The following is a 56,208-nucleotide window of genomic DNA, read 5'->3' as shown; positions in this document are numbered from 1 at the left end:
CCAGTGCGTGCTGGCCTGCGCCTCCAAGATGGCGGGCCCCGGCACCGCCACGGGCTGCTGCATCACCGGGACTTCTGCATCGAGCAGTGTGCCAGGCGCAACGGCGGCCCGCCGCAAGCCATGGCCCTCCAGCCAGTCGGCCACGGCGGCAGGCACCGCATAGGCCCAGGGCCGCTTCACGGTGGCCACGGGGACGAAGTGCGCGAAATGCGGCACCTGCACGCTGATGGGGGCGCCTTGCAGCGCATAGGGTTCCCGCGTGAGAACCTCCACCGTGGTGCCTGGGATGGGCTGCAATGCATAGCGGATGGCGACCTCGGCGGGCGGCTCGGCACACCCGTCCAGCAGCTGCACGATCTCCGTGCCATGGCCGGCGACGTAGTGCAGTGCCTCGCGCAGCACGGCATACGTCACCGCCACGCGCTCCTTGAAGCTGATGTACGAATAGGCCTCCAGCAGCACGTCGAGCCGATTGGTCAGCCCCCGGTAGTTGCAGCCAAAGCGCGGGTGGTGGGTGTAGGTGATCCAGCCCTGGCCCTGCCCGCCCTCGTCGCGCACGAAGTTGCCATACCAGAAGGTGTCCAGGCCCTCGGTGCGCTTCACCGCGGCCTGCACGGCGGGCATCATGCGTTCGCGCATATAGGCCACGGGCTCGCTGCGGCCCGTGTGCTCGGTGTGGGGAATGTCGTAGGTCAGCGCGAAGCGGTGGATGGAGCCGTTGGTGGCGTGGCAGTCCAGCGTGAGGTGGGGGTTCCAGGGCTGGCACACGCGCGTCTGCAGCAGGCGCATCTCGGGAGCCTGATGGCGCATGTAGTCGCGGTTGAGATTCACCCCCGCCGCATTGTTGCGCGTGCCCACGAGCGCCGGGCCGTCCTGCCCGCGCAGGTGGGCAACGTCCAGCGGGCGGTTGTCTGTGCCCAGCCGGTCATTGCCGTCGGGGTTGAACAGCGGCACCACCACCACGGTGCAGTGCGAGAGCACGTCGCCGTGCTCGCCGCGCAGCAGGTCGCGCACCAGCATCAGCGCGGCCTCCTTGCCCTCCACTTCGCCAGCGTGGATGCCGCACAGTATCAGCACCACGGGCAGGCCGCTGGCCTGCGCGGCCTGCGGCGTGAAATGGCCTTGCGCGGACAGCACCAGCAGCGGCAACAGGCGGCCCTCGGGCGATGCGCCGAAGTCCGCGACATGCAATCGGGCATCCCCCAGCGCCGCCAGGCCGCGCACGTACGCCATCACGTCGGCGTGGGTCGATGTCTCGGTGTAGCCGCTGGTTTCAGCGCGGGTGAGCAGGGAGGGGGCGGAAGGCAGGGACATGGGCGAGGCGGTCGGTAGATCGGTCCATCACCTTACCTCACTGCGGCCGTGTCCCGGCGCCGATGCGCTGCGGCCTTACCGCTCCAGCCACCACTGGATCACGACCTTCGCCAGGAACCCGAGGAAGCCCACGCCCAGGCCCAGGAACAGCACGAAGGTGCCAAACCGGCCGGCCTTGGACTCCCACGCGAGCTGCCCGATGATGAACAGCATGTACAGGATGAACGCACCCACGCCGTAGGTGAGGAAGAAGCCCGAGATCTGCGCCTCGGTGAAACCGAAGATCACGGCGCCACCCCGCGGTTCTGCGTGGGCGCTGCCGCCCCCCGCCCGGGCAGGCTGGAGGCATCGACCAGATCCCGGTAGGCATGCCAGCTCGCGTGGCCCAGCATGGGCATGACGGCGATCAGCCCCAGCAGCAGCGAGCCCAGGCCCAGCAGCGTGAAGCCCAGGATCAGCGCCGCCCAGAACGCCATCGGCAACGGGTTGCCGATCACCGCCTGCCAGCTGGTGAGCACGGCCTGCAGCAAGGTGGCGCGCCGGTCCAGCAGCAGGGGCATGGCCACCACGCTGGAGGCGAAGATCGGCGCCGCCATGAGGCTGCCCAGCGCCAGCCAGATCTCGAACAGCCAGCCCTCGCGGGCCAGTACCACATGGCGCAGGAAATCCAGGGGCGTCTGGATGGGCACGGGCGCCAGCAGCGTGATGAGCGCCGCCGACGTCATGACCCAGCCCGTGGCCGCCAGCGCCAGCAGGGCGCCGAACTGCACCATGCACCAGTAGTCGTTGCCCCATTTGTTGACGTGGCTGTCCTGCCAGTTCAGCCAGGTCTTGAGTACCACGCCCAGGTTCGCGGGCTCGCCACGCTCCAGCGCGCGGCTCAGCGCATACAGGCTGGTGGCCAGCACCGGGGCTATCACCAGAAAGCCCGACAGTGCCCCGGCCAGCAGCCAGAACCTGTGGTGGGCCACCGCGAAGATCGCCGCGCCAAAAAGCGCCAGGGCCAGGCCGTGGGCAAAGCTGATCCAGCCCGCGCGGGCCATGTCGCGCCAGGCCAGGACGAGCCAGGTCATGGGCTGCATGAGGCCGATGGTGCGGATGGCGGGCAAGGCGGGAGGGTTTCTCGGCATGGCCTGCAGTGTGGCCGGATCGGTGACCGGGATCAAGCCGGCACACACCGCGGCGCGCTGGGCCCTTGACCTGGGACAAGAAATTGCCCCCGGATAGCGCGGAGCGCGCGGGCTACGCCGTCAGCAGCCGGCACAGCTCCGTGAGATTGCTCACGGTGGCATGCGGCGGGGTGTCGTAGGGCCAGGCGGCCTCGGCGGGATTCAGCCACACCGCCTGCATGCCGGCCTCCATGGCGCCCCGGGCGTCCAGCGTGGCATCGTCGCCCACATGCAGCACCGCGTGCGGCGGCACCTGCAGCGCCTGGGCGGCTGCCTGGAAGATGCGGGCATCGGGCTTGGCCACGCCCAGCACCGATGCGCTCAGGCTGTCCTTGAAGTAGTGGCCGATGCCCACCTTGTGGATGTCGGCGTTGCCGTTGGACACCGCCACCACCGGGTAGCGCGACGACAGGAAGGCCAGCGCATCGTGCGCATCGTCGAACAGCGTCACGCGCTGGCGTTCGCCAAAAAACAGGTCGAACGCGGGCTCGGCCAGCGCGCCGTCATCGCCCGCCTGGGTCAGCGCCAGGCGGATGGATTCGCGGCGCAGCGCGCTCAGGTCGTGCTGCAGGTCGGGCCGCAGGTTCACCATCTGGTTGCGGATGGCGCGCAGCGCCTCGGTGCTCTGGAACAGGCGCGCGGTGGCGGGCGCATGCTCGGCCATCCACTGCAGCAGCACGGCTTCGGCGCGCTCGATGGTGGGCCAGATGGGCCACAGCGTGTCGTCCAGGTCGATGGTGACGGCGCGGATGCGGGGGATGTCCAGGGAGGGGGTCGGCAAGGGGGCGCACCTGCAAAAAACAGCGTGGAGGCGGAAGGCCCGGTGGGATGCCGGGCGGCGGCCGCACAGCATACCGCAGCGCCTGTGCGCACGCCCTTCGGGGTCAGGTGCCCAGCGACGACCCGCGCACGATGAGCGTGCCGGGCAACAGGTTCTCGCGCACCGGGCCCTGCAGGCCGCCGATGCGCTCCAGCAGGCACCGGGCCGCGCGCTGGCCGATGGCATCGGTGGGCTGCGCCACGGTGCTCAGGCCCGGCCGGATCAACGGTGCCCATTCCGGGTCGTCGAAGCCCACGAAGCCCAACTCCAGCCCGAAGGTCCAGCCCAAGCGCGAGACCGAGGCCGCCACGCGCAGCGTGACCACGGAATTGCCTGCGACCACCGCGCAGCGCGCTCCCCGCCCCGCACGCTGGCGAAAGGCCGCCAGCGCCTGGGCCAGCGCGTCCTCGCCCTCCTGCTGCGCATCGATCTCCAGCACATCGCCGCGCACATTCCTGCCCTGGGCCGCCACGCAGGCGCGAAAGGCCGCCGTGCGCTCCAGGCGCGAACTCACACCCTGCAGCGGCTGCGTGACATAGAGCAGGTCCTGCCAGCCTTGCTGCACCAGGTGCGCGCAGGTGTCGCGCATGGCGGCTTCGTTGTCGAGCGCCACGAAATCCGCCGCCAGGCCCGCATGGCGGCGGTCCACCAGCACCGCGGGCTTGCCGTGCAGGGTGGTCACGTCGGCCAGCCCCTCGCCCTGCCCCAGCGTGTTGAGGATGAATCCGTCCACCTGGTAGCTCGCCAGCGCATCGATGGCGGCGCGCTCGCGCTCGCGGTCGTTGCCCAGGTTGAACAGCATCACCAGGTAGCCCGCCTCCTGGCACGCCTTCTCGGCGCCGCGCAGCACGGCCACCGAATACGGGTTGGTGATGTCGGCCACCACCAGCCCGATAAGGCGCGAGCGGCCGTGGCTGAGCGCCTGGGCCATGGGGCTGGGCACGTAAGCCAGCTTGGCGATGGCGGCCTCGACGCGCGCGGCGATGTCGGGGCTGAGCAGGCGCTCGCGGTGGTTGAAGTACCGAGACACCGTGGCCTTGGACACGCCGGCCTCGGCCGCGACATCGGCGATGGTGGGGCGGGCGCGGGGCGTGGTCGATGGTGCGGGTGTCGGTGAGGTCATGCTTGCGCGGCGTTATACACGGCGGCGGGCCGCTCACCGGCCAGCGCCTGCAGCAAGCTGGTGGTGGCCAGCACGGCCATGGCGTGGCGCGTGCCGTGCGTGGCCGAGCCGATGTGCGGCAGCGGCGTCACGCGCGGGTGGGTGCGCAGGGGCGAGTCGAGCGGCAGCGGCTCGGTGGCAAACACATCCAGTCCCGCCGCGCGCAGCGTGCCGTGGTCGAGCGCGTGCAGCAGGTCCTGCTCCACCACCGTGGCGCCGCGCCCGCCGTTGATGAAGATGGCGCCGGGCTTCATGGCTGCAAAGACGTCGGCATTGACCAGGCCCCGCGTGCTGTCCGACAGCGGCAGCATGGCCACCACAAAGTCGGACCGCGCCAGCAGCTCGGCCAGCGGCACATGCGCAGCCTTGCCCACCAGTTCAGGCGCCGTGGCGGCCAGGTCCACCGGTCGGCGCGCGTGGTAGACCACGGGCATGCCAAAGCCCAGCGCCGCACGGCGCGCGATGGCTTGGCCGATGCGGCCAAAGCCCAGCAGCCCCAAAGTCTTGCCATGCACGTCGCTGCCGAACAGGTCTTCGCCGATGTTCTTCGTCCAGCGGCCCTCGCGCACCAGCTGCGCCAGCTCCACCACGCGGCGGCTGGTGGCCATGAGCAGGGCGAACACGGTGTCGGCCACGGTTTCGTCCAGCACGCCGGGCGTGTGGCACAGCACGATGCCGCGTGCCTGCAGTGCGTCGAGCGCGTAGTTGTCCACGCCCACCGACACGCTGGAGACCACCTCCAGCCGGGGAGCCCGCGCCAGCAGCGCGGCATCGACGGGGTAGCTCGACCCGATCAGCCCCTGCGCCTGGCCCAGCGCTGCGTCGAACAGTGCACGCTCTTCGGGCTTGCGCGGGTTGGCCACCGTCACGTCGTGCAGGGCCTGCAGGCGCGCCAGCTGGTCGGGCGGCAGTTCGCGAAAGACCAGTACCTTCTTGCGCTCAGGCTTGCGCTCCACCACCGAAGCAGACACGCTCACAGGCCTGCCTCCTGCAACTGAGCCCGCGTGGGCAGCCCTTCGGTGTCGCCCAGCACCTGCACCGCACGCGCGCCGATCCAGGCGCCGCGGCGCACGGCAGCGGGCACGGGTAAGCCTTCGAGCAGTGCGCTGATGACGCCCACCGCAAAACCATCGCCCGCACCCACCGTGTCCACCACCTGGGCCACGGGCACGCCGGGCACGCGGCCGGTGCCGGCCACGTCGCTGTCGTAGTAGGCGCCCTCGGGCCCGAGCTTCACGACCACCAGCCTGGCGCCCCGCTCGCGGTAGAAGCGCGCCACGCCTTCGGGCGTGGTTTCGCCGGTCAGGAACACGCCCTCTTCCAGGCCCGGCAGCACCCAGTCGGCATAGCCGGCCAGGGTGTTGATCCAGTGGCGCATGGCCTCGGGCGAGGCCCAGAGCGTGGGGCGCAGGTTGGGATCGAACGAGATGGTGCGGCCCGCGGCGCGCGCGACCTCGAGCGTGCGGATGGCTGCCTGCAGGCTGGTGTCCGAGATGGCCGCGAACACGCCCGTGGCGTGCAGGTGGCGCGCGGACCGCAGCCAGGGCTCGTCCACATCGGCCGGGCCCATCTGGCTGGCGGCCGAGCCCTTGCGGTGGTATTCGACCTGCGGGTCGCGCCCGTCGGTCACGCGCTCCTTGAACTGAAAGCCCGTGCGCTGCGTGGCATCGCACACCACGTGCGAGCAGTCGATACCCTCGCCGCGCATGGCGGCCAGCAGCGCGCGGCCCATGGAGTCGGTGCCCAGGCGGCTGGCCCAGCCCACCTTCAGCCCCAGGCGCGCCAGGCCAATGGCCACATTGGTCTCGGCCCCCGCGGTGCGCTTGTGAAAGCCCGTGGCGTTCTCCAGCGGGCCGGGCTCGTTGGCCACCAGCAGCAGCATGGCTTCGCCGAACAGGGCCACGTCGAATGCGGTGTCGATGGTGTCAGCGGTAGCGTCGCTCATGCAGCACCTCGCACCGCACGGATGAAGTCCACCTGCCCGCGCGTGACGGCCACCAGGTCGTCGCCCACCAGCGGGTACTCGATGGCATGCGGCGCATCGGCCGGCAGCGCGCGCAGCACGGCGCGCCAGGGCGCCACCGACTCCGCCAGCGGCACCGCGATCCACTTGGCCGGCAGGCGCTGCACGCCCTTGCAGTGCACGTAGCGCACATGGGGCGCGAGGGCCTGAGCGGCCTGCAGCGGGCACTCGCCCTGCCAGTGCCAGTTGCCCATGTCGAAGGTCATGCCCAGGTCGAGCCCGGCCTGCGCCTGCGCGGCAAAGAACGCCTGCAGGGCGGCCAGCGTGCCTGCGGTGGCGGTCTGGTCGTTCTCGATCACCAGTTCCACCTGCGGGGTGGCGGCCAGCAGCGCCTTGAGGCGCTGCAGCGACGCCTCGGACCGCACGCCAAAGCCGCCGATGGACATCTTCAGGCGCGGCGCGTGGAGCACCTGCGATGCATGAATGCCGCGCTGCAGGGCGGCTTCGTCCAACTGGCCCTGCACGGTCCACAGGCCCTCGGGACTGGAATACACCGCGGCCAAGCCCGCCAGCGCGGGCAGCTCGGTGGCCGCGTCGCGCAGCAGCTCGCCGCGCACTTCCACGCCGTCGGCGCCCGCCTGGCGGGCCAGGTCGGTGCACCACAGCTGGCCGTGGCGTCCCGTTTCGGCCGCGCCGAAGGAGGACAGGGAGATCAATACCTTCATGGATGTTCTTTCAAGCCCGTCAGCCGGGCTTTCGTCAACGTGCGGCCACCACGGCCTCAGTGCGCGTGGTGGGAGCTCAGGATCTGGCCGAGGAACTGGCGCGTCTTCTCATGCTCCGGCTGGCCGAAGAACTGCGCGGGCGGCGCCTGCTCCAGGATCTTGCCGTCGGCCATGAAGATCACGCGGTCGGCCACGCTGCGCGCAAAGCCCATCTCGTGCGTCACGCACAGCATGGTCATGCCGTCCTCGGCCAGGCCGATCATGGTGTCCAGCACTTCCTTGACCATCTCCGGGTCCAGCGCCGACGTGGGTTCGTCGAACAGCATCACCTTGGGGGCCATGCACAGCGCACGCGCAATGGCCACGCGCTGCTGCTGCCCGCCCGACAACTGGCTGGGGTGCTTGTGCGCCTGCTCGGGGATGCGCACCCGCGTGAGGTATTTCATGGCGACCTCTTCCGCTTCCGCCTTGCCCATGCCGCGCGAGCGCATGGGCGCCAGCGTGCAGTTCTCGAGGATGGTGAGGTGCGGGAACAGGTTGAACTGCTGGAACACCATGCCCACCTCGGCACGCACGGCGTCCACGTTCTTGCCGCCAGCGGTCAGCTCGATGCCGTCGACCACGATGCGGCCCTTTTGCACCGTCTCCAGCCGGTTGATGCAGCGGATCAGCGTGGACTTGCCCGAGCCCGACGGCCCGCAGATCACGATGCGCTCGCCGGCCCGCACCGACAGGTCGATGTCGGTCAGCACCTGAAAGCTGTCGTACCACTTGTTGACCCCCTCCATCGTGATGATGGGGGGTGCACCGGCGGTGGTCTTCGTCGTCGTGACTGCGTCCGTCATTGTCAAAGGCTCCTGGGGTGGCTGGGGCTCACGCTCATCCGATATGGGTTATTGCAGCTTGGGCAGGTCCGCGCCCAGCCACTTCTGATACAGCTTGTTCAACTCGCCGTTGGCCGTGTTGCGCGCCACGAAGTCGTTCACCGCCTTGGTCAACTCGTCCTGGCCGGGGCGCAGGGCAATGCCCATGGCCTGCTGCAGCAGGTTGAATTTGTTCTCGAAGGTGTTGGCGGGCACGCGCTTGGCGATCTGCGCGGCCACGGTGACCGAGCAGCCGATGGCATCGACCTGGCCGGAGATCAGTGCCTGCATGGCCGATGCGTCGTCGTCGAAGCGGCGGATTTCGGTGCCCTCGGGCGCGGCCTTGGTCACGGCCACGTCCTGCGTGCTGGCACGGGCCACGCCCACGCGCACGCCCTTCAGGTCCGCCGCGCTCTTGATGGCGCTGCCCGTCTTGCCGTACAGCACGATGGTGGCGGCCGCATAGGGTTGCGAGAACTGCACCTGCTTGGCGCGCTCGGGCGTGATGGCGAGCGACGCCACCAGCACGTCGACCTTGTTGGTCAGCAAAAACGGAATGCGGTTGGGGCCGGTGACGGGCACGATGTTGGCTTTGACGCCCAGCTCCTTGGCCAGCAGCTTGGCCACGTCGGCGTCGTAGCCGTCGGGCTGGTTCTGCGCGTTGGTGGTGCCGTAGGGCGGAAAGTCCACCAGCATGCCGATGGTGAGCTCGCCCTTCTTCTTGATGTCGGCCACCGACTGTGCCGAGGCCAGCGGCGCAAACGCCGTGAGCGCGGCGCCCAGGCCCAGTGCGGCCAAGGCGGTGGTGACGGTGCGGCGGTGCAGGGAAAAGGTCATGGCATGTCTCCTGGTAGTGGTTATGAACGAGAGAAAAATGAATAAATGAACAAACAAAGGCGCTGGCCGCGCTGGCGTCAGCGCGCCAGCGCCCGGGCCCGCTTGCGCTCCATGCGCGCGGCCAGCAGCGACAGCGGCCAGCAGATCACGAAGTACAGCGCCGCCACGGTGGTGAACACATGCAGCGGCTGGAAGGTGGCGTTGTTGATGATCTGCCCGGCCCGCGTGATCTCGGTGAAACCGATGATGGCGGCCAGCGATGTGCCCTTGATGATCTGCACCGTGTAGCCCACGGTGGGCGGCAGCGCGATCTTGAAGGCCTGCGGCAGCACCACGAAGCGCATGCGGTTGATGTAGCTCAGGTTCAGGGCCTGCGCGGCCTCCCACTGGCCGCGCGGCACCGCCTCGATGCAGCCGCGCCATATCTCGGCCAGGAACGCCGCGCTGTTGAGCACCAGCGCCACGCCCGCCGCCACCCAGGGGTTGATGTCCAGCCCCAGCACCGGCGCGCCGAAGAAGATCAAAAACAGCTGCAGCAGCAGCGGCGTGCCCTGAAACACCTGGATGAACACGCGCGACGCATTGCGCGCCACGGCGCTCTCGGACGTGCGCGACAGCGCCACCACCAGGCCCAGCAGGGCGCCGCCGACGAAGGCAATGGCCGACAGCGCCAGCGTCCACTGCGCGGCCTGCAGGATGAAAAGGAATTCGGAGATTCCGAAGGTACGCATGGTCCGGGTCTCCTTAGCGGCGGTCGGGGTAGTTGAGCGCGCGCTGGTAGATCAGCTTGAACAGCGCCGAGAACGACAGCGCCAGCACCAGGTAGATCAGCGCCACCACGATGTAGATCTCGAAACTGCGGAAGGTCTGCGACTGCAGGTTCGCCGCCACCGAGGTCAGGTCGTCCGCCGAGATCACCGACACCACGGCCGAGCTGAGCATCAGCAGGATGAACTGGCTGGTGAGCGCGGGGTAGATGGCCTTGAGCGCGGGTTTGAGGATGACGAAGCGAAAGATCTCCCAGGGCTTCAGGTTGAGCGCCTTGCCGGCCTCGATCTGCCCCTTGGGGATGGACTCGATGCCCGCCCGCACGATCTCTGCCGCGTAGGCCCCCAGGTTGACCACCATCGCCGTCAGCGCCGCGGTGTAGGGCGACCAGCGCAGGCCGATGGACGGCAGCGCGAAGAAGAAGAAAAACAGCTGCACGATGAACGGCGTGTTGCGGATGACCTCGATGTACGCGTTGATCAAGAACCGCAGCCACGCCGGCCCGCTCGTCTTGCCCCAGGCGCAGAACACGGCCACCACCAGCCCCAGCACCGTGGCCGTGAGCGACAGCTGCACGGTGATCCACGTGCCTTTGAGCAGCAGCGGCCATGCGGCGAAAACGGCGTCGAACTGGAACTGGTAATTCACGGCGTGGGTGGTTCGGAGTGGATGCGCAGAGTTTATGAAACCGGTTTCATAACCACATCGGGGATTACCCGAGCGCCTCCAAAAACAGGCGCCGGGCCCACATCCAACCCCCAGCCCCCACCAGGCACCACGCGTGGGCGAAAATGCCGCATGCCCTCCTTCCGCCCCGAACCCCCTTACACCCACGGCCAGGCCGAGCGAACCGCAGTGCTGCTGTGCAACCTGGGCACGCCCGACGCCGCCACCGCGCCCGCCGTGCGGCGTTACCTGGCGCAGTTCCTGGGCGACCACCGCGTGGTGGAGATCCCCAAGCTGGCGTGGCTGCCCATCCTGCACGGCATCATCCTGCGCACCCGCCCCGCCAAGTCGGCCGCCAAGTACGCCAGCATCTGGACGGCCGAGGGCTCGCCCCTGGCGGTGTGGACGGCCAAGCAGGCCACGCTGCTGCGTGGCTGGCTGGGCGAGGCCGGGCACGCGGTGCTGGTGCGCCACGCCATGCGCTACGGCAACCCCTCCATCGACAGCCAGCTCGACGCCTTGAAGGCCGAAGGCGCCACGCGCATCCTGATCCTGCCGCTGTACCCGCAGTACTCCGGCACCACCACGGCCAGCCTGTTCGACGCGGTGTACGCCTGGGCCGCACGCACCCGCCATGTGCCCGAACTGCGCTTCGTGAACCGCTACCACGACGCCCCCGGCTACATCGACGCGCTGGCCCGCACCATCGAAACCCACTGGAAGCACCACGGACAGCCCGACCAGCTGGTGATGAGCTTTCATGGCGTGCCCGAGCGCACCCTGCACCTGGGCGACCCCTACCACTGCGAGGCCCGCAAGACCGGCCGCCTGCTGGCCGAGCGCCTGGGCCTGCGCGCGGAGCGCTACCGCATCACCTTCCAGTCACGTTTTGGCAAGGCCAAGTGGCTGGAGCCCTACACCCAGCCCACCATCGAGGCACTGGGCAAGGCCGGCACGCGGCGCGTGGACGTGGTGTGCCCCGGCTTCACCAGCGACTGCCTGGAGACGCTGGAAGAAATCAACATGGAAGTGCGCGAGGCCTTCTTGCACGCGGGCGGCAAGGAGTTCCACTACATCCCGTGCCTGAACGACAACAACCACTGGATCACGGCCCTCAGCCGGGTGGCGCAGCAGCACCTGGCGGGCTGGCCCACCGACGCGCCCACCGCCGCGGCACTGGCCGATGCGCGCAGCCACGCGCAGGCAGGGGGCGCACCTGCCGGGCCCTGCCCTGTGTCCCATTGACTGGTCACTATAATTTTTATAGCTACTAGCGCTTATCCATCAGGCGCTAGCGGCCATTTTCATTCAAATTCTGGAGACAGCAGCCCCTGACAACCGCGCAGCTTGCGCACCCCAACACGCTGGCCTGCCCTCTCCCACCCACCCTGTACCGATGCCCGCCTTCGCCCTCGCCCCCCACCAGCTACGGCTGACGATCGACCCCGCCACGCTGGGCTTTGCCAGCACGGCCGAACTGCAGGACCTGCCCCTGCCCTGGATCGGCCAGGAGCGCGCGCAGGCCGCCGCGCAGTTCGGCCTGGGGCTGCACCAGCCCGACTACCACCTGTTCGTGCTGGGCGAAGTGGGCAGCGGGCGCGCGTCGCTGCTGCGCCAGGCCATGCAGGCTGCGGCGGCAGAACGCGCCGTGCCGCCCGACCTGTGCTACCTGCACAACTTCGACACGCCCGACCGCCCCCTCGCCCTGCGCCTGCCGGCGGGCCAGGGCCGGCAGTTGCGCCAAGGCATGGCCGACATGGCCAAGAACCTGCAGGCCGATATCCCCAAACACCTCGCAGCCGCCGCCTTCAAGGCCGACGCCGAACGCATCGAGAAAACCTGGCAAGCGCAAGAGAGCGAGGCCTTTGCCGTGCTGGACGCGTTTGCCGAGGCGCGCCAGTTCCGCATTTCGCGCGAAGGCGGGCAGATGGTGTTCACCCTCACCGGCCCCAAAGGCCAGCCGCTGACAGAAGCCGAAGCCCGCGCCCTGCCCCGCGAGCGCCGCGCAGAGATTGACGCCGCCGAGCACGAACTGCGCACCGAGATCGCCCGCTTTCTCGAAGCCGTCCGCCCGCTGGAGCGCACCCGCGACGACGCCCTGGCCGCCCTGCGCCGCCAGACCATCAAGCCCCTGGTGGAACACGCCCTGCACGACATCCGCCTGGGCCTGCGCAAGCAGATCAAAGACACCGTCAAGCTCACGCACTGGCTCGACCAGGTAGAGCATGCGGTGCTGGACGACATCGACCTGTTCGAGCCCGGCAGCGGCGGCGAGCAGGGCGGCGAGCAGAACAACATCGACACCGAAGACGACCGCAAAGATGCGCTCGACGACCTGCTGGCCCGCTGCCAGGTGAACCTGGTGGTAGACAACCACGGCCGCACCGCCGCGCCCGTGGTGGTGGAAGACAACCCCACCGTGCGCACGCTGTTTGGCAGCATTGAGCACGGATCGGACGCCGACACCGTGCAGGCCGACCACACCAGCATCCACGCGGGCAGCCTGCTCAAGGCGCACGGCGGCTTCATCCTGCTGCACCTGCACGACCTGGCTGCCGAAGAAGGCCTGTGGCAGCGCCTGCGCCGCTTCTTGCGCTGCGGCCGCCTGCAGATCGAGGAAGGTGGCGGCGGCCCGGGCCATGGCCCCGGCGGCGCCGTGGCGCTGCAGCCCGAGCCGGTGGATGTGGATGTGAAGATCGTGCTGATCGGATCGGTGGACGAGTACTACGCACTGCAGGATGCCGACCCCGACGCCGCGCGCCGCTTTCGCGTGAAGGTGGATTTTTCAGACCACTTTGCCGCCACCCCCGCCACCCACCACGCCACCGCCATCCTGGTGGCGCAAGTCTGCAAGAAGCGCGGCCTGCCCCACTTCGGCCCCGACGCCGTGGCCCTGGTGCTGGAGCAGACCCACCGCGAGGCCGACGACCAGCGCCGCCAGAGCGCGCGTTTTGCCCACACCGAGGCGCTGGCCATCGAAAGCGCCGCCCTGTGCAAGGCGCGCGGCGGCACGCTGGTACAGACGGCCGATGTGCAGGCCGCCCTGGCCGCCCGCACCCAGCGCCACAACCAGCCCGAAGAAGAGCTGCACGACTCCATCACCGAGGGCGAGCGCCTGATCTCGCTGGCAGGCTCCATCACCGGCCAGATCAACGCCATGACGCAGATCGACCTGGGCGACTACCGTTTCGGCTTCCCCGTGCGCATCACCGCCCGCACCTTTGCCGGGCAAGAGGGCCTGCTCAACATCGAGCGCGAGGTCGATATGTCCGGCCCCATCCACGACAAAGGCGTGCTCATCCTGCACAGCTACCTCACCGCGCTGTTCAGCCACGTGGCGCCGCTGGCGCTCAATGCCTCTATCGTGTTCGAGCAGGAATACAGCGGCGTGGAAGGCGACTCCGCCTCGTGCGCCGAGCTGTACGCGCTGCTGTCCAGCCTGTCAGGCCTGCCCCTGCGCCAGGGCATTGCTGTGACCGGCGCGCTCAACCAGCACGGCGAGGTGCTGCCCGTGGGCGGCATCAACGAGAAGATCGAAGGCTGGTTCCGCGCCTGCGCCATGGCGGGGCTCGACGGCACGCAGGGCGTACTCATCCCCGCGCGCAACCAGCGCCACCTGATGCTGGACCGCAGCGTGCTGGACGCGGTAGAGCGCGGGCTGTTCCATGTCTACACCATGGGGCATGTGAGCGAGGGGATTGCGCTGCTGACGGGGGAGGCATCGGGCATGAGCCCGGCGGAGTTGCTGCAGGCCCAGGCCGACGAGCTGGCCCACCGTGCTGCGGCCGTGGAAGACACGGTGATGCAGCGCGCGGAGCTGACCTTGCGCGCGTACCGACGCGCTTGTCAGATCGCGGGGGCTGCGCGGAGGGGGCGAGGGGTTCGGGGGCGATAGTTAGGTCCGTACCCCATAGACGGATATTGCAAAAGAGCTAAGTGAGTGACCGTACACAAGGACTTGTGGTCTCGTTGAGACGGCGGCGGACGATGAGAGTCAATCTGGAGGAATCAGCTTGCTCGAAAGCATCGTGCTTAGGAACGGCGAGGAAGCTGGAGACATCACGCTGGACGCCATTGCCGAGGCGCTTCTCCTTTATCAAAACAGTCGCATCGTTGTTGGACACGGATTTGCGGGCCGCCGGTCCGGCAGATGCCGCAAATTTCTATCAACGGCCAGCGCGCAGGTGGACTGGCCGGGCTGCAGGCAGCATTGGCGCAAATCGCCCCGCAGACTCCGACTTAACGGCCAGAACTACCGGTACTGCGCGGCGGTGATGAACTCGCTGAAAGTCTCACACCACACGATCACGGTGTTGAATTTCGTAAGGTCCACGCCCTGCGGCACCGGGACGATGAAGTTGTTGAACGTCTTCACATCCCCCACGCGCAGCATCTGGGGCTTGAGGCGCTTGAATTCGGCCTCGGTCTCGACAAACTCGGGCGACAGGTAGAGCTTGTAGTCCGGCCCCGGGGCCAGCTTGCCCAGCAGGCTGACGGCCTGCGGGCCGAGGGACACGGCGCCCTCGCCCCAGTGCAAGGCATCGCTGTCTTTCAGGTCACGGCGGAAGGTGGCCGTCCATGGGGCGGTGGGCAGGCTGGATTGGATCTCCTGCTGCGTGGGCGCATCCGGCGCTATCAAGATCGGCAGCACATACACACCCAGCGCAAACCCCAAAGCCAGGGCAAGCAGGTGCGAGGCGATGAGCAGCAGGGGTTTCATGGCGAGGGGTTGAGTGGTGTGGGCCCAATGTACCGCGCAGCGCCCTCGCCTTCAACGCTGCGCGACTCCCCGCTCCATCCGTTCAGGATGCGCGTGCCAGAAACCCGTCTACCAGCGCGTAATGCGCCGGCACATTGAGCGCGGGTGCATGGCCGCAGCCGGGCACCTCCACCACCTGCGCCAGCCCGCGCGCGCCGGGGCCCCGCGTGAGCATCTCGGCGGTGGTCTCGCGCAGCACCAGGTCGGATTCCGCACCGCGCAGGCACAGCACGGGGATCTCCAGCGCGTCGTAGTGGTCCCAGATCAGATAGTCGTTGGTGTGGTGCGTGAACTGCTGCACCATGGCCGGGTCGTAGTGCGGCGTCACGCGGCCGTCGGGCAGGCGCCGGGTCGAGGTCTCGGTCAGGCGGCGCCACTGCGCATCGCTGAGCCAGCCGTAGGGCTGGTACACCTGCCGGAAGAAGGCTTCCAACTCCATCACGGTATCAAACGAGGGCGGGTGGCCCGCATAGGCCTTGATGCGCTCGAGCGCGGCATCCGCCAGGCGGGGCGCGTTGTCGTTGAGCAGCAGGCTGGCGATGCGCTCCTTGAGCTGCGGCTGGAACAGGCCCGATGCGCACACCGTGCCGATCGCCCCACCCATCGACGTGCCCACCCAGTGCGCCTTCTCGATGCCCAGCTGGTCGAACAGGCCGGCCGCGATGCGCGCGTAGAACGACAGGCGGTACTCGTCCTGCGGCGCCCGCGCCCACTGGCTCAGGCCCCGGCCGATGGTGTCGGGGCAGATCACGCGGTAGCGCGGGGCGAGGTGCGCGGCGAGTTCGTCCATGTCGCGCCCGGTGCGCGCCAGGCCATGCCATGCCACCACCACGGGGGCATCGCGCGCACCCCACTCCATGTAGTGGATTTCATAGCCGGCGCAGGTGGCGTAGCGCGAGATGGGGGACATGGTGGCAACCTTTGGGAACAACAGATGGAAAACAGGTGGCGGCCGGCTACTTCATGAGGCGGCCATTGCTGCCAATGACGGTGACCTCGACATAGCGCGAGCCGATGCGGTTGGTGGGCGAATAGCCCAGCGTGATGCCGCCCAGGTCATAGCTCTGCATCGACTCCAGCGCCTTGACGATCTTGGTGCGCGTGGGCAGGGGCCCGGCGCGGCGCAGGGCTTCGACCAGTACCTTGGCGCCCAGGAACTGCTCGAAGCTGGTATAGTTGACCTCGGCATCGGGCGCGTATTTCTTGAGCAGCGACTGGTACTCGCGCACCACCGGCAGCTGAGGCCGGTAGGGGTACGGCACCACCTGGCTGATGCCCAGGCCGTGGGCGTTTTTCAGGCCCGCCAGCTTGACCAGTTCGGTCGGATCCACCACGGAGATGTTGTACAGCTGCGCGCCGCCGCCCTGCTCGCGGTAGCGCTGGATGAACGCGGCCGCGGGCTTGTTGACGGCGATCATGATGACGGCATGCACGTCGGCCGCCTTGATGGCCTTCACGGCATCGTCCACCTTGTCGGTGTTGCGTTCATAGCCGGCCGCCACCACGAGCTTGAGGTTGCGCTTGGCCAGCGCCGCCTCCACGCCCGCCAGGCCCGCCTTGCCAAAACCGTCGTCCTGGTACATCACGGCCACGCGGTTCATGCCCAGCGTGGTGAGCTGCTGGACCATGTGTTCAGCCTCGTCCGCATACCCGGCGCGCACATGGAAGATCCACGGGTTGAAAGGGTTGCGCAGGGATTCGCCCCCCGTGTAGGGCGCCACCAGCGCGGCGCCGCCCTGCTCCAGCACGCCGTCGGCCAGCAGCTGGGTGATGTTGGCCGTGCCCGCGAAACCGTACAGCGCCACCACCTCGGGCCTGGCCAGCATCTCGCGGGTCAGCTTCACGGTGTCGTCCACCTTGTAGGCATCGTCCACCACCGCCTGGCGGATGGAGGCGCCATGCACGCCGCCCTGGGCGTTGATCCAGTCGAAGTAGATCTTGCCGCCCAGCACCATCTGCGCGCCGGTGCTGGCCAGCACGCCCGACAAGGGCGCCACCTGCCCCACCACGATCTCGGCGGCACGCGCGGGCGCGGCGCCGCCAGCGGCGCCAAGGGCCAGCACAACGGGCACCGCCAGCGCCGACGCCATGCGGCGGCCCCAGGTCTTCATCACAGCGTTCATACATCCATCCTTTGCGCCAGAAACACATGGCCCCGGCGCCACGCCCACCGCGGGCGCGGCACACGGGGTGATTCCCTCTTTCGCCAGCCGGGGGCCCGCGTCAGTCGGGGATGGAGATGGCGCCTGCCGCAATGGCAATGGCATTGGCCGCAGCGGGCACGGTGGCCAGTGGCGGCACATTGGCGGCGGTGATGGCCGGCGCGCTGCCGGGTGTGCCGCCCCGGGGCACGGTGCGCACCACCTGGCTGGCGGGCAAGGCCTTGCCATTGGCCAGGTGCTCGTACACGGCATCGAGCGCGTGGTTCAGGTACACGTGCAGCGGTACGTAGCGCGTGTCGTAGCCCGGCAGCACCGTGGGCAGGCCGATGAAGCTGTCGAAATGCTGGGCGTTGGCCACTTCCACATAGCTGAGCCGGCTGGCTGCGCCCTCGATCTTCTTGTTCAACGCGGCATAGGGGCGCGAGGTGTGGCTCACGGGCAGCAGCGCATCGGCCCGGCCGTGCACAATGACGGCGGGCTTGCCCCGCAGGTTGCCGTTGCGGCGGGTTTCATCCACGCCGGCCTGCAGCTTCCTGGCCGCTGCGTCGGTGCCGGTGACCAGGTTGCGCAGGCACAGCGCGCCCGCCGTGTTCCAGTCGGCCACGCCCGCCTCCGAGAACGACAGGAAGTCGCGCGCCGGGCCCAGCTTGCCCAGGTTGTTCACGAGGTTGATGCCACCGGAAGGCGGCACACCGTTGCCGGTGGCGAACATGCCCGGCAACGCTGCGGCCGCCAGGGGCACCACCGCGCCCGTGGTCGCCGTGGCCGCGTAGCTGAAGCCGCACAGGTGGTCCTTCACGCTGCTGCGCGACAGGCTGTTGGCAAAGGTCACCGCCACGGCCGGGGCCACTTCGAACGCGGCCAGCGAGGCATGCAGGTCGTTCGACTCGGGCTCCCAGCCATAGGCGCGCAGCTTTTGCAGCGCCTCTTCGGCCTGCGCTGCGGTGGTGGAGGCCGACAGCAGCCCCGCCGTCTTGAGCGCCGCGCAGCGGTTGGGCGCGATGGGCAGCGCCGCGCTGGCAAACCCGGCCGCGAACGCCGCGGCGAAGGGGCTGGCGCTGACCGACGGCGCCAGCGATGCACAGGCCTGGTACAGGTTGGCGTAGGTGGTGAAGTCCACCAGCGTCTTGCCCGTGACCGCCACCTCGGTGCTGCCACGGCGCACCGTGACGCCAGGGTTGGCGGGCAGCTCCAGCGCGGGCTCGGACACGGCCACACCGCTGATCAGGCCCTGCGTGTCCTGCTCGGCGGCGGCGATCGCCGCGCCGCCACCGTTGGAAATGCTGGACGCAATCACGATGGTGTTGCGGGGCGTGAGCGTCTTCAGGCGCTGGCCGGCCGCGTTGGTCTCGCCGTGGCGCTGGTTGAGGACGTAGTAGCCGAACTCCACCGCCTGCAGCGTCGTGGTGCCCCAGTCCTTCTCGGCGTTCTGGCCTGAATGGGCATGCTTGAAGGCGAAGCGGTCGGGGGTGGCCTTGTTGAAGGCCGCGAGCTCCGATGCCGTGAGCCCGGCATTGAAGGCCGCATCCTTGCCCGCCGCGGTGGCGGTGGTCCGGGTGCCGTCGATGAGCGGCACGGTGTCGTTCTGCAGGTCGTGTGGCGCACCGCCCGTGCCCTTGTCCGAATACGCCACGGCGCAGCCGCGCTTGAGGCCCCACTCGCCCGTGGAGATGCCGCCATACACGCCGCGCGAGCCCGACGTGGTCGCGGTGATCATGCAGGGCTTCCTGGGATCGAAGCTGGCAGGCACCTGCACCATCAGGGTGACATTCTTGCGGCCCGTGCCGTCGTCGGCGAACGCGATGTACTCGGTGCCCGCCACCTTGCCCTCGCCCGCCGTGACCTTGCCCTGCGCGTCCACGTTGGGGCCGTACAGCAGGCCGTAGCCACCCGCGGCCGTCATGTCGAGCATGGCGCGGTAGTTGGTGTGGATGGCCGTGCGGCGCAACTCGGCGGCGGTGGGCTTGAGCGGGTCGGCATAGGCGGGCGGCAGCGCCGCCGCCATGCCGGTGGCACCGAGGCCCGCGGTCAACAGGTCGTTGCTGCTGCCGTCATAGGCAGTCTCGGCAATGGCGCCCAGGTATGCGGGCTTTGCATTGAGGGGGACGTGCTCGCCATCCCCACCGCCACAGGCGGCGAGAACGGCGGCTGCCACCGCGGCGGGAACGAACGGACGAAACCCTGTCTTCATGCTCATCATGTGCTTGTCTCCTGGTATTTTTCTTCGCGTTGCTTCTTGCACAGCTGACCCACGCCCCTTCCGCACCAGCCCGCGTGCGGGAAGGGGCCGCCTACCCCGCCTTGCGCGCAGCTGCCGCGCGCAGGCGCCCCACCACACCGGTAGGGAAGTAATACACCGACAGAACGAACAGCACGCCCAGCCACAGCAGCCAGCGGTCCGGCGAGAGCAGCGCAGACAGCCAGGGCAGGCCCGAGGTGGCCTCGTGCCCCAGGCGCAGCAGGTCCTGCAGGTAGCTTTGCGCCACCAGGAAGAGCACGGCGCCGATGGCCGAACCGTAGACGGTGCCCATGCCGCCGATCACCACGATGAGCAGGCAGTCCATCATGATTTCGAAGCTGAGCGAGGTGTCGGGCCCGTTGTAGCGCAGCCAGAGCGCGAGCATCGCGCCCGCCATGGTGGCGAACAGCGCCGACAGCACGCTCGACGTGGTGCGGTACACCACCACGCGGTAGCCGATGGCCTCGGCGCGGAACTCGTTCTCGCGGATGGCCTGCAGCACGCGGCCGAACGGTGAATTGACGATGCGCAGCAGCGCCAGCACCAGCGCCACCGCCGCGACGAACAGCAGGTAGTAGCAGATCAGGCGACCGTCGATGGCCACGCCCAGGAAGGGCTCTTCAAAGGGCTCGAAACTGGGCGACAGGATCTCGGGCACCTTGAAGGTCAGGCCGTCTTCGCCGCCGGTGATGTCCGACAGCTGCGAGGCCAGCGTCTGGAACGCGGCGGCCACGGCCAGCGTGATCATGGCGAAGAAGATGGCGCGCACCCGCAGCGAGAACAGCCCCACCGCCAGCGACAGCAGCAGCGACAGCAGCAGCGCGCCGCCAACGCCCACCGCCAGTGCCGTCCAGGTGGGCCCCAGGCGCGTGGTGGCCACCGCGATGCCGTAGGCCCCGATGCCGAAGAACATGGTGTGCGCGAAGCTCACGATGCCGGTGTAGCCCAGCAGCAGATCGAAGCTGGCCACCAGCACCACGAAGATCAGCACCTTGGCTGCCACCGACAGCGCCTTGACGCCCGGGAACAGGAAGGGTGCAAACGCCAGCCCGATGAGGATGGCCACCAGGATCACCGCGAGCACCTTGCTGCGCGGGTAGTCGTTGGAAAGAAGTCGGTTCAGCATGTCTTGGGACTCCTCTTCAACGGTTCGCGACCGGGTACACACCCTGCGGGCGCCACAGCAGAATGGCCACCATCAGCGCGATGTTGGAGAACAGCGCCACCTTGGGCACCAGGAAGCCGGTGTAGTTGGCCATGAGCCCCACCAGCAGCGCGCCGATGAGGGCGCCGCCCGTGGACCCGAGGCCGCCGATGATGATCACGATGAAGATCAGCACGTTGACCTGCGCGCCCATCTGCGGCACCACGTTCTGCTGGTACAGGCCCCACATCACGCCACCCAGGCCCGCCAGGGCCGAACCCACGACGAACACGCCGATGAACAGGCGGCGGATGCGGTAGCCCAGGCTCTCGACCATCTCGCGGTCCTGCACGCCGGCGCGGATGAGCAGGCCGACCTTGGTGCGCGACAGCGTCCAGGCCAGCACGGCGAACACCAGCAGCCCCACGGCCACGGCCACCAGGCGGTATTTCTCGATGGCGGCATCGCCAATGAGCAGCGAGCCACGCATGCCCTCGGGCAGCGGCAACGGGATCTGCGCGGGGCCCCAGATGACCTTGATGAGTTCTTCACCAATGATCATGCCGCCCATGGTGATGAGGATCTGCTTGAGGTGCTGGCCGTACACGGGCCGCACGATGAAACGCTCGAACGCCAGGCCCACCGCGCCCGCCACGGCCATGGCCACCAGCATGGCGGGCAGCACGGCCAGCAGGTTGCGCCACAGCTCGGCGCTTTGCGTCCAGTCGCCCATGGTGCCCAGCACGCTGGTGGCCACGAAGGCGCCCAGCGCGATGAACACGCCGTGGCCAAAGTTGAGCACGTCCATGAGGCCGAACACCAGCGTGAGGCCCGAGGCGATGATGAACACGATCATGCCCATGGCCAGCCCCGCCACCGTGAGCGTGAGCCAGGTGCTGGGCGAGCCGATGAAGGGCAGCACCAGCAGTGCCAGCGCGGGCACCAGGGCCAGGGGCTTCCAGTCGAAGTCGCGGGTAATGCTCATGCCCGGTCTCCTTGCGTGGCAAGCGCCACGCGCTTGAATGCTATATTTTTAATAGCTTTTGGCGCTTTGCCATCCAGCGCCAGAGGCCAAAATAGCTTGAAATTTTTTGTGGAATTCATAGTGCCAACCCCAGCAGCGACCGCTGCAGTGCCTCGTCCTGCGCCAGCGCGGCCATGCTGCCCGCATGCACCACCTGGCCGTTGTCCATCACGGCCACGGTGTCGCCGAGCCGCTTCGCGAAGTTGATGTTCTGCTCCACCAGCAGGATGGTCACGCCGCTCTTCTTGAGCTGGTCGAACGCCTCGATCATGTTGTTGATGATGGCGGGGGCGAGGCCCTTGCTCGGCTCGTCCACGATGAGCAGGTCGCGCGGCTCGACGATGGCGCGGCTCACGGCCACCATCTGCTTTTGCCCGCCGCTGAGCTTGCCGGCCGGGTGGTTCCAGAATTTCTCCACGGCCGGGAAGAGCTTGAAGATCCATTCGAGCCGCGCCGTGTCCATCTGCGCTGCGTTCTTGGCGCCGCGCGCGGCCAGCAGCATGTTTTCCTTCACGGTCAGGTCCGCGAAGATGCCCATGTTCTCGGGCACGTAGGCGATGTTCATGCCCGCGATCTGCGGGGTGTTCAGCGCCGTGATGTCCTTGCCCCCGAAGTGGACCGAGCCCTGGGACGCATGCCACAGGCCCATGATGGTGCGCAGCGTGGTCGTCTTGCCCGCGCCGTTGCGGCCCAGCAGCATGGTGAGCTGGCCCTTGGGCACGGCCAGGTCGACGCCGTGCAGGATGTGGTACGCGCCGATGTGGGTGTGCACGCCCTTGAGTTCGAGCAGGTTGCCGGTATTGTTGTTGGTGGTGGTGGTGGTGGTCATGCTGCCGCCTCCTTCGTCACGCCCAGGTAGGCCTCTTGCACCACGGGCGAGGCGATCACTTCTGCCGGCGGGCCGTCGGCCACCAGGGTGCCGTTGGTCAGCACGATGATGCGGTCGGCCAGCTCGCGCACCACGTCCATCTTGTGCTCCACCAGCAGGATGATCTTGGTCTTGTCTTTTTTCAGCTCGCGGATCAGGTTCAGGATCACGGGCGCCTCGTCGTGGCTCATGCCGGCCGTGGGCTCGTCGAACATGTAGACCTGCGGCTCCAGCGCCATGAGCAGCGCCACTTCGAGCTTGCGCTGGTCGCCGTGCGGCAGGCTGGCCACGGGGGTGTCGCGGCGCTCGTGCATGGCCACCGTGTGCAGGATGGCCTGCGCCCGTTCGGTCAGCGCGCGGTGATCGCTCCAGATGCTCCACAGGTTCAGGCCCCGGCGGTGCTTGCCCTCCTGCGTGGCCTGCACGGCCAGGCGCACGTTCTCCAGCACGCTGAGGTTCGGGAACAGGTTGGTCAGCTGAAACGCCCGGCCCAGGCCCGCATGCGTGCGCGCCGAGACCGACTGGCCCGTGAGGTCCTGCCCGCCCAGCGTGACGCTGCCCGCCGTGGCGCGCAGCTGCCCCGAGATGAGGTTGAAGTACGTGGTCTTGCCCGCACCGTTGGGGCCCACGATGGCGGTCAGCGTGCCGGGCTCGAAGGAGCAGGTCACGGCGTTGACCGCCACGTGGCCGCCGAAGCGGATGGTCAAGTCCTTGGTGGCCAAGGTGCTCATGGGTGGTGTTTCACTTTCACGGTCGTCGTCATTTCATTCAAAGAGGCCGGCAACCCAGCCCTGCGGCGGGATGCCAAGACCTGCACTGCGTTTTCATCGCCAAACAGTCTCCGCAACTGGCGCGGGCGAAACCAGCAATCGCCGCGCAAGGGCCGCCCAAGCTGCACAGCGGCGTTTCTCCTGCGTGCGCTGGCGCCTCCCCTTCCCGAATGGCGCAGCCATCCGAGAGAAGGGGGAAGACGCGAAGCGGCTCACGGGGTTGTACATGCTTCAGCAGGTACCGATCACGTAGTACCCGGGGCTGGTCTGCTTGAGCGTGGTGGTCACGAACACGTTCCACCAGCCCATGCCCTGGTTGGAGCCCAGGGCATACGCGAAGCCCGCATAGGCGTACGCCCGGCCCGCGAGGGTGTGCGCATAGTTGCTGGCCGTGGTGCAGGTGCCCGTGCCGCCACCCGGCGCCGCCAGCGTGGTGCCGGATGCCGCGGCGGACACGGCGCCTTCGGCGCCGTTGGCATCGGCGGCACGCACGGTCCAGCTGTAGGTGGTGGAAGCGGCCAGGCCGGTGTCGCTGTAGTTCGTGGCGGTCACGGGCAGCGCGTTGACCTTGTTGGCGTTGCGGTACACGTTGTAGCTGGCAGCGCCCGAGACGGCATTCCAGGCAATCGCCATGCTGCTGGCGGTGGCGCCCGAGGTGCTCACGCCCGTGGGGGCAGGCAGGTCCACCGGCGGGTTGGTGGTGCCGCCGCTGGAGACCCGGTCCACCATGGCCTTGATGGCCGCCATCTGCGGACCGGACTTCTTGGCGTAGTTGGCGTTGTCGTAGCCCCACCAGTCAAAGCAGCTGTTGGTGGCGGCCGTGCTGGTCTGTGGGTACAGCATCACCATGTTGTTGGTGTCGGCCCAGCGGTTGTAGCCGGTGTTGCGCACGTACTGCTGCTGCACATCGCTGATGTTCTGCTTGCAGCCATGCAGCACCACGTGCAGCTTGCAGGTGGCGCTGCCGCCCGCCTGGCAGGCCTGCGGCACATAGGCCCAGCCCGTGGCGGCCATGCCGTGGTTGGAGATGAATTCGCTCTGGTTGAACTCGATGAAGTTACCGGTGGGCAGCGCCGCGTTGTTGCGCGCATTGAGCGGGCCGTACAGGTGCTGCAGCATGGCACCGGCCAGGTCGAAGTTGCAGTTGCTGATGTAGGGCGCTGCCTTGGTGGTGCAACCGTTGCCGTAGTCGTCGGTGACCATGGCGTGCTCGGCAGCGATGTCCTTCTTGTAGACCACGTTGGCGGCCGGCACGAAGCTGTTGTAGTAGGTGCGCAGGGCATCCATCACGCCGGTCTTGACCGCACTGTCGAGCGTGCCCGAGAACAGGTAGACCTTCGAGTTCTGCAGGTTGGCCACGGGGTCGATGGCGCCTTGGCTGGCCCAGGTGTTGGTGGTGCTGACCAGCGTGCTGGTGGGAATGCCCGCCGGGCTGGCCATGCAGCGCCCCGTGGCATTGACGACCGAGCCCTCGGCGCAATTGAACGGCCCGCCCGCGACCACGCCCACGCCCTTGGCAAACGTGGCCGAATACGCCACGTGCAGCTGCACGGCCATGAAGCCGCCAGCCGACAGGCCCGACACGGTGGTCTGCGTCTTGTCGATCTTGAGCGCGGGCAGGTTGACGGCGGCCATCGCGCCGCCCGCTGCGCACATTGAAATTACAGCCCCTGCTGCAGCCGCCCGGATGAAATTGAAAGCCATGTTGTCTTGTCTCCAAATAATTTTGAGAAAAACCGACCCTGCCCCCGTGTGATCCGGGGGTTCATGCATCAATTCACTGGAAAAAGAGGGGCGGCCGCCCCTGCGGGATGAACCCCGAAGGAGCAGGATGGTTGTCCTGTCCGTCGGGCCTCGCTAACGCATCGAAAAAACCGGCCTATCGCTTGTTGCGGATCGGCACGTTCATTTCTTCAGGCTTGATCTCGCGCACCAGCTCGGGCACGCCCCAGGCGAAGGCCGGGTCCACCTTGATCTTGAAGTGGTACATGCTCTGCATGGCCTGGTGGTCTTCCTTGCGGAAGGTCATCTTGCCCTTGGGGGTCTCGAAGCTCATGCCCTCCATGGTCTTGATGAGCTTGTTGGTGTTGGTGTCGCCGTTCGTGGCCTTGAGGGCGGTGACCAGCGCCATGGCGGAGCTGAAGCCGCCGGCGGTGAAGAAGTCCGGCGGGGTCTTGAACTCCTTGTAGTGCGCGGCCACCATGGCTTCGTTCACGGGGTTCTTGGGGATGCCGAAGTAGTAGTACGTGGCGCCTTCCATGCCGGGGAAGTTCTTGTACGCGGCCATGGCGGGCAGGATGTTGCCGCCCGTGGCGATCTCGATGTTGTAGCGCTTCAAGTCCATGTCGGCGATCTTGAAGGGGTTGCCCGCGCCGGCCCAGATGATGAAGATGACCTTGCGGCCGGGCACGTCCTTGAGCTTGTCGATCAGGCGCTGGGCACCGGCAGTGAAGTCGGTGGTGGTCGTGGGCAGGTACTCCTCATGCACGAGCTTGGCGTTCTTGAGCGCGTCCTTGAAGGCCTTCACGCCGTCGCGGCCGAAGGCATAGTCCTGCGCCAGCGTGGCCACCGTGACGCCGGCCTTGTCGACGGCCACGGCGTTGGAGATGGCATCCTGGCTGCTGTTGCGGCCGGTGCGGAAGATGTACTTGTTCCACTTGTCGCCGGTGATGGCGTCGGCCACGGCGGGCTCCACCAGCAGGATCTTCTTGTATTCCTCGGCCACGGGCAGCAGCGCCAGGGCCACGCCCGAGGACGTGGGGCCGACGGCGATGTCGGCCTTGTCGTCCGAATAGGCCGAGGCCAGCAGGCTCTTGCCCAGGTCAGGCTTGCCCTGGTCGTCCTTTTCAATCACGACGAGCTTCTTGCCATTGACGGTCATGCTGCCGCCGGTGGCGTAGTTCAGGCCCATCAGCAGGCCGGTCTGGGTCTGCTTGCCATAGGCCTCCAGCGGGCCGGTCTTGCTGTAGATGTGGGCGATGCGGATTTCCCCGGCCTGGCCGAAAGCGGGGGTGGAAAGCGTGGCGGCGGTGACGGCAGCGGTGGCCAGGGCGACCAGGGTGCGACGATGCATGGCGATGTCTCCTTGTTGTGATGCCTGAACATTGCACAGTTCATGCCAGCATGCAAGCTGTTGATTTGTATGAAAACCCTGCTGACGCCTGCGGGACATAGTCTGATTTTTGAACAATCCAATTGAATAAATATCAGACATGTGTCTGATATTTATTCAGGGTTTTCCAGACGTCCATACAGCGTGGCCCGCGAGATGCCCAGTTGCCGTGCGGTGGCGAGCTTGTTGCCGCCATGGGCTTTCAGGGTCGCCGCGATGGCGCGCCGCTCCAGCTCGGCCACCTGCTCGGCCAGCGGACGCAGGTAGCGGCTTTCGTCCTGGGCATCGGCCATGGAAGCCGTGTCCAGCACCGGCGCGGGAGCGGCCGGCTCCACGCCGGCCTCGCGCAGGACACGTTCGAGCTGGGCGGCGTCGATGGACGGCGAGTCGCTGCGCATCACGGCCTGCTCCAGCACGTTGCGCAGTTCGCGGATGTTGCCGCGCCAGGGCTGGCCCGCCAGCAGCGCCATGGCATCGGGCAGCAGCTCGGGCGGGGCCGTGCTGTTGCGCAGCGCCAGGTCTTCACCCAGCGCCTCCACCAGGGCCGGGATGTCGGTGCGCCGCACGCGCAGCGGCGGCACGCGCACGGGCAGCACGTGCAGGCGGTAGAACAGGTCCTCGCGGAACTTGCCCTCGCGCACCAGCGCGGCCAGGTCACGCGACGTGGCGGCCAGGATGCGCACGTTGAAGGGCACGAGCTTGTTGGAGCCCAGCGGCTCGATCTCACCCTCTTGCAGGGCCCGCAGCAGCTTGGCCTGCAGGCTTTGCGGCATGTCGCCGATTTCGTCGAGGAACAGCGTGCCGCCGTCGGCCAGCTTGAACTTGCCGTCGCGCCCCTTGCGGTCGGCACCGGTGTAGGCCCCGGGGGCCACGCCAAAGAACTCGGCCTCCAGCAATGTGTCGGGCACGGCGGCAATGTTGACGCTCACGAACGGGCCGCTCGCGCGGCTCGATGCCGCATGAATGGCGTGGGCCAGCAACTCCTTGCCCGTGCCCGTCTCGCCCAGCAACAACACGGGGCTGCTGGACTGCGCCGCGCGCCGCGCCTGGCGCTTGACCTCGGCCGCCGCAGGGCTGGAGCCAATGAAGCTGGCAAAGGTGTACTTGGCGCGCCGCTCGCCGTCGCCCGCCACGGCCAGGGAGCGGCTGCGCTGGCTGGCCAGTTCGCGCCGCGCGTCGTCCAGGTCGCGCTGCAGCAGCGCGAACTTGCTGATCAGCGGCTGCAGCGTGGTCTCGGGGTGGTCGAACAGCACGATGCCGATGGCGCCGATCACGCGGTCGGCATCGTCGCGCAGCGGGATGCGGCTGACCACGAAGGTGCCGGCCTTGTTGGTGAGCAGGTCGATCAGCACGGGCTGGCCGGTCTCCAGCACGCGGCGCATCTGGGTGTTGGGGATCACCTCTTCCACCGTGCGGCCCACGAACTGGTCGACCGAGGAGAACCCCAGGTCGGGCAGAAAGCGCTGGTAGCCTTCGTTGACCCACACGATGCGCCCGCTGCGGTCCACCAGGAACATGCCCTGGCTGACGCTGGAAAACAGCTGGAACATGGACCGCGCCGCCAGTTCGAGAATGCCCTGGGCATCCAGCGGCAGTGCGGGGGCGTCGTCGGTGAGCAGGGGCATCCGCGGATGGTAGCGCGGCGCGGCCGCCACATGCGCCACGGGCCCGGCGCAGCGCCTCGAACCCGCGCCGCCAAATACTATCAAATCAATAGCATTTTGCGCTTATTCCTTCAGCGCTAGCGGCCATTTTCATTCAAGATCAACGCCTTCTGCCCGGTGGTGGTGCCGTCCGCAGGGCGCTGCGCGCGCACCATGCGCAGGACCACCATGGGCTGGATGGCGGCCAGCGCCTCTGCCTCTCGCACGGCCAGGGGCTGGTCCACCAGGATGCAAGGCTTGCCCGTGCGGCGGCAGTGGTCCTGCACCCGCCAGTACTCGTCATGGCTGATGCAGCCGGTCTGGCAGATCACCAGGTCGGCCGCGGCCAGGTTGGCGTCGAGCGCCGAGCCCGCGGGCGCCCCGCGCAGGGCGCCGGCCGGGGCATGCACGCGGGCCGCCGCAGCGCCGCTGGCGGGCTCCACGGCGCAGGCGGGAGCCGCATCGGCCTGTGCCGCCAGCCGCCAGCGCAGGCATTCGCGCGACAAGCTCGCGATGCGCTCGGCGAGCACGCCGATGTGGAGCGCCATGGCCTTGCGGCGGGGCAGGCCGGGGTGCGCGGCCTTCATCCGCTCCAGCTCATCCCGCGCCATCGCCAGGCGCGTGTCCCGCACGATGACCTGGGCGCGCAGCCGCACCACCTGGCGCTGCAGTGCCTCGATCTGCGCGGCCTGGGCGGCCATGGCGGTGCTGCAGCGCTTCTGTGCATCGCCCAGTTGGCGGCAGAGCGCCAGAAACTCCTGCGGAAGTGATTGCATGCACCATCCTTGCAAATAAGAACTATTCGCATTTTATGGTACGATTCACGGCTTGTGAGCACGCAAGTCACCTTGGTGGGGAAGGCAACGGGGGCATGAAACCCTTGTGGTCTGGCTTGCGAAATCCGCCGTCTGCACCAGCCGGTGCCCGCATGAAAAAACCGCGCCATGTGGCGCGGTTTTCTTTTTTGCGAGCCTTTGTTTGTATCAGCGCTCCAGCGCCGCCAGCTTGCGTGCCGCCCAGCGCCGCAGCAGGCGCGGCACGATGAGCACGGACAGCACGATGACGATCAGCGTCAGCGAACCGGGGCGCTCCAGGAAGATCGTCCACTTGCCTTCGCCAATCGACACGGCGTTGCGCATCTGCGCCTCTGCCAGAGGCCCCAGGATCATGCCCACCACCACTGGAGCGGCCGGGAAGTCGAAGCGGCGCATCACCACGCCCAAGAGCCCAATCGCATACAGCAGCACCAGATCGAACGCGCTCTGGCGCATGCCGTACACGCCCAGCGTGGAGAACACCAGGATGCCCGCGTACAGGTACGACTTGGGAATCTTGAGCAGCTTCACCCACAGTCCCACCAGCGGCAGGTTCAGGATGAGCAGCATCACGTTGCCGATGTACATAGAGGCGATCAGTGCCCACACCAGCGCGCCATTGGTGTCGAACAGCTGCGGGCCGGGCTGGATGCCGTAGTTCTGGAACGCACCCAGCAGGATGGCCGTGGTGTTGGACGTGGGAATGCCCAGCGTGAGCAACGGGATCAGCGTGGCCGTGATGGCCGCGTTGTTGGCGGCCTCGGGGCCCGCCACGCCTTCGATGGCGCCGGTGGTGCCGAACTCTTCCTTGTGCTTGCTCAGCTTCTTTTCAGCGGCGTAGCTCAGGAAGGTCGGGATCTCGCTGCCGCCCGCGGGCACGGTGCCGAACGGAAAGCCGATGAAGGTGGCGCGGATCCATGCGGGCCACGAACGCCTCCACTCCTCCTTGGTCATGTGCGTGCTGGTCAGGCGGTTCTGGGTTTCGTCGGTCTTGCCTTCGTACATCACGTTGTACAAGGCCTCGCCCACGGCAAACAGGCCCACGGCGATCAGCACCACCTCGATCCCGTCCATCAGCTCGGGCACGCCACCGGTGTAGCGCGCCTGGCCCGAGATCTGGTCGATGCCGATGAGGCCCATGGCCAGGCCGACGAACAGCGCCACCATGCCGCGCAGCGTGCTCTTGCCCAGCACCGCGCTCACGGTGGTGAAGGCCAGCACCATCAGCATGAAGTACTCGGGCGGGCCCAGGCGCACGGCGTATTCAGCCACCAGGGGGGCAAAGAACGTGACCAGCACGGTGGCGATGGTGCCCGCCACGAACGAGCCGATGGCGGCGGTCGCCAGCGCCGCGCCCGCACGGCCGTTCTTGGCCATCTTGTTGCCCTCCATGGCGGTGACCATGGAGCCCGCCTCACCGGGCGTGTTCAGCAGGATGGACGTGGTGGAGCCGCCATACATGGCGCCGTAATAGATGCCCGCGAAGAAGATCATGGAGGCCGTGGCCTCGACCTTCACGGTGATGGGCAGCAGCATGGCCACCGCCACGGCCGGCCCGATGCCGGGCAGCACGCCCACGGCGGTGCCGATCATGCAGCCCACGAAGGCCCACATCAGGTTGATGGGAGTGGCAGCGGTGGCAAAACCCTGCATCAGGAGGTTCAACGTTTCCATGGCGTGCAGGCTTTACAGCCACCCCGTGTTGGTGAGGCCGGGCAGGTTGATGGCCAGCAATTGCGTAAACATCCAGAACACCGGCGCGGCCACGGCCACGCCAATGAGGGAATCCTTGATCCAGGCCCGCAGGCGCAGGTCCAGCTCGCCTTCCGAGCTCTTGAAGCCCCGCACCGACAGCACGAAGCACAGCGCGCAGCTCAGGATGAAGCCCAGCGTCGTGATGAGCAAGGCATTGAGCAGCAGCCCGGCCGACACCCAGATGAAACCCTTCCAGTGGGCGCGCTCGTCGCCCGAGCCCTCTTCCAGCTCACGAAAGCCCCCGGTCAGTGCATGCACCACGCAGAGCACGCCGCAGATCAGCAAGGCGATGCTGACCACCCAGGGAAAGAAATTGGGGCCCACGCCGCCGTAGCCCGCCTCCGAGCTGACCGTGCTGGCACCCCAGGCCAGAAACAGCGCAAGCACCACCAGGCCCGCCCCTATCAGGGTCTGCAAGGGCTTGGAGCGCGATGAATGTTGTTGTGTCATGTTTTTCCTTCACCGGGCGGGCAGCAAGGCCGCGCGCCCCGCAGGGGCCGCGCAGCCGAGGCCTAACTTGCTGGCCTCAGATCATCCCCGACTTGGCCATGGTGGCGCGCATGCTGGCGAACTCGGCATCCACGAAGTTGGCGAACTCGTCGCCGGCCATCCATGCGGGGGTCCAGCCGTTCTTCTCCATCGCATCTTGCCAGGCCTTGTGCTTGAAGGTCTTGGACAGGGCCTCGATCAGCGCCTTGCGCTGCTCGGGGGTGATGCCAGGCGCGCCGTACACGCCGCGCCAGTTGCCGATTTCCACGTTGATGCCCTGCTCCTTGAGCGTGGCGACGTTCACGCCCTTCAGGCGCGAGCCCGAGGTGACGCCCACGGCGCGCATCTTGCCCGCGGTGATGTACTCGGCGAACTCGCTGTAGCCGCTGCCGCCGACCGTGACGTTGCCGCCCAGGATGGCGGCGGTGGCCTCACCGCCCCCACGGAAGGCCACGTAGTTGATCTTGGCGGGGTCCACGCCCACTTCGCGGGCGATCATCGCTGCCGCGATGTGCTCGGTGGAGCCACGCGAGCCACCGCCCCACTTCACGCTGCCGGGATCCTTCTTGAGCTGGTCCACCACGTCCTTCATGGATTTGAAAGGCGAATTGGCGGGCAGCACGAACACGTTGTATTCGCTGGTCAGGCGCGCGAGCGGGGTCACCTTGTCCAGGCCCACGGGCGGCTTGCCGGTGATGATGCCGCCCAGCATCACAGCGCCCATCACCATCAGGGCGTTCGGGTCGCCCTTGCTGGCGTTGACGAACTGGGCCAGGCCGATGGCGCCAGCGGCGCCGCCCTTGTTGTCATAAGACACCGACGAAGCGACGCCTGCATCCTGCATGGCCTTGCCCAGCGCACGGCCCGTGGTGTCCCAGCCACCGCCAGGGTTGGCGGGAATCATCATCTTGATGGCGTGGGCGCTCTGGGCCGATACCGGCAGCACGCCGGCGGCGGCCATGGCAGCCAGTGATTTCAGAAACATATCGCGACGCATGGTGTCTCCTTGTAAGGTTTGCGAACCGTTCGATGATGCGCGCGCTGCCTGTCAAACGGCTGTCCTGCGACTCAGGGAAAACACCCATACGGCGCATGCGATGAGACGATGCTATGGTGCCGCGCATGCAATTGCTCCTCGTTGAAGACGACCCCACCATGCAGGCGACCCTGCACCGTGCACTGACCCGGCGCGGCATGGAGGTGACCGCGGTGGGCGACGGCAAATCCGCCCTGAGCCAGTGGGCGTCCCGCCAGCCCGACGCCGTCATCCTGGACCTTACCCTGCCTGGGCTCGACGGCCTGCAGGTGCTGCAGCAGGCGCGCGCGCGCGGCCTGCGAACGCCGGTGCTGATCCTCACCGCCCGAGGCACCGTGGGCGACCGGGTGATGGGGCTGAACGCAGGGGCGGACGACTACCTGCCCAAGCCCTTCGACCTGGACGAACTCGAGGCCCGGCTGCGTGCCCTGGTGCGCCGCAGCGCGGACCCCCTACCCGGCACGCAGCTGGCTCCCAGCACCGTGCAGATCGGTGCCATCCGCTATGACAAGAACAGCGGCGCGCTGTATCTCCAGGGCGAGGTGATGGAGCTGACGCCGCGCGAGCTTGCGCTCATGCACGCCCTGCTCGCCCAACCAGGCCACGCCGTCACCAAGGAGCGGCTGTACGAGCTGGTGTTCCCCGGCCAGCTGGATGTGCAGTACGAGGCCATCGAGGTCGTGGTGTACCGCCTGCGCAAGAAACTGGCGGGCACCGGCCTGACCCTCATGACGCTGCGCGGGCTGGGCTACCTGCTGCGGACCGACGCATGACCGCAGCCCCCGCCGGCGGGCACCGCCACCCTTCGCTGCGCAGGCGCCTGCTGCTGGGCATCCTGCTGCCGGTGGCGCTGTTCATCGGCTTCAATACCTTCAGCCTGTACCAGCAGACGCTGGCATCGCTGCACACCGCCTACGACCGCACGCTGCTGGCGTCCGCCAAGACCATCAGCGAACAGCTCGACGTGAAAGGCTTTGACGACGCGGCCGAATTGCGCGCCACCGTGCCCTACTCGGCCCTGGAAGCCTTTGAGGCCGACAACCAGAGCCAGATGTTCTACCGCGTCTCCAACCTGCATGGCGAACTGGTCTCGGGGTTTGCCGAACTGCCTGTCTGGCGTGGAAAGATCCCGGACCGCCCGCCCTACGCCGCGCTGGTGGACTTCTACGACGACCGCTTTCGCGACCGCGACGTGCGCGTGGCCGTCCTGCTGCAGCCCGTGGCCAGCTCCGAAGGCCGGGCCATGGCCGTGATCCAGGTGGCAGAGACGCTCGAAGTGCGTGAAACGCTGGCCCTGCAGATCCTGCGCAACACGTTGCTGCGCCAGGCCCTGCTGATTGCCGTGATCGCCCTCACCGTGGTGCTGGTGGTGCAGCGGGCCATCCATCCCGTGCGGCAGCTGAGCCTGCAGCTGCAGGACCGCCGGGAGGGCGACCTGAGCCCCATCGCCGCCCCCTCCACGCCGCGCGAACTGCAGCCGCTGATCGACGCCACCAACGAAGTGATGCAGCGCCTGCGCCACCTGCTGCGCCACCAGAAGCGCTTCGTGCGCGATGCCTCCCACCAGCTGCGCACCCCCCTGGCCGTGCTGAAGACCCAGGTGCAATCGGCCCTGCGGGGCGACGTGGAGCCCCGGCAGGCCCTGCACGAGATCAGCGACACGGTAGACCGCGCCACCCAGCTGGCCAACCAGATGCTGGCGCTGGCGAAGGTGGAGCAACTGCGCCAGCAGAGCGCACCGCCCACCACGCGGCTGGACGATGTGCTGCGCACCGTGGCGCTGGAGATATCACCACTGATCGCGCAGCGCGACCTGGACTTCGGCATACAGACCGTGCCCGCGCGGGTCCAGGCCCACGAGTGGATGCTGCGCGAACTGAGCCGCAACCTGCTGCACAACGCCGTGCGCCATGCGCCGCAGGGCAGCGAGCTGACGGTGGACCTGCGCACCGACAGCCACCATGTGGCGTTGACCCTCAGCGACCAGGGCCCCGGCATCGACGGCGAGCTGGCGGCCCGCCTCTTCCAGCCGTTCTCGGCGGGCGACGTGCGCGCCGGCAGCGGCCTGGGCTTGGCGATCTGCCGCGAGATCGTGGAGGCCATCGGGGGCAGTATCTCGCTGACCAACCGCGTGGTGGGCCACCGGGTGGCGGGCCTGGATGCCGTTGTACGCCTGCCACTGGCTGCGCCATCGGCTGACAGTGCAAACCACGCACACGCGTCACAATCCTCCGCATGAACACCTCGGAGACAATGCGGCTGGACAAGTGGCTCTGGTGCGCCCGCTTCTACAAGACGCGCAGCCTGGCCACCGAAGAGATCGGCAAGGGCCGCGTGACGGTCAACGGCCAGCTGGCCAAGCCTGCACGCGACCTGCGCTGCGGCGATACCGTGGCCTTGCGCCAGGGCCCCCTCGCCCGCACGGTGCTGGTGCGGGGCCTGAGCGGGGCGCGCGGACCCGCCCCCATTGCGCAGCAACTGTACGAGGAAACGGCGGACAGCATCACGGCGCGTGAACAGGCTGCCGAACAGCGGCGGCTGGCCCCCGAGCCCGCCGCCACGCTGCAGGAGGGCCGCCCCACCAAGCGCGACCGGCGCGATATCGAGCGCGTGGGCGCGCGCAGTTGGGGAGACCGCTGGAGCGCGTCGATCGACGAATAGGCCGTCCCCGAAACACCCGACCAGGCTCCGTGCCACCAGCCCTGGCTTGAAACACGCCAGGAGCAGGAGGGCCCGCCCCCGGGGGCTCCGCCTCCTTCGGCCCCGCGCGGACAGGATCGCCCCCTGCCTAGCTGGCAGGCAGCTCCAGGCCGATGGCCGTCACCCCGCCAGACGATGTGGCCACCGTCCGCCCGCCATGCATGCGGGCTATGGCGTCCGTGATGGCCAGGCCCAGGCCATGGTTCCTCTGGCCGTGGGCCCGCGAGGGATCCGCTCGGAAGAATCGGTCGAACAGCCGCGCCAGCACCTCGGGCGCCACGGTCTCCCCCTCGTTGACGACCATCACTCCGCCCCCGCCTCCCGGCAGGGGAGCGATGCGCACCTGCACCGCCGTACCCTGGCGGGCGTGGCGCACCGCATTGCCGATGAGATTGGACAGCGCTCGGTGCAGCAGCGGGACATCGAACTGCCCCGCCGCATCACCCGAGATGTGCAATGCCAGCCCCGCGTCCGCCAAGGCGGCCTCGTGAAATTCCGCCACCTGCGCCACCACCCGGGCGAGGCTGGGGGTGGACTCGCGGCGGGCGCCCGCGCCCCGGTCGGCCTGGGAAAGAAAAAGCATGTCGTTGACGATGCCCGTGAGGCGCTGCAATTCCTCCAGGTTGGAGGCCAGCACCTCGCCCAGCTCTCCCGCATTGCCCGCGCCGCCGCCAAGCAGCCCGCGCAACGCCAGCTCGTTGCTGGCCTGCAATGTCGCCAATGGCGTGCGCAGTTCATGGGCCACATCCGCGTTGAATCCCTCCACCTGGACATAGGCCTTTTCCAGCCGGCCGAGCAGGCCGTTGAACTGCTCGACGAGCGGCTGCAGCTCGGCGGGCTGCCCTTCCGTGCCGAGGCGCTGGTGCAGCGTGTCGGGCGAAAGCGCCCGCACCTGCGCCGAGAGGGCGCGCACGGGCGACAACCCCAGGTGGACCAGCGTGAAGCCGCCCAGCGACACCACCACCGCGCCCGCCAGCGCAGCGACCCACAGCGTGACGGCCATGCGGCGCAACAACTGCTCATCGGCCTGGATGTCCAGCGCCAGCCATACCCGCAGCACGCGGCCGGGCGCCTCTGGGCGCTGGGCCGCCACCTCGAAGCTGCGCTCGCGCCAGGCCAGCAGCGGCGGATCGCCCCGCGCAACACGGGGGTAGAGCACCTTCCCCTCCCCAGTCGATACCCGCAGCCGGAAGTTGTCGTGCCCGGCCAGGAAATCATCCAGCAGATGGACGTCGTTCCAGGGCTGCGGCATGGGGTGCATTCCCCCGCCCGACAAAAGATGCCGCACCACGGCTTCCTTCTGCTCCAGCTGGCTGTCCTGCCGTTCGCGAAATCCCGCCGCCGTGACCAGATACACCAGCAGGCACACAGCGCCCAGGCCCGCCAGGCTCTGCGCGGCAAGCCACCAGGACAGCCGCCGGCGCAGCGACCCGGGTGCACGCGTGCCCGTCATGCGCCGCGCGCTTCCATCACATACCCCATGCCACGGATGGTGTGCAGCAGGGGTTCGGGAAAGGGCACGTCCATCTTGCTGCGCAGCCGCCGGATGGCGACCTCGACCACATTGGTCTCGCTATCGAAGTTCATGTCCCATACCTGGGCGGCGATCTCGGTGCGCGAGAGCACTTCCCCCTGGCGGCGCAGGAACAGCGTGAGCAACAGAAACTCCTTGGCCGTCAGGTCCAGGCGCTGGCTCGCGCGCGTGGCCTTGCGCCGCAACAGATCCACTTCCAGGTTCGCCAGTTGCAGCACCGTGGCGCACGCCGATCCTGGTTGCGCCACCCGGCTCCGCCGCACGATGACCTCGATGCGCGCCATGAGTTCGGAGAAAGCAAACGGCTTGACCAGATAGTCATCGGCGCCCGACTGCAGGCCCAGCACGCGGTCCTCCACCTTGGTACGGGCCGTGAGCATGAGCACAGGGGTCTGGCGGGTCTTGCGCAGCGCGGCAAGCAGGCTCAATCCGTCGATGCCGGGCAGCATCACGTCAAGTACCAGCAGCGCGTAGTCGCCCTCCAGGGCCATGTGCAGGCCATCGACCCCGTTGTGCGCCACGTCCACCACATATCCGGCCTCCGTGAGCCCCTTGCGCAGGTAGTGCGCAAGCTTGACTTCGTCTTCGATGAGCAGAACTTTCATGCCCGGATTGTCAAAGAACATGGCGGGGGCCGCGATTACAAATTCGTCAGGCAGCGGTGGGCACCCTGTCGGCATGGCGTTTTTACAGTATCCCCATGCACTGGCAAGCACCTGCGGCCAGGGCATGCAACCCCGGATCACTCCCCCTGAAAGGAAACACCCTCCATGTCCCGCAAAACCATCCTCAACGCACGCACCGCCTTGTTCGCGCCATTGGCAGCGCTCGCCATGGCGATGCCTGCCGTCGCCACCGCCTCATCCCTGTATCACCCGGCGGGCGGCGAGGTGGGCTACACCACGCACCCGGACCACCTGCAAGGGGGAAAGCAGCGCAGCGACGTCCTGCGGGACATCGAAGCCGCCCGCAAGGACGGCAGCCTCGCCCTGCTCGCGCGCGGCTATGCCCTGCCGCAAAGGAATACCGGCACGCCCAAGACACGCGAACAGGTGCAGCGGGAATTCCTGGAGACGCCCGCCGCGGAGAAGCAGCGCCTGCAGGAAATGCACGGGGGCTGATGCCCCCCACGGATGCAGCCCCGCCAGCAAGGGCCCGGGCCAGCACCCCACCCGCAGTCACCGGTCCCTCCGGTCTGTGAAAGCGCCGCCTCGACCCAGCCACCATTTCTGCAAGCGTGGGCCGTGCGGGCCCGTCCGCATCAATCAGCCAGCACGGGTGGCGCGCAAGGCCCGGCGGCGCTCGATCCATTCGAAACCGGCCATGCCCACCAGCATGGCCCCCACAAACGCCATGGCCTTGGGCTCCCCGGCCCCGACCGACACGATGGCGGGCCCCGGACAGAACCCCGCCATCCCCCACCCCACGCCAAATAGCAGGCTGCCAGCCACCAGGCGCCTGTCGATGCCGCGCGATGCAGGCAAGTGCATGGCCCCGCCCAGGAAGGCCCTGGTGCGCCGGCGCGCCACGGCAAATGCGAGGGCACTCACCGCAACGGCCCCGCCCATCACAAAGGCCAGTGAGGGATCCCACAGCCCCGTCACATCCAGAAACCCCACGACCTTGCCCGGATCGGTCATGCCCGAAACCACAAGGCCCAGGCCAAAGACCAGGCCGACGGCGAATTCAGCGATACGGTGGCGCATGGGCCGCTCCCAGAAAATTGAAAATGTTGACCACCGGCATCCGCAACGCCGTCAGGACAGAACGTGCCGGATGACAAAAACACTGGCAAAACCCGTCCCCATGAAGGCCAGCGTGGCCACCAGTGATCTTGGCGACAGGCGCGCCAGGCCACACACGCCATGGCCGCTGGTGCAGCCCCCGCCGTAGCGGGTGCCAAGGCCCACCAGCAGGCCGGCCAGCACCACCATTGCCCAACTGGCATCGATCCGGGGGCCCTGGCTGGCGCCCACCACACCGCGGTAGAGCGCGGGCGCGGCCAGCAGGCCCAGCACCAAGGCAATACGCCACGCAATATCTCCGCTGCGCGGCCGCAGCAGCCCTCCGACAATGCCGCTGATGCCCAAGACCCGGCCATTGAGCAGCACGAAGCCCGCGGCCGCGAGCCCCAGAAGAATGCCCCCGGCCAAGGCAGACCAGGGGGTGAAATGGTTCCAGTCGATCTGCATGCGCGGTACTCCTTGGGCGGAAAGGGAATCGGGTGGATTGTAAAACAATATATTTTTATACAAACTATAATTTTCTTTATTGATTTCGACGGGTACCCCTATGCAACCACAGGTCCACGCCTTCTTCGACCCCTCCACCCACACCGTGACCTATGTGGTGTTCGATCATCCCGGAGGCCACTGCGCCATCCTTGATTCCGTCCTTGACTATGACCCCAAATCGGGCCGCACCAGCACCGCGGCGGCGAGCGAGGTGATGGCCTTCGTGACGGCGCAGCAACTCACGGTCCAGTGGATTCTGGAAACCCATGCCCATGCAGACCACCTGTCGGCCGCGCACCACCTGCGGGAAGCGCTGGGCGGCAAGATCGCCATCGGCGCCGCCATCACCAAGGTGCAAAACACCTTCAAAGGCATCTTCAACCTGGAGCCCGGTTTCCGGGCCGACGGCAGCCAATTCGATCATCTGTTCGCCGACGGGGAGGCATTCGCCATTGGCACCCTGCAGGCCCGGGCCCTGTCGGTACCGGGCCACACACCCGCCTGCATGGCCTTCCAGGTAGGCAACGCGGTATTCGTCGGCGACACCTTGTTCATGCCCGACGTGGGCACGGCACGGTGCGACTTCCCGGGCGGCGACGCACACATGCTGTACCAGTCGGTGCGCAAGCTGCTGGGCCTGCCACCCAAAACCCGGCTGTTCATGTGCCACGACTACCCGCCCGCAGGCCGCGAGCCCGCGTGGGAAACCACCGTCGCCGAGCAGCGGGAACGAAACATCCACGTCCACGACGGCATCACCGAGGCTGGCTTCGTGGCCATGCGCACCCGCCGCGACGCGACACTGGACATGCCTGTGCTGATCCTGCCGGCAGTACAGATCAACATCCGCGCGGGGGAGGCTCCGCCAGCGGAAAGCAACGGGATCTCCTACCTCAAGATTCCGCTCAATGCGCTGTGACGCCACGCCCAACTGACGCGGCTTTGTCCGACACCGCGGGAATTGCGTTCGTTTTACGATGCCCTCGTCGCTATCCTCTGGCGACACCCTCCCCTCTTGCCTTGAGCAAGTTCAAGCCCGCTTCGTGCGGGCTTTTTTTCGAACGCCCTTGCGCCCAGGCTCCCGGCGCGCGCCCGCTGATAGATCAAGCGGCGCTGGTCCTACAGGCGAAGGGATGGCGTCCGGAGCACCATGAAGCTGCCGGTGTGTCAGGCATCGGTAGATGAAGCGTTTGGGCCCGCCTCGTGCGGGCCCCTTTTTAAGCCAGCCACTTCCTCGCCGTGCCACCCGGGGCGGCCCCTGGAAACAGCCCATTTTCTCCATAGGGACTCCGCACCTTCTTTCGAGCCCAATACGGGTAACTTATCGAGAGGAAGATGGAGGGGTTGCGCCGTCCTGCCGGTACTCGACCCGGTGTTTCATGAACCGGTGGTAGGACATGCGCAGATGCAGCTGCATGACCTGCCGGGCCAGCTCACCATCCCTGGCGCGCACGGCAATCGCCAGATCGCGGTGATGGTGGAGGCTTTGCACCAGTTCTTCGGGCGTGTAGATGTAGAACGAGCGCTTGATGATCGGCATGTCGATCATGGTCGCCAGCATGGTCTTGAGGCGCGGCGAGCCCGACGCCTCGATCAGCGCGTGGTGGAAATCCCGGTTGGCGGACTGCACCTCGGCGATGCCATCGTGGCCAGCGGCAATACCGGCCTCCATGCGCTGGTTGCTGGCCTCCAGCTCATCGGCCAACCCCTCGCCGCCGCGCGTGGCCGCGAGGAACGAGGCATACGGCTCCAGCAGCATGCGCAACTGGAAGGTCTCCTCCACATCCCAGTCGCTCCACTCCGACACCCGGATGCCCTGGCCCGCGCCATCGGTCGCCAGGCCGTCTTCCACCAGGCGGTGCAGCGCATTGCGCACTGGTGTGCGGCTCAGCCCCAGGTCGCGGGCGATGGGCTCTTCCTTGAGCTGCTCACCCGGGCGGTAGTGCCCGCCGATGAGCCGCTGCCGCAGAACCTCGTACGCCTTGTCTTTCACGTTTTGCACTGTTTTTGCACCAAGGGGATGGGATGGAGTGCGCTCATTCTAGGTGAGCGGTGCAGTCAATGCCGCCTCTGTAGGCGACTTTAGAAAAATACAAAATAAGTGCAAATTCGCCTTGATATACGGGAAATCCCTATGGAATCATTTCCACCAAGCTCAATAAGATGGCATAAATGTTTTAAATTTGTATTTTCATGAAAATCGCAATCCTGGGTGGTGGAATGGTCGGCGCCTGCTACATGCAGGCCTTCCTGGAGCAGGGGCACAGCCTGGCGGGCCTGTGCGACCTGCAGCCAGGCGCAGCGGTGGCTGCCGCCGTGCAGGCCGCCGGTGCGCAGGTGCATACCGCGCCCGGGGCCTGGCTGGCCGGGGCCGACGTGGTGGTGAGCGCCGTGTTCGGCACCGTGGCGCGCAGCCTGTTCGAGGCCTGTCTGCCCCATCTGCAGGATGGGGCGCTGTATGTGGACATGACCACGGCCGACCCCGGCGAGATGCGCGAATGCGGCGAGCTGGCCCAACGCGGCGCACACGGCACGGCGGTCCACTTCGTGGACGTGGCCATCACAGGGGCCGTCAACCTGGGCGGCAAGAAGACGCCGCTGCTCGTGGCCGGCGGCAAGGCCGGTTTTGTACAGGAATTGTTCTCGCCCTTCGGTGGATCGGTCCGCGTGGTGGGCGATCAGCCGGGCGATGCCGCCTCGCTCAAGCTCTTGCGCAGCATCTACACCAAGGGAGTCGAGGCGCTCGCGGTGGAATGCCTGGTCACGGCCCAGCAGATGGGCCTGCGCGAGCAGTTGTATGCCGTGCTGCAGGATATCGACGAGACACCGCTGCGCACGCTGATGGAATCCATGGTGCGCACGCACATCCCGCACGCGGCGCGCCGCCGCAACGAGGTGGCCGAGGCGCAGCAGCAGATGGCCCGCCACGGCCTGGCGCCGGTCGTCTCGCCCGCCGTCGAATCGTTGTTTGCCGCCACCGCACAGGCCCATGCGGCACAGCCTTTCACCGGCACCTCCACCGACGAAGCCATCGCCTGGCTGGGCTGCCACGTGCTCGCCAGCCACCCTTGATCAGCGCGCACCCCGCGCCCACCGACCGACATCACTACAGGAGACATTCGCAATGACCTTGACTCGACGCACCCTGGCCCTCGGCGGCCTGCTGGCCATGGCGGCCGCCACGGCAACCATCGCCCCGGCCCATGCCCAGGGCAACTACCCGCAACGGCCCATCAAGTTCATCGTGCCCTTCCCGGCGGGCGGCGGCACCGACAACCTGACCCGGCTGGTCGGCACCAAGCTGACCGATGCCTACGGCTGGGCCATCGTGGTGGAGAACAAGCCCGGCGCCGGCGGCAACCTGGCGCTGGACCAGACGGCCAAGGCCCCCGCCGACGGGCTGACCCTGGTGATGGCGCAGACCGACAACGTGGTGCTCAACCCGCTGCTGTACACCAAGCTCACCTACAACCCCGACAAGGACCTGCGCGCCGTGGCCCTGGTGGCCGCCGGCCCGGCCGTGCTGGTGGTGAACGCCGACTCGCCCTACAAGACCCTGGACGACATCATCCAGGCCGCGAAGAAGGACCCCGGGCGCCTGAGCTTTGCCACGCCGGGCACCGGCACCATCTCGCACATCATCAGCGAGGCCTGGCAGAAAAGCTCCAACGTGAAGTTCACGCACGTGCCGTTTCGCGGCATGGCCCAGGCCATGCCCGACCTGCTGGGCGGGCGCATCGACATGTACATGGGCTCCATCCCCACGCTGCTCTCGCACATCCAGTCGGGCAAGGTACGCGCCATCGGCGTGACCACCGCGCGCCGCTCCAAGCTGCTGCCCGACGTGCCCACCTACACCGAGTCCGGCATCAAGGGCGTGGAGCTGGCCAGCGTGTGGGGCGTGATGGCCCCGGCCGGCACGCCGGACGCCATCGTCAGGCAGCTCAACGAGGCCATCAACAAGGTGGTGAACGCACCCGATACCGCCAAGAAGATCGCAGACTCCGGCGCCGAGCTCATCACCGGCACACCCGACGACATGGCCAGGCTCTATGCCAGCGACCGCGCGCGCCTGGCGCCCATCGTCAAGAGCTCGGGCACCACGCTCGACTGATCACTCCACCCATCACTTTTCCACCATCCCAGTGAGAACCACACCATGATCGGCTGCCAAATCTTGAAACGCCAACGCGCCGTGAGCCTGGAACTGGCCCGGCAATTCCTCGACATGCCCGTGGCCAACGTCAGCGACTGCATGTCGCGCATGACGGCCGGCGGCCCACGCCTGCGCCCCATGCACGACGGTACCGCCATGGCCGGCCCGGCCCTCACCATCAAGACCCGCCCTGGCGACAACCTGCTGATCCACAAGGCCTTGAAAATCGCGCAACCCGGCGACGTGATCGTGGTGGACGCGGGCGGCGACCTCACCAACGCACTCATCGGCGAGATCATGGTGGGCGAAGCCAAGCTCAAGGGCTTTGCGGGCATCGTCATCAACGGAGCCATCCGCGACAGCGCCGTGCTGCGAAAGGACAGCTTCCCCGTGTTCGCCGCCGGCGTCACGCACCGCGGCCCCTACAAGGATGGCCCCGGCGAGATCAACGTGCCCATCGCCATCGACGGCATGGTCATCGAACCCGGCGACCTGGTCATCGGCGACGACGACGGTCTGCTCTGCGTGCCCTACGGCCAGGCCGAGCAGTTGCTGGCCGCTGCGCACAAGAAGCAGGAGATCGAGGCCGTGATGGTGGCGGAGATCGCGGACGGCTCCCAGGACAACGCCTGGATAGATGCTGCGCTCAAGCGGGCCAATTGCGCGACGGAGGAATAGGTCGGGCGTATTTGCCCCATCCATGGCTCAGCAGCGCCCGGCAGACGGATTGCGCGCTGAGCATACCCAGGATGCCACCGCGCATTCCTTCCGGTTGCATGGCCGGGGCAGTCCACCGGTCAATCCTGGCGGGATTGAATTCGATGCCGGAGCATTCACCAGCGCGAGGGGCTGGCCGGGTGGGGCTCCGCATCGTGCGATGCAACGGCGTCGCGCATTTCCTTCAGACCACGTTCCGCGCATGACCGCAGCTCCTGCAGCGGGATGGCAAAGGAGTGTTCGCCTGCAGCTTCCAGCGAGGCCAACGAATGCAGCGTCTGAGCCAGTTCACCAAGTCGATTGAGGCCAAAGCTCCCTGCCGTGCCCGCAAGATCGTGCGCTTCCTTGCGCAACCGAGCCCGGTCGTTGTCCGTGGCGGCCTGCTCCAGGCGCCGCAGACGCTGGGTGCAGTCCTGTTCGAATTTCGCCGTCAAGGCGCTGAGCTCTGCGGGGGACAAGCCTGCGCGCATTTCCTCCAACGCGGCGGGATCAAAGTCCACGCCATATCTTTCCCTGGCCTGCAATGCAATCGTGGCAGGAACATGGCGCGCCCTGGCTTGCATGTCGCCCGGCAGAATCCAGCGGTGGAGCGTGTCCCAGAGATTGCTCTCCAGGACTGGCTTGATGAGATGGTCGTTCATGCCCGCCTGGCGGGACCGCTCGATGTCCCGCGCCGTGGCGTTGGCCGTCATGGCCACGATGGGCAGCGCAGCGAATCTCGGCTGTGCGCGCAGCTCGCGCGTGGCCGTAAGCCCGTCCATGATGGGCATCTGCATATCCATCAGCACGGCGGCGTAGGTGCCATCGGGGGCGGACTGCAGTTTGTCCAGTGCGGCCGCCCCGTCCTCGGCCAGGTCAACACGCATGCCCCCGGCTTCCAGCAGGCCGCGCGCCACGAGACGATTGAGTTCGTTGTCGTCCACGACCAGCACGCGCAGGCCGCTCAGTCCTGCGATATCGGGCACTGCCTGAGGGAGGTGCGCGGTGTGTTCCCTGGAGGCCGGCGTGGTCCTCTGAACCAGCGCGGTAAACCAGAAGGTGCTGCCGACTCCCGGCGTGCTCGCCACCCCCACGGCGCCGCCCATCAAGTCGGCCAGGCGGCGGGAGATCGCCAGCCCCAAGCCCGTGCCGCCGAAGCGGCGGGTGATGGAGGCATCGGCCTGGTGAAACGCCTGGAACAGCCCGGCCTCCTGGTCAGGCGAGAGGCCGATCCCCGTGTCCCGCACGGCGCAGCGCAGCAACAGGCCTTGGCTGTGTTCGTTCGCCAGCTGCAGGTGGATGGAGACCGTGCCCCGTTCCGTAAACTTGATGGCATTGTTGACATAGTTGATGAGGATCTGCCCCATCCGGTGCGAATCGCCAAACACTGCCGTGGGCACGTCGCTGTCCACGTCAATCTGCAGCTCGAGCCCCTTTCCATCGGCCTTGTCGATGAACATGCCAGCGACATCACCAACCATCTGGCGCGGCTGAAAAAGCGCATGCTCCAGAACCATGTGGCCACCGTCGATCTTCGAGAAATCAAGAATGTCGTCGACGATGCCCAGCAGATGCCGGCCAGCCCGCTGCATCTTCTCGACCCGCTCGCGCTGCGGGCTGTCCAGCCGGTCTTTGAGCGCAAGCTGGGTCAATCCCAGGATGGCGTTCAGTGGCGTGCGGATCTCGTGGCTCATCATCGCCAGGAACTCGGCCCTTTCTTCCGCCGTGCGTTCGGCCTCCTCCTTGGCTTTCGATAGCGCATGGGCCTGCAACTGGGCCTGCGTCACATCCAGCCATACACCGTTGAACAAGGCGCCTCCGTCGGGGGTTCGCCGCGCTGTCGCCAGCGTCTCGAGCCAGACGGTCTGGCCACCCCGCTCCATTTGCACCGCGAAGTGAACCGGCTCCAATGTGCCCAGGCTTTTCATGAACCGGTCGCGCGCCGTATCGCCCGCGTTTCCATACTCAACGCCGATCCGGCCCTCGTCCCCCAGCAGTTCCCTTGCGGTGCGGCTGTGCAGATCCTCCGCCTTGTCGCTCACATACAGATAGCGGCGGGTGCCATCCGGCTGCACATGGAGCTGAAACACCGCGCCGGGAATCGCGCTGGTCAGGTCTACGAGTTGCTCCGACAGGCGCCTCGCCTCGGCGCTGGCGGCGACTTCGATGGCCAGGCGGTCTGCGCGTTGCATGCTGTCCTTGAAAACCTGCATCGCCTTCGCCATGGTGCCGACCTCGTCCCGGCGGTCGGTGCCCAGCACCGGGGTGTCGTATTGGCGCAAGGTGAGCTGATGCATGCCTTGCGTCAGACGCGCGATGGGTCTTGATATCTGATGAACCCCCACCCACCCGGAAAGCGCCATCACGGACAGCAGGCCCAGGCCCACGCCGAGCAACGTAGTCGCCACCGTGGTGCGCGTCGCTTCGCCCAGTTGCTGGCTCGCTTGCTGGAAGCCCGCGACAGATCTGCTGCGCAGCTGCGCCATGTCCCGCTGCAGGGACCGCAGCACCGGCTCGAACTCATCGTGGATGATCTGCAAAGCGCGGTCGCCGCGCCAGCGGGCGGCGGATTCAACGATGCGGTTGGCCTGTGCAAAGGACACGTCGGCCTGCTGGCCGATGGCCTGCAGGGCAGTTGCTTCATCCGGCATCAACGACAGCACCGAAGCAACCTTGGCGTTGAACCCCCCATGCAACCGCTTGAGCGATTCGAGCTCCGCCCGCATCGTTGCTTCCTCCTGCGCGGTCAGGACGGCATACACGATGCGGTTGGATTCCGACAGCAATAGCGCAGCATCGCTCAGCTCCAGGGCACCTTGTGCCTCCTTTGCGATGAGGTGCGTGTATCGCTGGTCGATGCTGCGCATCTGGGTGGTGGCGTAGACCGTGATCGCCACGGAAATCAGGCCCATCAAGGCGACCAGGAAAACGATCTTTGCCGCCAGGCGCCAATGTGAAATGTGTCTTGCGAGGAACATGGTCAGAGGGACGGTGGATGGGCGACGGCTTATCGGCTGGCCTGTGCGATGGCGCCGCGAAGGGCTTTGACCGCGTCGGGCGTGTTCAACTCCCCCTTGAAGTGCCGGGACACGACCTCGTAGATGGCGGTCTTGACCGCCGGAGGGTTGGCGTTGCCCATTGCGATGGAGCCCATCATCGCCCGGCGCATGTTGGCGTTGCGCATGTCGGTGATGTTGCGGCGCCCGCAGCTGTTGAAGCGCTGGTTGGACACATCCACCCGCGCCGGCGCGGCACCAGTTCGCAGGTTCACGTCTTCCTGGAGCGCCGGGCCCATGACGACCGTGGCGAACGCGGCCTGGGCGGGTTGCCGGCCTTGAGGCTGGCGCAGAAAGACGAACTGATCGCTATTGAACAGGTAGACCCCCTGGGTATCGGGAAACCTCCAGCAGACGTACTCCCGCCCGGGCGCCAGGCCCATTGCCGTGAATTCGCCGTCCACCCAGGAGCCCTGCACCTGCAAGAGGGCTTCCCCCCGACTGACCAATGTCGTTGCCTCGTCCCAGCGCCGTGTCGGAAAACGGGGCCCCAGGTAGCCCGCCAGCTGTTTCATGCGGTCAAAAATCAGCGTCAGCCGGGCCTCATCGAGCACGCCGGGGTCCAGGTCGATGAATGCCTTGCGGTAGAACTGCGCGCCCCCGACCCCCACGGCCACGGACTCGAACAGCAACGTGTGCTCCCACGCTTCGTGGCCAATGGCCAGCGGCAACACGCCGCTGGCCTTGGCCTTGTCCAGCAGGGCAATGAGATCCGCCCAACCGTCTGGCGCCTGCGCTGCCCCAAGCTGCTGTGCCAGTGCCTTGTTGACCCACAGCCAGTTGGTGGAATGGGCGTTGAAAGGGGTCGCCACCCATGAACCGTTCCATTTGGACAAGCGTTGAATGTCCATGGGAACGACCTCGTCCCATTCTTCGCGCATTGCAATGTCGTCCAGGTTCTCCAGCAAGCCCTTGCGGGCCCAGGCATGGATTTCAAATCCGATCATCTGCGCGACCGTGGGAGCTTCGGGGCCCAGCCGGCGCCTGGCGAGCGCTTCGGTATAGCGGGCCGTCCCACTGCCGGCAGACGAGTGCTCGGCCCATCCCACGCCATTCAGCAGGGCATGGTCACGAACCGCATTCATGCTGGCACGCTCTCCGCCCGCGACCCACCAGTGCATGACCTTGACACCCCCCTGCGGTGCCTTCGGCGTTGCGCCCCATCCGGGCAGGGCGATGGCCGCGAGCCACAAGGCAAGGCAATGAAGCGGAAAGCGATGGGACATGGTCAGAGGGGAAGAAAAACGAGAGACCGCGGGAGGATGGGAGACCGTGGACATGCCGCCTATGGCGCAGGCAGGTGCAACCGGAAGACCAAGGCTGCGCCTGCGAATATACGGACCTGCAAGGCTGCAGCCACCCCAGCCCATCATCACCCGGATTGGTGAATCTTGTCGAGCCGGTAGCCGATCCCGTAGACGGCGGAAAGTGCATAGCCGCTGTCCGGGGTCAGGAGCAATTGGGTCCGAAGCCGTGAGGCGTGTGTGTCAAGCGTGCGGGTGTGGACATCCCTGGCGTCTGCCCATACCTTCTCGCGCAGATGGTCCCGCGACATCAAGCGCCCGAGGTTCTGAAAGAGGCACAACGCGAGTTCGTATTCCTTGTTCTTCAGCTCGATGCTTTTGCCGTCGAGCACGACCGTCCGCGTGCTGGGTTCAAACCGGTACCGACCGAAGTCCAGCACATCCGCCATGACGGTCGGGTGCGCCCTGCGTAGCAACGCTTGAATACGCGCCAGCAACTCACCCATGCGGACGGGCTTGGTCATGAAGTCATCGCCGCCAGAGGTCAGCCCCTCGATGACATCCTGCTCGCCGTTGCGCCGGGTGAGGAACAGGATCGGCATCGCATCGGGCCTGACCTTGCGGACGGCCTGGGCAACCTCCGGCCCGTCCATATCCGGCAAGTGCCAGTCCAGTATCAAGAGGTCAAACGTCTGATGGCGCAAATCCTTGAGGAGGGATTCGCTTGTCATGTAAGCATGGCACACGTGCCCCGCACCTTGGGTCGCGGCGCGAAGGACATCTTGCAGAAGGGCATCGTCTTCTAGAACGGCGATACGCATGGCACCTGGAGCATTGAAACAATGGCCCAAGCTTACTGTGTTTGCCCTGACGGGGCTTTGCCTCCCGAACCAAGGACTCCTGAGGTAGCCTCAGGGGCAGAGTCCACCGAATTCGACAAAGGGCCACATGGCGAAAGTAAATATCCTGCATCTCCAGACGCTGTGCCAGATTGCACAGCTAGGCAGTTTCCAGGCCACTGCGGACCACATGTACACCACCCAGCCCACGGTTTCCGCGCGCATGCGGGAGCTGGAGGGAAGGCTGGGCTTTCCGGTGTTTCACAAGCGTGGCCGCAGGATGGACCTGACGACGCAAGGGCGGGAGCTGGTTCAGCAGATCAAGCCCCTCCTGGCAGCCATCGATGATGTCATTCACACGCTCGACGATGCCTCCCATGCCTCGGGGCTCATACGCCTGGGCATTGCCGGCCTGATCGGCCAGACCTGGTTTTCGCAGTTCATTACCGCTGCGCGGGCGGCCATGCCGCAACTGAATTTTGAGGTGGAGGTCGGGCAGACCTCGCTGAGCGTCAACAAGCTGGAGACGGGCCACCTGGACCTGGTGTTCATGGCCACGCCTTCCCTGACCTCCGACCGCTTTCATGTGGAGCCCATAGGCTCTGTCGACGTGATGCTGGTGGGCTCGCCGGCCCTTGTGGGGCGCGAGGGTGACCAATCCGCGACCCACTGGCTGGAACTGATGCGCTCGCAGCCGGTGTGGTCGCTGTCCAAAGAATCGCCCATGCATCCGATCCTGGCGAAACTCGTCAAGGAGAACAGCCTCCGCATCAAGATCGATATCTGCGGCGATGTATTGACACTGAAGGAGCTGCTCCGCTGCGGCACGGGCATCGGCTTGATGACCTATCCCCTGATTGAATCGGAATTGAAAAGCGGCGAACTCATTGCGCTGAAAGGCGCACCGACTTTTCCCCGCATTTCCTTCAATGCCGCGTGGGGCATGGACCAGAGCCAGACCGTCATCCGCAAGCTGGTGGCCTTGGCCAGGACCATCTCCACGTTCCAATGAGACTGGGAGGCCGGGAGAGCCTTTGCCTCTACTCCGGTTTCACGCCCGCTTCGCTCAAGAGCTTTTGCCAGCGCGCCACTTCCTCGGCCAGCAGCTTCTCGGCGCCTTCCGTGCTGCGCTGCGCGGCGCTGGGGACCGCCAGGCCCATTTGCCTGTAACGTTCCAGCAGGTCCGCTTGGGCCAGCGTCTTGTTGATGGCCTCGTTGAGCGTATTGACCGTCGCCATGGGAACGCCCTTCTTGACCAGCAGCATGTTCCAGATGGTGTAGTTCAAATTCTTGTAGGAGGTCTCGCTGGCCGAGGGAACGTTCGGCAGCACGCCCACGCGCTGCGCGCTCAGCACCACCAGCCCCTTGATCTTGCCCGAGGCAATCGAGCCGACCGCCGTGCTGCTGCTTTCCACGGTGTAGTCGATCTGCCCGGCCATCACATCGGACGTCGCCTGGGCCGCGCCACGATAGTGAACGGGCGGCACGTTGATGCCCAGGCCGGCGTTGAGCAGCACGCCCCCCAGGAAGGCGCCCGAGCCGACGCCCGCATCGCCGAAGTTCATTTTTGCGCCATGGGTCTTGGCATAGGCGGCGAACTCATCCAGGTTCGACGCCGGGAAATCGGCGCGTACCGAAAGCACCTGCGGAGCATCACCCACGGAGGCGAGCGGGGTGAAGTCCTTGAGAACGTCATAAGGCAGATTTTTGTAGACCGAGGCATTCGCAGCCAGCGTTCCGACATTGCCCAGAAGGAGGGTGTAGCCATCGGCCGCGGCCCTGGCCACACGCGACTGGCCTATCGATCCCCCGGCACCGGGAACGTTCTCCACTACGATCGGCTGTTTCAGTTCCTGAGACAGGCCTTTGGCCAGCATTCTGGCCAAGACGTCTGTCGCCCCCCCTGCGGTATATGGAACGATCAAGCTGATGGGCCGCTCTGGATAAGGCCCGGCCTGCGCCCCCAGGCTCAACGCCAGCCCCAGGGGGCCCAGCACGACACGCACGATCTTCGAGATGCTGAAAGTCTTCTTCGTATTCATGGTTTGTCTCCAAAAAAATCAAGCAACGGTCGGTTTCATCTTTTGCCGCCAGGCCGCCCCACGACAAAAGGCAGCCTCCTCGGGAGGCGGTGGCCACACGCGGTGGGCCAGCGTGACGGCCACTCTTCGAACGGCAAGCAAAGGCCATTGCGCTCAGCAAGGGCGCATGCAGGCTGGTGAAATTCGCGGCGTCCGCTGCGGGGCGCCGAGCCATCTCAGGCCGGGGTGCTCAGCGAAAACGTCACGACCTTTTCGTCGGTCATGTCGCGGATCGCATACTTCGGACCTTCGAAGCCGTAGCCGCTGTCCTTGACGCCGCCATAAGGCATGCCGTCATTGCGCGAGCTGGAGGTTTCGTTCACATGCAAGCCGCCCACGCGCAGATGGCGGGCCATGTAGAAAGCGGTGTTCACGTCATTGGTGAAGACACCGGCGGCCAGGCCGTAGGGCGTGGCATTGATGCTGTCGATGACCTCGGACACCGTCTGGAACGGCATCAAGGTGACGACCGGCGCGAAGATTTCCTGGTCCACCACCTTCATCCCGGGTCGCACGTCGGCCAGGATCGTCGGCTCCAGCACGGACCCTTCTCGCTGGCCGCCCGTGACCAGCCGTGCGCCCTGGGCCACCGCCTCGAGCACCCAGGCCTGCGCGCGCATGGCCTCTTTCTCGGCAATCATCGGCCCCACATCGGTCCCGGCCTGCCGCGGATCGCCGCTCTTGAGCGCGCGCGTGGCCTGTTCCAGCCGGGCCGCGACTTCCTCGACCCGGGATTGCGCCACATACAGGCGCTGGATCGACGTGCACACCTGGCCCGCCTTGCGGAACGTGGCACGCAGAATGCGCGGCAAGGCCATGTCGAGATCGGCGTCTTCACAGATCACCGTGCAGGCGATGCTGCCCAGTTCGAGCTGCGTGCGCCGGCTGCCCGCCTTTTGCTGGATGATGCGGCCGACCCGCGTGCTGCCGGTGAAGGTGTAGAAGTCGATGCCCTGCTCGTCCAGCAGCCATTCCCCCGCCTCCGCGCCTTCTCCATGGACCAGGGAAATGAGTTCGGCGGGCCAGCCGGCCTCCAGCAGAACGTCGCAGATCAGGCTGGCAGTCAACGGGGTGTATCCAGAAGGTTTCAGGATGACCGCATTGCCCGCGGCAATGGCCGGTGCGATTTTGTGCAGCAAGGCGTTGAACGGCGCATTGAAAGGCGTGATGGCGCACACGACGCCCACCGGCGTGCGCAGGGTAAAGGCAATGCGATCTTTCTGGCCGGGGTTGCCATCCATGGGGATCATCTCGCCGCAGATGCGCTTGGCCTCCTCGGCCGAGATTTCCAGCGTATCCAGGCCCCGGTCGATTTCACCGGACGATTCTGCCGCGGTGAACCCCGCCTCCAGCACCATGATGTCGATGAAGCGCTGTCTGCGGGCCTGGATGATCTCCGCCGCCTTGCGCAGGATGCGTGAACGCTTGTAGCCGTCCGGCGCCTGCTTCACATGGCGGCGCGCCACGGCCACGGCCTGCCGGATGTGCTCCCGGGAGGTCTGGTCCACCTGGGCGATCGTCTCGCCCGAGTAGCGGTCGCGCACGGCGAAGCTGGCGCCACTGCCCACGCGTTGCCCCGCGATCAGGCTCAGCGTCGAAACGGATTCGAGAACTTGGGGGAGGGATGCTGACATTGCGTTGTCTCCAGTCATAGATGCTTTACTTCGCCAAAATCATGTCGGCCGCCTTTTCGCCAACCATCAGGCTGGCGGCCAGGGTGTTGGCGGACGGAACCTGGGGCATGACGGACGCATCCGCGACGCGCAGGTTTTCGCAGCCATGGACCCGCAGCGCGGCATCGACCACGGCCATGCGGTCCTCGCGCGGACCCATCTTGCAGGTGCCCACCATGTGATAGCCGGTGGTGCCCTTCTGCCGGGCATAGTCCAGCCACTCGTCGTCGGTGGCGATGTCCTTGCCAGGCTGCAGCTCCTTCACCAGGTAGGGCGCCATCGCCGAGGAGGCCATCAGTTGCCGGGCGAGCTTCAGCGCTTCGACCAGCGTGCGCTGGTCCAGCTCATGGCTGAGAAAGTTCGGCTGGAGCAGCGGCGCCTGCAGCGGGTCCCTGGACTGGATGTGCACATAGCCGCTGCTTTCAGGCCGCTGCTGCCTGGCGCCCGTGCTCATGCCCGGCATGTCGTCGAGCACGTAGTTGCTGCCCTCCTTGTAGCTGGCCGGCGTGAACAGGATCTGGATGTCGCCGCGCGCGGGGCTGAGTGGGGTTCGCCAGAAGACATGCACGAGCGAAGGGCTCAGCGCCAGGATGCTCGGCTTGCCCGCGAACCACCTGAGCACCTCCTTGCCCAGGCGCCATCCCCGGGACAACTCGTTGAGCGTCGTGGCGCCTTGCGCCCGCGCAATGCTGCGCACCGTATAGTGATCGCGAAAATTCGCGCCCACACCAGGCAGATGCTGCTTGACGGCGACGCCATGCGGGCGCAGCAGCTCGGAGTCTCCAAGGCCTGACAGTTGCAGGATCTTGGGCGAGTTCACGGCCCCCGCGCTGAGGATCACCTCCTTGTTGGCGTAGACCGTGTGCGACGCGCCATGCCGGATGTACTTCACGCCAACGGCGCGATGGCCCTGGAACAGGACTTCCGACACCACGGCGTTTGTCTTCAGTTGCACCCGACCGGTCTGCATTGCCGGCCGCAGGAAAGCATCGGAACAATTGACGCGCCGGTTCCTGTGGATGTAGCGCTGGAAATACCCCGCGCCCAGCTGCTCCCTGCCGTTGTAGTCGGGGTTGCAGGGAATACCGAATTCCTCGCATCCCTTGATGAAGGCATCGCACAGCGGCGAAGCCCAGTCGGGATTCGTGATGGGCAGTTCCCCGGCCGTGCCGCGAAACTCCGGATCGCAAGGCCCCAGCCGGCGCTCCGAACGCTTGAAGTAGGGCAGGACGTCGGCATAGCCCCAGCCGGCATTTCCCATTTTTTCCCAGTCATCGAAGTCCTCGCGCTGACCGCGCGAATACACCAGGCCATTGACCGAGCTGGAGCCCCCCACCACCCGCCCCTGCGGCATGGCAATTTTTCTGTTGTGCGTCGCGGCGGCAGGTTCGGTCTGGTAGTTCCAGGTGATCTTCCCGCCATACAGGGTTTTGACGAAACCGACAGGAACGCGAATGAAGAAATCCTTGTCCTCGGAACCCGCCTCGATGACGCAAATGCTGTGATGGGTCCGCTCGCTCAGCCTTCTGGCGATGACGGAACCCGCCGGCCCTGAGCCGACGATGATGTAGTCCACGTACTCGTGCATTGTTGTTTCTCCGCCGTGCTTGCGGCGCGTTTGATCTAACTTGCACGTAGACTAAGCCCGCAGAAACATTCAAACAATCAATCTTTTTTTATATAAAAACATAGGCATTTTTTATATTTTTAATGGGCAGCCACTTCGACGACTGGAAAATCAAGAAGTAGCCTGTCGATATCCACACAAAGCTGAACGTGCCCGCACAGAGCCGAGCGCATCGGCCGCACGCCCGGCACCGGCCCGAATCCTGTGGACGGAACCAAGAGCCTGCGCGTACCAGCGGGAGACACGGCCCCCCTGATTCACGCTGCAGGAGGTCGAACCAGCGCTGGCAGACCTGTGCAAGTGCTGCAGCCCGGAGGGGGCGACGCTTTTTGAGTTCGCGACCTTTGCGGGGCTGCGCGTCAGTGAGCCGACCGGGCGGCAGCCGTGATCGGGCGATCAGCGGGGCGGCCGCAAGGAGTTGGGAGAATCATCGGTGGTGTTCGCGCCCTGATGCCTGGCGCTCATCGCGGGAGCTGGCTCGTAGCCTTCAGGTAGTGGCGCGGGACTGCGCCAGGCGGCTCCCCAACGCGGACCGCGAACGCAACCCGGCTGTCCGTCAATGCGGCGCGAGGCCCCTCAGGACGAAGCACGGGCAACCGGGTGAAATGCCCGTTGCGGTGCCAGTTCCTTGGGTACAAAAGAGAAAAGCCCCGAGTGAATCAATCACTCAGGGCTTTTGCGTCTGGCGGAAACGGAGGGATTCGAACACCCGATAGGGGTATTTCTGGCGCATTCCAGCGTATCCGCCCCTATGAGGAGCCACGCTGCAACACGCTGGAAGCGGTCTGTTTAGGTTCGCTTTTAGGTTCCGAGCGCGTAGCCGAGCATGTGCCTCGGCGCACCGATGATGCGGTTTTGTCCGACATATCGGTGGCTCTCACGGTTTTACGATGCACATGTCGCCCCCCCTCTGGCGACACCCTCCCCTCCTTGCTCCATGCAAGTTAAAGCCCGTCGAGTGCGGGCTTTTTTTTGGGGTGCTATCAACGTTCCACGGCATCGTGCGATGCAACGTTTGAGGCCAATGTATGCAACCGGACTCTGCAAACGGCGTTCTCGCCCGTATTCGCGAAGTAGAAATCCTGGCTGCCAGCCAAAAGCTGCCACCAGCCGGTCCTGAGCAACCTTCCGTGATGGGCACTGAGGTCCATGCCATGCTGCTGTCCCAGCGTGTTCGCATCTCGTTCAAGCTCGTTCCGGACCTTACGGGTGAGGGTTATCGATGGAACGCATTTCACGCGACGCCCGTCGAAGTGCCCGACGAGAATTTCAGGAGGAATTGACCTATCTTTCTAACTGTTGCGGCTTGTAGCACATGGATACGCCCGTTTCCGACACGGAAATACGCCATCCATTACTTCGGACGCTAGGATCTGAATACCGTCATAGGGCGGTCGACTTCACCCTGGTCGAGAACTGCAAATGGCCCGCCTCGTGCGGGCCATTTTTTATCTGAAGTCATGCAGCGCGTCTGGCGCCAGATCGGACCAGCGCCGCCTTTTTGGACTCGGGTGCCTTCTTGGCTGGCACCTTCTTTGCGGTCGTGTTTTTCCCTGCAGGGGGCGTAGCGCCGCCCCGGATGCTGCGCAACAGCAGCTCCGACAGGTCCACCACATTTGAGCTCGGGGGTGAGGCCTCGCCAGCGACCTTTTCGACCTGGTGCACCTCACCTTTCTGGGCCTTCTCTTCCACCAGTTTCATGACGGACTCGGTGTAGCTGTCTCGAAATTCGTCGGCGCTCCAGTTGGAGGTCATCGATTCGATCAGCTGCTTGGCCATGGCCATCTCGGCGGGCTTGATGCCCATCTGGGCCGCCGGGGGCGGCAGCTTCAGGTCTTCATAGGAGCGGATCTCCCCACCCCAGCGCAGCAGGTTCAGCACCAGGGCGGGGCCACAGGGCATGAGCACCGCCAAATGCTGCTTGCTGGCGATGACGACTTTCCCGACGCCTACTTTGTCAGTCTGTGCCAACGTGTCACGAAGGAGCGCGTAGACGCGGTCACCCCGGTTGATCGGCGCGATGTAATAAGGCTTCTCCAGATAGACAAACGGTACTTCATCAGTGGGAATGAAGGCCTCGATTTCGAGCGTCTGGGTGATCTTTGGATAGGCAGCTTCGATCTCCTCCTTGGAGAGAAGAACATAGCGGCCATCGTCATATTCGATGCCTTTGACAATATCCGCCATGGCGACCTCTTTGCCGCTTTTCTTGTTGTAGCGCTTGTAGCCCACCGGATCCATCGTGCGCTTGTCCAGCCAGTCGAA

Annotated in this window: 51 protein-coding genes (2 of these 51 only partly in view); 12 read left to right on the top strand and 39 right to left on the bottom strand. The window is 66.6% G+C overall.

All coding sequences use genetic code 11. The annotated features are described in order from the left end of the window. From AC07OC_RS06520 to AC07OC_RS06465, 12 genes are all read right to left on the bottom strand, one after another. A protein-coding gene (locus tag AC07OC_RS06520; protein WP_218294091.1) for a M14 family metallopeptidase crosses the window boundary here: on the bottom strand, positions 1 to 1,314 show its 5' portion. It extends 195 nt beyond the left edge of the window; only the first 1,314 of its 1,509 coding nucleotides appear in the window; the start codon lies at positions 1,312 to 1,314; its stop codon lies beyond the left edge, outside the window. A gap of 75 nt (positions 1,315 to 1,389) precedes the next feature. After that, complete coding sequence (locus tag AC07OC_RS06515; RefSeq protein WP_044402495.1) at positions 1,390 to 1,602, bottom strand: DUF2788 domain-containing protein; 213 nt, start codon at positions 1,600 to 1,602, stop codon at positions 1,390 to 1,392. After that, positions 1,599 to 2,444: a DUF2189 domain-containing protein gene (locus AC07OC_RS06510; RefSeq protein ID WP_218340767.1), complete on the bottom strand. Its 846-nt coding sequence runs from the start codon at positions 2,442 to 2,444 to the stop codon at positions 1,599 to 1,601. The genes AC07OC_RS06515 and AC07OC_RS06510 overlap by 4 nt, the downstream gene beginning before the upstream one ends. A 112-nt stretch (positions 2,445 to 2,556) precedes the next feature. After that, positions 2,557 to 3,264 (bottom strand): HAD family hydrolase, encoded by a 708-nt coding sequence (locus AC07OC_RS06505; RefSeq protein ID WP_255591363.1) that lies wholly within the window; start codon positions 3,262 to 3,264, stop codon positions 2,557 to 2,559. 103 nt (positions 3,265 to 3,367) lie between these two features. After that, complete coding sequence (locus AC07OC_RS06500; protein WP_218340765.1) at positions 3,368 to 4,426, bottom strand: LacI family DNA-binding transcriptional regulator; 1,059 nt, start codon at positions 4,424 to 4,426, stop codon at positions 3,368 to 3,370. Next, entirely contained in the window at positions 4,423 to 5,442 is a 1,020-nt protein-coding gene (locus AC07OC_RS06495) for a 2-hydroxyacid dehydrogenase (protein WP_370627824.1), read from the bottom strand. Before AC07OC_RS06495 ends, AC07OC_RS06500 begins: the two co-directional genes overlap by 4 nt. Then, on the bottom strand, positions 5,439 to 6,410 hold the full coding sequence (locus AC07OC_RS06490) for a sugar kinase (RefSeq protein ID WP_218340764.1): 972 nt from the start codon (positions 6,408 to 6,410) through the stop codon (positions 5,439 to 5,441). The genes AC07OC_RS06495 and AC07OC_RS06490 overlap by 4 nt, the downstream gene beginning before the upstream one ends. Beyond that, on the bottom strand, positions 6,407 to 7,153 hold the full coding sequence (locus tag AC07OC_RS06485) for a sugar phosphate isomerase/epimerase family protein (RefSeq protein ID WP_218340763.1): 747 nt from the start codon (positions 7,151 to 7,153) through the stop codon (positions 6,407 to 6,409). Before AC07OC_RS06485 ends, AC07OC_RS06490 begins: the two co-directional genes overlap by 4 nt. A gap of 56 nt (positions 7,154 to 7,209) precedes the next feature. After that, positions 7,210 to 7,998, bottom strand: coding sequence for an amino acid ABC transporter ATP-binding protein (locus AC07OC_RS06480; protein ID WP_255591361.1), 789 nt, complete (start codon positions 7,996 to 7,998; stop codon positions 7,210 to 7,212). A 48-nt stretch (positions 7,999 to 8,046) separates the two neighbouring features. Continuing rightward, entirely contained in the window at positions 8,047 to 8,853 is an 807-nt protein-coding gene (locus tag AC07OC_RS06475; protein ID WP_218294085.1) for a transporter substrate-binding domain-containing protein, read from the bottom strand. Positions 8,854 to 8,930: 77 nt separating this feature from the next. Next, entirely contained in the window at positions 8,931 to 9,584 is a 654-nt protein-coding gene (locus tag AC07OC_RS06470) for an amino acid ABC transporter permease (protein WP_218340762.1), read from the bottom strand. A gap of 13 nt (positions 9,585 to 9,597) precedes the next feature. Continuing rightward, entirely contained in the window at positions 9,598 to 10,269 is a 672-nt protein-coding gene (locus AC07OC_RS06465; RefSeq protein ID WP_218340761.1) for an amino acid ABC transporter permease, read from the bottom strand. Positions 10,270 to 10,419: 150 nt separating this feature from the next. Between AC07OC_RS06465 and hemH the strand changes: the two genes are divergently transcribed. Continuing rightward, entirely contained in the window at positions 10,420 to 11,532 is a 1,113-nt protein-coding gene (gene hemH / locus AC07OC_RS06460) for a ferrochelatase (protein WP_494600607.1), read from the top strand. Positions 11,533 to 11,683: 151 nt separating this feature from the next. Then, a complete protein-coding gene (locus tag AC07OC_RS06455) occupies positions 11,684 to 14,182 on the top strand; it encodes a Lon protease family protein (RefSeq protein ID WP_218340759.1) in 2,499 nt (832 codons plus the stop codon). 357 nt (positions 14,183 to 14,539) lie between these two features. On the opposite strand, the gene AC07OC_RS06450 is transcribed toward AC07OC_RS06455, so the two are convergent. From AC07OC_RS06450 to AC07OC_RS06380, 15 genes are all read right to left on the bottom strand, one after another. Then, positions 14,540 to 15,007 (bottom strand): DM13 domain-containing protein, encoded by a 468-nt coding sequence (locus AC07OC_RS06450; protein ID WP_218340758.1) that lies wholly within the window; start codon positions 15,005 to 15,007, stop codon positions 14,540 to 14,542. Positions 15,008 to 15,089: 82 nt separating this feature from the next. Further along, positions 15,090 to 15,956, bottom strand: coding sequence for an alpha/beta fold hydrolase (locus AC07OC_RS06445; protein WP_492246072.1), 867 nt, complete (start codon positions 15,954 to 15,956; stop codon positions 15,090 to 15,092). Between the two features lie 46 nt (positions 15,957 to 16,002). Further along, a complete protein-coding gene (locus AC07OC_RS06440; protein WP_494600604.1) occupies positions 16,003 to 17,169 on the bottom strand; it encodes an ABC transporter substrate-binding protein in 1,167 nt (388 codons plus the stop codon). A gap of 100 nt (positions 17,170 to 17,269) precedes the next feature. Beyond that, positions 17,270 to 19,399, bottom strand: coding sequence for a D-(-)-3-hydroxybutyrate oligomer hydrolase (locus AC07OC_RS06435; RefSeq protein WP_494601001.1), 2,130 nt, complete (start codon positions 19,397 to 19,399; stop codon positions 17,270 to 17,272). 100 nt (positions 19,400 to 19,499) lie between these two features. Then, a complete protein-coding gene (locus AC07OC_RS06430) occupies positions 19,500 to 20,573 on the bottom strand; it encodes a branched-chain amino acid ABC transporter permease (RefSeq protein ID WP_218340754.1) in 1,074 nt (357 codons plus the stop codon). Positions 20,574 to 20,589: 16 nt separating this feature from the next. After that, positions 20,590 to 21,576, bottom strand: coding sequence for a branched-chain amino acid ABC transporter permease (locus AC07OC_RS06425; RefSeq protein ID WP_218294058.1), 987 nt, complete (start codon positions 21,574 to 21,576; stop codon positions 20,590 to 20,592). Positions 21,577 to 21,691: 115 nt separating this feature from the next. Then, positions 21,692 to 22,444, bottom strand: coding sequence for an ABC transporter ATP-binding protein (locus AC07OC_RS06420; protein WP_218340753.1), 753 nt, complete (start codon positions 22,442 to 22,444; stop codon positions 21,692 to 21,694). Next, positions 22,441 to 23,214, bottom strand: a complete 774-nt coding sequence (locus AC07OC_RS06415; protein ID WP_218340752.1) for an ABC transporter ATP-binding protein — start codon at positions 23,212 to 23,214, stop codon at positions 22,441 to 22,443. Before AC07OC_RS06415 ends, AC07OC_RS06420 begins: the two co-directional genes overlap by 4 nt. Before the next feature lie 270 nt (positions 23,215 to 23,484). Then, positions 23,485 to 24,957, bottom strand: coding sequence for an extracellular catalytic domain type 2 short-chain-length polyhydroxyalkanoate depolymerase (locus tag AC07OC_RS06410; protein WP_218340751.1), 1,473 nt, complete (start codon positions 24,955 to 24,957; stop codon positions 23,485 to 23,487). Between the two features lie 175 nt (positions 24,958 to 25,132). Then, positions 25,133 to 26,326, bottom strand: a complete 1,194-nt coding sequence (locus AC07OC_RS06405; protein ID WP_218294054.1) for a substrate-binding domain-containing protein — start codon at positions 26,324 to 26,326, stop codon at positions 25,133 to 25,135. Positions 26,327 to 26,478: 152 nt separating this feature from the next. Further along, entirely contained in the window at positions 26,479 to 27,990 is a 1,512-nt protein-coding gene (locus AC07OC_RS06400; protein WP_218340750.1) for a sigma-54 interaction domain-containing protein, read from the bottom strand. Between the two features lie 116 nt (positions 27,991 to 28,106). Continuing rightward, positions 28,107 to 28,784, bottom strand: coding sequence for a DUF2325 domain-containing protein (locus tag AC07OC_RS06395; RefSeq protein ID WP_218340749.1), 678 nt, complete (start codon positions 28,782 to 28,784; stop codon positions 28,107 to 28,109). A gap of 207 nt (positions 28,785 to 28,991) precedes the next feature. Beyond that, the gene (locus AC07OC_RS06390) at positions 28,992 to 30,497 is read right to left on the bottom strand and encodes a tripartite tricarboxylate transporter permease (RefSeq protein ID WP_218340748.1); all 1,506 of its coding nucleotides are present in this window, start codon (positions 30,495 to 30,497) and stop codon (positions 28,992 to 28,994) included. 12 nt (positions 30,498 to 30,509) lie between these two features. Next, the gene (locus AC07OC_RS06385) at positions 30,510 to 31,028 is read right to left on the bottom strand and encodes a tripartite tricarboxylate transporter TctB family protein (protein ID WP_218294050.1); all 519 of its coding nucleotides are present in this window, start codon (positions 31,026 to 31,028) and stop codon (positions 30,510 to 30,512) included. A gap of 76 nt (positions 31,029 to 31,104) precedes the next feature. After that, positions 31,105 to 32,064 (bottom strand): Bug family tripartite tricarboxylate transporter substrate binding protein, encoded by a 960-nt coding sequence (locus AC07OC_RS06380; protein WP_218294049.1) that lies wholly within the window; start codon positions 32,062 to 32,064, stop codon positions 31,105 to 31,107. A gap of 125 nt (positions 32,065 to 32,189) precedes the next feature. Between AC07OC_RS06380 and AC07OC_RS06375 the strand changes: the two genes are divergently transcribed. From AC07OC_RS06375 to AC07OC_RS06365, 3 genes are read left to right on the top strand one after another with little or no spacing between them, the layout of a single operon-like run. After that, positions 32,190 to 32,876, top strand: coding sequence for a response regulator transcription factor (locus AC07OC_RS06375; protein ID WP_255591356.1), 687 nt, complete (start codon positions 32,190 to 32,192; stop codon positions 32,874 to 32,876). Further along, entirely contained in the window at positions 32,873 to 34,342 is a 1,470-nt protein-coding gene (locus tag AC07OC_RS06370) for a sensor histidine kinase (RefSeq protein ID WP_218294047.1), read from the top strand. Before AC07OC_RS06375 ends, AC07OC_RS06370 begins: the two co-directional genes overlap by 4 nt. Continuing rightward, a complete protein-coding gene (locus AC07OC_RS06365) occupies positions 34,339 to 34,764 on the top strand; it encodes an RNA-binding S4 domain-containing protein (RefSeq protein ID WP_218294046.1) in 426 nt (141 codons plus the stop codon). The genes AC07OC_RS06370 and AC07OC_RS06365 overlap by 4 nt, the downstream gene beginning before the upstream one ends. A gap of 127 nt (positions 34,765 to 34,891) precedes the next feature. Here the strand turns inward: AC07OC_RS06365 and AC07OC_RS06360 are convergent, their stop codons facing one another. Both AC07OC_RS06360 and AC07OC_RS06355 read right to left on the bottom strand, forming a co-directional pair. Then, positions 34,892 to 36,256 carry a heavy metal sensor histidine kinase gene (locus AC07OC_RS06360; RefSeq protein WP_494600599.1) on the bottom strand — a complete coding sequence of 455 codons (1,365 nt, stop codon included), beginning with the start codon at positions 36,254 to 36,256 and terminating at the stop codon, positions 34,892 to 34,894. Further along, positions 36,253 to 36,942: a heavy metal response regulator transcription factor gene (locus AC07OC_RS06355; RefSeq protein ID WP_494600597.1), complete on the bottom strand. Its 690-nt coding sequence runs from the start codon at positions 36,940 to 36,942 to the stop codon at positions 36,253 to 36,255. Before AC07OC_RS06355 ends, AC07OC_RS06360 begins: the two co-directional genes overlap by 4 nt. A gap of 165 nt (positions 36,943 to 37,107) precedes the next feature. Here AC07OC_RS06355 and AC07OC_RS06350 point away from each other — a divergent pair, with 165 nt between their 5' ends. Next, the gene (locus tag AC07OC_RS06350) at positions 37,108 to 37,458 is read left to right on the top strand and encodes a DUF4148 domain-containing protein (protein ID WP_218294043.1); all 351 of its coding nucleotides are present in this window, start codon (positions 37,108 to 37,110) and stop codon (positions 37,456 to 37,458) included. 144 nt (positions 37,459 to 37,602) lie between these two features. Here AC07OC_RS06350 and AC07OC_RS06345 read toward each other — a convergent pair whose 3' ends face one another. Further along, positions 37,603 to 38,043, bottom strand: coding sequence for a DUF6691 family protein (locus tag AC07OC_RS06345; protein WP_218294042.1), 441 nt, complete (start codon positions 38,041 to 38,043; stop codon positions 37,603 to 37,605). Positions 38,044 to 38,094: 51 nt separating this feature from the next. Next, the gene (locus AC07OC_RS06340) at positions 38,095 to 38,529 is read right to left on the bottom strand and encodes a YeeE/YedE family protein (protein WP_218294041.1); all 435 of its coding nucleotides are present in this window, start codon (positions 38,527 to 38,529) and stop codon (positions 38,095 to 38,097) included. 100 nt (positions 38,530 to 38,629) lie between these two features. Here AC07OC_RS06340 and AC07OC_RS06335 point away from each other — a divergent pair, with 100 nt between their 5' ends. Beyond that, positions 38,630 to 39,490: an MBL fold metallo-hydrolase gene (locus AC07OC_RS06335; RefSeq protein WP_494600594.1), complete on the top strand. Its 861-nt coding sequence runs from the start codon at positions 38,630 to 38,632 to the stop codon at positions 39,488 to 39,490. A gap of 402 nt (positions 39,491 to 39,892) precedes the next feature. On the opposite strand, the gene AC07OC_RS06330 is transcribed toward AC07OC_RS06335, so the two are convergent. After that, complete coding sequence (locus AC07OC_RS06330) at positions 39,893 to 40,573, bottom strand: GntR family transcriptional regulator (RefSeq protein WP_218294039.1); 681 nt, start codon at positions 40,571 to 40,573, stop codon at positions 39,893 to 39,895. A 191-nt stretch (positions 40,574 to 40,764) separates the two neighbouring features. On the opposite strand from AC07OC_RS06330, the gene AC07OC_RS06325 reads away from it, so the two are divergent. Genes AC07OC_RS06325 through AC07OC_RS06315 form a run of 3 tightly spaced genes read left to right on the top strand, consistent with a single transcriptional unit; the run spans position 40,765 to position 43,405 of the window. Continuing rightward, positions 40,765 to 41,643 (top strand): NAD(P)-dependent oxidoreductase, encoded by an 879-nt coding sequence (locus AC07OC_RS06325; RefSeq protein ID WP_494600592.1) that lies wholly within the window; start codon positions 40,765 to 40,767, stop codon positions 41,641 to 41,643. Between the two features lie 52 nt (positions 41,644 to 41,695). Next, on the top strand, positions 41,696 to 42,685 hold the full coding sequence (locus tag AC07OC_RS06320; protein ID WP_218294037.1) for a Bug family tripartite tricarboxylate transporter substrate binding protein: 990 nt from the start codon (positions 41,696 to 41,698) through the stop codon (positions 42,683 to 42,685). A 45-nt stretch (positions 42,686 to 42,730) separates the two neighbouring features. Continuing rightward, the gene (locus AC07OC_RS06315) at positions 42,731 to 43,405 is read left to right on the top strand and encodes an RraA family protein (RefSeq protein WP_494600590.1); all 675 of its coding nucleotides are present in this window, start codon (positions 42,731 to 42,733) and stop codon (positions 43,403 to 43,405) included. Between the two features lie 155 nt (positions 43,406 to 43,560). On the opposite strand, the gene AC07OC_RS06310 is transcribed toward AC07OC_RS06315, so the two are convergent. The 3 genes from AC07OC_RS06310 to AC07OC_RS06300 all read right to left on the bottom strand — a co-directional run bounded on the left by AC07OC_RS06310 (position 43,561) and on the right by AC07OC_RS06300 (position 48,544). Beyond that, positions 43,561 to 46,401, bottom strand: coding sequence for an ATP-binding protein (locus AC07OC_RS06310; protein WP_218340746.1), 2,841 nt, complete (start codon positions 46,399 to 46,401; stop codon positions 43,561 to 43,563). Between the two features lie 29 nt (positions 46,402 to 46,430). Continuing rightward, on the bottom strand, positions 46,431 to 47,759 hold the full coding sequence (locus AC07OC_RS06305; RefSeq protein ID WP_218340938.1) for an ABC transporter substrate-binding protein: 1,329 nt from the start codon (positions 47,757 to 47,759) through the stop codon (positions 46,431 to 46,433). Between the two features lie 92 nt (positions 47,760 to 47,851). Beyond that, positions 47,852 to 48,544 (bottom strand): response regulator transcription factor, encoded by a 693-nt coding sequence (locus AC07OC_RS06300; protein ID WP_218340745.1) that lies wholly within the window; start codon positions 48,542 to 48,544, stop codon positions 47,852 to 47,854. A gap of 127 nt (positions 48,545 to 48,671) precedes the next feature. Here AC07OC_RS06300 and AC07OC_RS06295 point away from each other — a divergent pair, with 127 nt between their 5' ends. Further along, positions 48,672 to 49,574, top strand: coding sequence for a LysR family transcriptional regulator (locus AC07OC_RS06295; protein ID WP_218340744.1), 903 nt, complete (start codon positions 48,672 to 48,674; stop codon positions 49,572 to 49,574). A gap of 28 nt (positions 49,575 to 49,602) precedes the next feature. On the opposite strand, the gene AC07OC_RS06290 is transcribed toward AC07OC_RS06295, so the two are convergent. The 3 genes from AC07OC_RS06290 to AC07OC_RS06280 form a co-directional block, all read right to left on the bottom strand. Beyond that, the gene (locus AC07OC_RS06290; protein WP_218294031.1) at positions 49,603 to 50,604 is read right to left on the bottom strand and encodes a Bug family tripartite tricarboxylate transporter substrate binding protein; all 1,002 of its coding nucleotides are present in this window, start codon (positions 50,602 to 50,604) and stop codon (positions 49,603 to 49,605) included. Positions 50,605 to 50,819: 215 nt separating this feature from the next. Beyond that, positions 50,820 to 52,277 carry an aldehyde dehydrogenase family protein gene (locus tag AC07OC_RS06285; RefSeq protein WP_218294030.1) on the bottom strand — a complete coding sequence of 486 codons (1,458 nt, stop codon included), beginning with the start codon at positions 52,275 to 52,277 and terminating at the stop codon, positions 50,820 to 50,822. Between the two features lie 25 nt (positions 52,278 to 52,302). Next, on the bottom strand, positions 52,303 to 53,904 hold the full coding sequence (locus AC07OC_RS06280) for a GMC family oxidoreductase (protein WP_218294029.1): 1,602 nt from the start codon (positions 53,902 to 53,904) through the stop codon (positions 52,303 to 52,305). 1,067 nt (positions 53,905 to 54,971) lie between these two features. Between AC07OC_RS06280 and AC07OC_RS06275 the strand changes: the two genes are divergently transcribed. Further along, a complete protein-coding gene (locus AC07OC_RS06275) occupies positions 54,972 to 55,226 on the top strand; it encodes a hypothetical protein (protein ID WP_492254950.1) in 255 nt (84 codons plus the stop codon). Positions 55,227 to 55,401: 175 nt separating this feature from the next. Here the strand turns inward: AC07OC_RS06275 and ku are convergent, their stop codons facing one another. Continuing rightward, on the bottom strand, positions 55,402 to 56,208 hold the 3' portion of the coding sequence (gene ku / locus AC07OC_RS06270; RefSeq protein WP_494600999.1) for a non-homologous end joining protein Ku. Its footprint extends 105 nt past the window's final position; the window shows 807 of its 912 coding nt (coding positions 106-912); its start codon lies beyond the right edge, outside the window; the stop codon is at positions 55,402 to 55,404.

The sequence above is a fragment of the Acidovorax sp. GW821-FHT10E04 genome, from assembly GCF_059415185.1.
Note: the sequence above shows the minus strand (reverse complement) of the source record. Positions and strands in the feature narration are given on the sequence as shown.

What these genes read in the sequence shown, in the direction of transcription:
- AC07OC_RS06360 (WP_494600599.1), bottom strand. Translation starts at nt 36,256, where the DNA reads ATGACGGGCACGCGTGCACCCGGGTCGCTGCGCCGGCGGCTGTCCTGG.
- AC07OC_RS06440 (WP_494600604.1), bottom strand. Translation starts at nt 17,169, where the DNA reads ATGAACGCTGTGATGAAGACCTGGGGCCGCCGCATGGCGTCGGCGCTG.
- AC07OC_RS06480 (WP_255591361.1), bottom strand. Translation starts at nt 7,998, where the DNA reads ATGACGGACGCAGTCACGACGACGAAGACCACCGCCGGTGCACCCCCC.
- AC07OC_RS06395 (WP_218340749.1), bottom strand. Translation starts at nt 28,784, where the DNA reads ATGCAATCACTTCCGCAGGAGTTTCTGGCGCTCTGCCGCCAACTGGGC.
- AC07OC_RS06300 (WP_218340745.1), bottom strand. Translation starts at nt 48,544, where the DNA reads ATGCGTATCGCCGTTCTAGAAGACGATGCCCTTCTGCAAGATGTCCTT.
- AC07OC_RS06410 (WP_218340751.1), bottom strand. Translation starts at nt 24,957, where the DNA reads ATGGCTTTCAATTTCATCCGGGCGGCTGCAGCAGGGGCTGTAATTTCA.
- AC07OC_RS06500 (WP_218340765.1), bottom strand. Translation starts at nt 4,426, where the DNA reads ATGACCTCACCGACACCCGCACCATCGACCACGCCCCGCGCCCGCCCC.
- AC07OC_RS06365 (WP_218294046.1), top strand. Translation starts at nt 34,339, where the DNA reads ATGAACACCTCGGAGACAATGCGGCTGGACAAGTGGCTCTGGTGCGCC.
- AC07OC_RS06390 (WP_218340748.1), bottom strand. Translation starts at nt 30,497, where the DNA reads ATGGAAACGTTGAACCTCCTGATGCAGGGTTTTGCCACCGCTGCCACT.
- AC07OC_RS06475 (WP_218294085.1), bottom strand. Translation starts at nt 8,853, where the DNA reads ATGACCTTTTCCCTGCACCGCCGCACCGTCACCACCGCCTTGGCCGCA.
- AC07OC_RS06375 (WP_255591356.1), top strand. Translation starts at nt 32,190, where the DNA reads ATGCAATTGCTCCTCGTTGAAGACGACCCCACCATGCAGGCGACCCTG.
- AC07OC_RS06485 (WP_218340763.1), bottom strand. Translation starts at nt 7,153, where the DNA reads ATGAAGGTATTGATCTCCCTGTCCTCCTTCGGCGCGGCCGAAACGGGA.
- AC07OC_RS06510 (WP_218340767.1), bottom strand. Translation starts at nt 2,444, where the DNA reads ATGCCGAGAAACCCTCCCGCCTTGCCCGCCATCCGCACCATCGGCCTC.
- AC07OC_RS06285 (WP_218294030.1), bottom strand. Translation starts at nt 52,277, where the DNA reads ATGTCAGCATCCCTCCCCCAAGTTCTCGAATCCGTTTCGACGCTGAGC.
- AC07OC_RS06400 (WP_218340750.1), bottom strand. Translation starts at nt 27,990, where the DNA reads ATGCCCCTGCTCACCGACGACGCCCCCGCACTGCCGCTGGATGCCCAG.
- AC07OC_RS06445 (WP_492246072.1), bottom strand. Translation starts at nt 15,956, where the DNA reads ATGTCCCCCATCTCGCGCTACGCCACCTGCGCCGGCTATGAAATCCAC.
- AC07OC_RS06380 (WP_218294049.1), bottom strand. Translation starts at nt 32,064, where the DNA reads ATGCGTCGCGATATGTTTCTGAAATCACTGGCTGCCATGGCCGCCGCC.
- AC07OC_RS06325 (WP_494600592.1), top strand. Translation starts at nt 40,765, where the DNA reads ATGAAAATCGCAATCCTGGGTGGTGGAATGGTCGGCGCCTGCTACATG.
- AC07OC_RS06430 (WP_218340754.1), bottom strand. Translation starts at nt 20,573, where the DNA reads ATGCTGAACCGACTTCTTTCCAACGACTACCCGCGCAGCAAGGTGCTC.
- AC07OC_RS06385 (WP_218294050.1), bottom strand. Translation starts at nt 31,028, where the DNA reads ATGACACAACAACATTCATCGCGCTCCAAGCCCTTGCAGACCCTGATA.
- AC07OC_RS06280 (WP_218294029.1), bottom strand. Translation starts at nt 53,904, where the DNA reads ATGCACGAGTACGTGGACTACATCATCGTCGGCTCAGGGCCGGCGGGT.
- AC07OC_RS06305 (WP_218340938.1), bottom strand. Translation starts at nt 47,759, where the DNA reads ATGTCCACGGTCTCCCATCCTCCCGCGGTCTCTCGTTTTTCTTCCCCT.
- AC07OC_RS06275 (WP_492254950.1), top strand. Translation starts at nt 54,972, where the DNA reads ATGCAACCGGACTCTGCAAACGGCGTTCTCGCCCGTATTCGCGAAGTA.
- AC07OC_RS06370 (WP_218294047.1), top strand. Translation starts at nt 32,873, where the DNA reads ATGACCGCAGCCCCCGCCGGCGGGCACCGCCACCCTTCGCTGCGCAGG.
- AC07OC_RS06350 (WP_218294043.1), top strand. Translation starts at nt 37,108, where the DNA reads ATGTCCCGCAAAACCATCCTCAACGCACGCACCGCCTTGTTCGCGCCA.
- AC07OC_RS06340 (WP_218294041.1), bottom strand. Translation starts at nt 38,529, where the DNA reads ATGCAGATCGACTGGAACCATTTCACCCCCTGGTCTGCCTTGGCCGGG.
- AC07OC_RS06345 (WP_218294042.1), bottom strand. Translation starts at nt 38,043, where the DNA reads ATGCGCCACCGTATCGCTGAATTCGCCGTCGGCCTGGTCTTTGGCCTG.
- AC07OC_RS06310 (WP_218340746.1), bottom strand. Translation starts at nt 46,401, where the DNA reads ATGTTCCTCGCAAGACACATTTCACATTGGCGCCTGGCGGCAAAGATC.
- AC07OC_RS06315 (WP_494600590.1), top strand. Translation starts at nt 42,731, where the DNA reads ATGATCGGCTGCCAAATCTTGAAACGCCAACGCGCCGTGAGCCTGGAA.
- AC07OC_RS06355 (WP_494600597.1), bottom strand. Translation starts at nt 36,942, where the DNA reads ATGAAAGTTCTGCTCATCGAAGACGAAGTCAAGCTTGCGCACTACCTG.
- AC07OC_RS06435 (WP_494601001.1), bottom strand. Translation starts at nt 19,399, where the DNA reads ATGAAGACAGGGTTTCGTCCGTTCGTTCCCGCCGCGGTGGCAGCCGCC.
- AC07OC_RS06415 (WP_218340752.1), bottom strand. Translation starts at nt 23,214, where the DNA reads ATGAGCACCTTGGCCACCAAGGACTTGACCATCCGCTTCGGCGGCCAC.
- AC07OC_RS06425 (WP_218294058.1), bottom strand. Translation starts at nt 21,576, where the DNA reads ATGAGCATTACCCGCGACTTCGACTGGAAGCCCCTGGCCCTGGTGCCC.
- AC07OC_RS06320 (WP_218294037.1), top strand. Translation starts at nt 41,696, where the DNA reads ATGACCTTGACTCGACGCACCCTGGCCCTCGGCGGCCTGCTGGCCATG.
- AC07OC_RS06455 (WP_218340759.1), top strand. Translation starts at nt 11,684, where the DNA reads ATGCCCGCCTTCGCCCTCGCCCCCCACCAGCTACGGCTGACGATCGAC.
- hemH (WP_494600607.1), top strand. Translation starts at nt 10,420, where the DNA reads ATGCCCTCCTTCCGCCCCGAACCCCCTTACACCCACGGCCAGGCCGAG.
- AC07OC_RS06490 (WP_218340764.1), bottom strand. Translation starts at nt 6,410, where the DNA reads ATGAGCGACGCTACCGCTGACACCATCGACACCGCATTCGACGTGGCC.
- AC07OC_RS06420 (WP_218340753.1), bottom strand. Translation starts at nt 22,444, where the DNA reads ATGACCACCACCACCACCACCAACAACAATACCGGCAACCTGCTCGAA.
- AC07OC_RS06295 (WP_218340744.1), top strand. Translation starts at nt 48,672, where the DNA reads ATGGCGAAAGTAAATATCCTGCATCTCCAGACGCTGTGCCAGATTGCA.
- AC07OC_RS06290 (WP_218294031.1), bottom strand. Translation starts at nt 50,604, where the DNA reads ATGAATACGAAGAAGACTTTCAGCATCTCGAAGATCGTGCGTGTCGTG.
- AC07OC_RS06405 (WP_218294054.1), bottom strand. Translation starts at nt 26,326, where the DNA reads ATGCATCGTCGCACCCTGGTCGCCCTGGCCACCGCTGCCGTCACCGCC.
- AC07OC_RS06470 (WP_218340762.1), bottom strand. Translation starts at nt 9,584, where the DNA reads ATGCGTACCTTCGGAATCTCCGAATTCCTTTTCATCCTGCAGGCCGCG.
- AC07OC_RS06335 (WP_494600594.1), top strand. Translation starts at nt 38,630, where the DNA reads ATGCAACCACAGGTCCACGCCTTCTTCGACCCCTCCACCCACACCGTG.
- AC07OC_RS06450 (WP_218340758.1), bottom strand. Translation starts at nt 15,007, where the DNA reads ATGAAACCCCTGCTGCTCATCGCCTCGCACCTGCTTGCCCTGGCTTTG.